General features: G+C 63.2%; 51 protein-coding genes and 1 pseudogene (1 of these 52 running past the window's edge). 28 read left to right on the forward strand and 24 right to left on the reverse strand.

What is annotated here, in order from left to right:
• From NKJ35_RS17830 to ppa, 4 genes and pseudogenes are all read left to right on the forward strand, one after another.
• Positions 1-430 (forward strand): annotated as a pseudogene (locus tag NKJ35_RS17830) (TPM domain-containing protein); the annotation flags it as partial.
• Positions 431-440: 10 nt separating this feature from the next.
• Positions 441-1,079 (forward strand): TPM domain-containing protein, encoded by a 639-nt coding sequence (locus tag NKJ35_RS17835; protein ID WP_352648870.1) that lies wholly within the window; start codon positions 441-443, stop codon positions 1,077-1,079.
• Positions 1,080-1,196: 117 nt separating this feature from the next.
• Positions 1,197-1,703 (forward strand): GNAT family N-acetyltransferase, encoded by a 507-nt coding sequence (locus tag NKJ35_RS17840; protein ID WP_254817749.1) that lies wholly within the window; start codon positions 1,197-1,199, stop codon positions 1,701-1,703.
• Between the two features lie 115 nt (positions 1,704-1,818).
• A complete protein-coding gene (ppa, locus tag NKJ35_RS17845) occupies positions 1,819-2,349 on the forward strand; it encodes an inorganic diphosphatase (RefSeq protein ID WP_023721304.1) in 531 nt (176 codons plus the stop codon).
• A gap of 17 nt (positions 2,350-2,366) precedes the next feature.
• Here the strand turns inward: ppa and NKJ35_RS17850 are convergent, their stop codons facing one another.
• Positions 2,367-2,957: a hypothetical protein gene (locus NKJ35_RS17850; protein WP_352648872.1), complete on the reverse strand. Its 591-nt coding sequence runs from the start codon at positions 2,955-2,957 to the stop codon at positions 2,367-2,369.
• Between the two features lie 97 nt (positions 2,958-3,054).
• On the reverse strand, positions 3,055-3,660 hold the full coding sequence (locus tag NKJ35_RS17855) for a TetR/AcrR family transcriptional regulator (RefSeq protein ID WP_352479549.1): 606 nt from the start codon (positions 3,658-3,660) through the stop codon (positions 3,055-3,057).
• An 82-nt stretch (positions 3,661-3,742) separates the two neighbouring features.
• Between NKJ35_RS17855 and NKJ35_RS17860 the strand changes: the two genes are divergently transcribed.
• Entirely contained in the window at positions 3,743-5,026 is a 1,284-nt protein-coding gene (locus NKJ35_RS17860; protein ID WP_352648874.1) for an MFS transporter, read from the forward strand.
• Between the two features lie 147 nt (positions 5,027-5,173).
• Complete coding sequence (locus NKJ35_RS17865; protein ID WP_352648876.1) at positions 5,174-6,748, forward strand: alkaline phosphatase D family protein; 1,575 nt, start codon at positions 5,174-5,176, stop codon at positions 6,746-6,748.
• Positions 6,749-6,785: 37 nt separating this feature from the next.
• Here NKJ35_RS17865 and NKJ35_RS17870 read toward each other — a convergent pair whose 3' ends face one another.
• Entirely contained in the window at positions 6,786-7,067 is a 282-nt protein-coding gene (locus NKJ35_RS17870) for a hypothetical protein (RefSeq protein ID WP_352648878.1), read from the reverse strand.
• A gap of 198 nt (positions 7,068-7,265) precedes the next feature.
• Between NKJ35_RS17870 and typA the strand changes: the two genes are divergently transcribed.
• On the forward strand, positions 7,266-9,095 hold the full coding sequence (gene typA / locus NKJ35_RS17875) for a translational GTPase TypA (protein ID WP_254817743.1): 1,830 nt from the start codon (positions 7,266-7,268) through the stop codon (positions 9,093-9,095).
• 75 nt (positions 9,096-9,170) lie between these two features.
• Positions 9,171-9,320: a hypothetical protein gene (locus tag NKJ35_RS17880; RefSeq protein WP_352648880.1), complete on the forward strand. Its 150-nt coding sequence runs from the start codon at positions 9,171-9,173 to the stop codon at positions 9,318-9,320.
• Between the two features lie 46 nt (positions 9,321-9,366).
• On the opposite strand, the gene NKJ35_RS17885 is transcribed toward NKJ35_RS17880, so the two are convergent.
• The gene (locus tag NKJ35_RS17885) at positions 9,367-9,867 is read right to left on the reverse strand and encodes a DUF1062 domain-containing protein (protein ID WP_352648882.1); all 501 of its coding nucleotides are present in this window, start codon (positions 9,865-9,867) and stop codon (positions 9,367-9,369) included.
• Positions 9,851-9,994 carry a DUF1062 domain-containing protein gene (locus NKJ35_RS17890; RefSeq protein ID WP_352648883.1) on the reverse strand — a complete coding sequence of 48 codons (144 nt, stop codon included), beginning with the start codon at positions 9,992-9,994 and terminating at the stop codon, positions 9,851-9,853. The genes NKJ35_RS17885 and NKJ35_RS17890 overlap by 17 nt, the downstream gene beginning before the upstream one ends.
• 395 nt (positions 9,995-10,389) lie before the next feature.
• On the opposite strand from NKJ35_RS17890, the gene NKJ35_RS17895 reads away from it, so the two are divergent.
• A complete protein-coding gene (locus NKJ35_RS17895; RefSeq protein ID WP_352648884.1) occupies positions 10,390-11,004 on the forward strand; it encodes a LysE family translocator in 615 nt (204 codons plus the stop codon).
• A 9-nt stretch (positions 11,005-11,013) separates the two neighbouring features.
• Here the strand turns inward: NKJ35_RS17895 and NKJ35_RS17900 are convergent, their stop codons facing one another.
• The gene (locus tag NKJ35_RS17900; protein WP_352648886.1) at positions 11,014-11,337 is read right to left on the reverse strand and encodes a YciI family protein; all 324 of its coding nucleotides are present in this window, start codon (positions 11,335-11,337) and stop codon (positions 11,014-11,016) included.
• A 136-nt stretch (positions 11,338-11,473) separates the two neighbouring features.
• Entirely contained in the window at positions 11,474-12,037 is a 564-nt protein-coding gene (locus tag NKJ35_RS17905) for a peroxidase-related enzyme (protein ID WP_352648887.1), read from the reverse strand.
• Between the two features lie 131 nt (positions 12,038-12,168).
• Between NKJ35_RS17905 and NKJ35_RS17910 the strand changes: the two genes are divergently transcribed.
• A complete protein-coding gene (locus NKJ35_RS17910) occupies positions 12,169-16,965 on the forward strand; it encodes an NAD-glutamate dehydrogenase (RefSeq protein ID WP_352648889.1) in 4,797 nt (1,598 codons plus the stop codon).
• Between the two features lie 188 nt (positions 16,966-17,153).
• Entirely contained in the window at positions 17,154-18,530 is a 1,377-nt protein-coding gene (locus tag NKJ35_RS17915; RefSeq protein ID WP_352479558.1) for an MFS transporter, read from the forward strand.
• 39 nt (positions 18,531-18,569) lie between these two features.
• On the opposite strand, the gene purH is transcribed toward NKJ35_RS17915, so the two are convergent.
• The 5 genes from purH to htpX form a co-directional block, all read right to left on the reverse strand.
• Positions 18,570-20,186, reverse strand: a complete 1,617-nt coding sequence (gene purH, locus NKJ35_RS17920; protein WP_352648890.1) for a bifunctional phosphoribosylaminoimidazolecarboxamide formyltransferase/IMP cyclohydrolase — start codon at positions 20,184-20,186, stop codon at positions 18,570-18,572.
• 84 nt (positions 20,187-20,270) lie between these two features.
• The gene (locus NKJ35_RS17925; RefSeq protein ID WP_352648891.1) at positions 20,271-22,019 is read right to left on the reverse strand and encodes a heparinase II/III family protein; all 1,749 of its coding nucleotides are present in this window, start codon (positions 22,017-22,019) and stop codon (positions 20,271-20,273) included.
• A gap of 145 nt (positions 22,020-22,164) precedes the next feature.
• The gene (locus NKJ35_RS17930; protein WP_352648893.1) at positions 22,165-23,511 is read right to left on the reverse strand and encodes an RsmB/NOP family class I SAM-dependent RNA methyltransferase; all 1,347 of its coding nucleotides are present in this window, start codon (positions 23,509-23,511) and stop codon (positions 22,165-22,167) included.
• A complete protein-coding gene (locus NKJ35_RS17935; protein ID WP_352504869.1) occupies positions 23,508-23,834 on the reverse strand; it encodes a hypothetical protein in 327 nt (108 codons plus the stop codon). Before NKJ35_RS17935 ends, NKJ35_RS17930 begins: the two co-directional genes overlap by 4 nt.
• Complete coding sequence (htpX, locus tag NKJ35_RS17940) at positions 23,831-24,847, reverse strand: zinc metalloprotease HtpX (protein WP_352648895.1); 1,017 nt, start codon at positions 24,845-24,847, stop codon at positions 23,831-23,833. The genes NKJ35_RS17935 and htpX overlap by 4 nt, the downstream gene beginning before the upstream one ends.
• 117 nt (positions 24,848-24,964) lie before the next feature.
• Here htpX and NKJ35_RS17945 point away from each other — a divergent pair, with 117 nt between their 5' ends.
• Positions 24,965-25,177, forward strand: coding sequence for a DUF1674 domain-containing protein (locus NKJ35_RS17945; RefSeq protein WP_352648896.1), 213 nt, complete (start codon positions 24,965-24,967; stop codon positions 25,175-25,177).
• Positions 25,178-25,196: 19 nt separating this feature from the next.
• Here the strand turns inward: NKJ35_RS17945 and NKJ35_RS17950 are convergent, their stop codons facing one another.
• A complete protein-coding gene (locus NKJ35_RS17950) occupies positions 25,197-25,868 on the reverse strand; it encodes an HAD-IA family hydrolase (protein ID WP_352648897.1) in 672 nt (223 codons plus the stop codon).
• A gap of 179 nt (positions 25,869-26,047) precedes the next feature.
• On the opposite strand from NKJ35_RS17950, the gene NKJ35_RS17955 reads away from it, so the two are divergent.
• The 3 genes from NKJ35_RS17955 (at position 26,048) to NKJ35_RS17965 (ending at position 30,264) form a co-directional block, all read left to right on the forward strand.
• Entirely contained in the window at positions 26,048-26,917 is an 870-nt protein-coding gene (locus tag NKJ35_RS17955; RefSeq protein ID WP_352648898.1) for a transglutaminase-like domain-containing protein, read from the forward strand.
• A 329-nt stretch (positions 26,918-27,246) separates the two neighbouring features.
• Positions 27,247-28,608 carry a pilus assembly protein TadG-related protein gene (locus NKJ35_RS17960; RefSeq protein WP_352479566.1) on the forward strand — a complete coding sequence of 454 codons (1,362 nt, stop codon included), beginning with the start codon at positions 27,247-27,249 and terminating at the stop codon, positions 28,606-28,608.
• A gap of 387 nt (positions 28,609-28,995) precedes the next feature.
• A complete protein-coding gene (locus NKJ35_RS17965) occupies positions 28,996-30,264 on the forward strand; it encodes a class I SAM-dependent methyltransferase (protein ID WP_352648899.1) in 1,269 nt (422 codons plus the stop codon).
• On the opposite strand, the gene NKJ35_RS17970 is transcribed toward NKJ35_RS17965, so the two are convergent.
• Both NKJ35_RS17970 and acs read right to left on the reverse strand, forming a co-directional pair.
• A complete protein-coding gene (locus NKJ35_RS17970) occupies positions 30,265-31,008 on the reverse strand; it encodes an MOSC domain-containing protein (protein WP_352648901.1) in 744 nt (247 codons plus the stop codon). It lies immediately after the preceding gene.
• Positions 31,008-32,963, reverse strand: a complete 1,956-nt coding sequence (gene acs / locus NKJ35_RS17975; RefSeq protein ID WP_352648903.1) for an acetate--CoA ligase — start codon at positions 32,961-32,963, stop codon at positions 31,008-31,010. Before acs ends, NKJ35_RS17970 begins: the two co-directional genes overlap by 1 nt.
• A gap of 305 nt (positions 32,964-33,268) precedes the next feature.
• On the opposite strand from acs, the gene NKJ35_RS17980 reads away from it, so the two are divergent.
• A complete protein-coding gene (locus NKJ35_RS17980; RefSeq protein ID WP_254820441.1) occupies positions 33,269-33,541 on the forward strand; it encodes an usg protein in 273 nt (90 codons plus the stop codon).
• Between the two features lie 42 nt (positions 33,542-33,583).
• On the opposite strand, the gene NKJ35_RS17985 is transcribed toward NKJ35_RS17980, so the two are convergent.
• Together NKJ35_RS17985 and NKJ35_RS17990 are read right to left on the reverse strand one after the other, a co-directional pair.
• On the reverse strand, positions 33,584-34,618 hold the full coding sequence (locus tag NKJ35_RS17985; RefSeq protein WP_352504877.1) for an aldo/keto reductase: 1,035 nt from the start codon (positions 34,616-34,618) through the stop codon (positions 33,584-33,586).
• A gap of 56 nt (positions 34,619-34,674) precedes the next feature.
• Positions 34,675-35,856: an MFS transporter gene (locus NKJ35_RS17990; RefSeq protein ID WP_352648905.1), complete on the reverse strand. Its 1,182-nt coding sequence runs from the start codon at positions 35,854-35,856 to the stop codon at positions 34,675-34,677.
• Between the two features lie 138 nt (positions 35,857-35,994).
• Between NKJ35_RS17990 and NKJ35_RS17995 the strand changes: the two genes are divergently transcribed.
• Entirely contained in the window at positions 35,995-36,903 is a 909-nt protein-coding gene (locus tag NKJ35_RS17995) for a LysR family transcriptional regulator (protein WP_352648907.1), read from the forward strand.
• Positions 36,904-36,968: 65 nt separating this feature from the next.
• On the opposite strand, the gene NKJ35_RS18000 is transcribed toward NKJ35_RS17995, so the two are convergent.
• Positions 36,969-38,015, reverse strand: coding sequence for an aldo/keto reductase (locus NKJ35_RS18000; protein ID WP_352648909.1), 1,047 nt, complete (start codon positions 38,013-38,015; stop codon positions 36,969-36,971).
• 109 nt (positions 38,016-38,124) lie between these two features.
• Positions 38,125-38,787: a YggS family pyridoxal phosphate-dependent enzyme gene (locus NKJ35_RS18005; protein WP_352648911.1), complete on the reverse strand. Its 663-nt coding sequence runs from the start codon at positions 38,785-38,787 to the stop codon at positions 38,125-38,127.
• A gap of 146 nt (positions 38,788-38,933) precedes the next feature.
• Between NKJ35_RS18005 and leuS the strand changes: the two genes are divergently transcribed.
• Positions 38,934-41,558, forward strand: coding sequence for a leucine--tRNA ligase (gene leuS / locus NKJ35_RS18010; protein WP_352648913.1), 2,625 nt, complete (start codon positions 38,934-38,936; stop codon positions 41,556-41,558).
• Positions 41,545-42,126 (forward strand): LPS assembly lipoprotein LptE, encoded by a 582-nt coding sequence (locus NKJ35_RS18015; protein ID WP_352479576.1) that lies wholly within the window; start codon positions 41,545-41,547, stop codon positions 42,124-42,126. Before leuS ends, NKJ35_RS18015 begins: the two co-directional genes overlap by 14 nt.
• Positions 42,127-42,196: 70 nt before the next feature.
• Here NKJ35_RS18015 and fsa read toward each other — a convergent pair whose 3' ends face one another.
• Positions 42,197-42,850, reverse strand: a complete 654-nt coding sequence (gene fsa, locus NKJ35_RS18020; RefSeq protein WP_023678103.1) for a fructose-6-phosphate aldolase — start codon at positions 42,848-42,850, stop codon at positions 42,197-42,199.
• A 90-nt stretch (positions 42,851-42,940) separates the two neighbouring features.
• Between fsa and NKJ35_RS18025 the strand changes: the two genes are divergently transcribed.
• On the forward strand, positions 42,941-45,124 hold the full coding sequence (locus NKJ35_RS18025; RefSeq protein WP_352648915.1) for a primosomal protein N': 2,184 nt from the start codon (positions 42,941-42,943) through the stop codon (positions 45,122-45,124).
• A gap of 9 nt (positions 45,125-45,133) precedes the next feature.
• Here the strand turns inward: NKJ35_RS18025 and NKJ35_RS18030 are convergent, their stop codons facing one another.
• Complete coding sequence (locus NKJ35_RS18030; RefSeq protein ID WP_352648917.1) at positions 45,134-45,499, reverse strand: PIN domain-containing protein; 366 nt, start codon at positions 45,497-45,499, stop codon at positions 45,134-45,136.
• An 8-nt stretch (positions 45,500-45,507) separates the two neighbouring features.
• Complete coding sequence (locus NKJ35_RS18035; RefSeq protein WP_254820451.1) at positions 45,508-45,741, reverse strand: type II toxin-antitoxin system Phd/YefM family antitoxin; 234 nt, start codon at positions 45,739-45,741, stop codon at positions 45,508-45,510.
• 184 nt (positions 45,742-45,925) lie between these two features.
• On the opposite strand from NKJ35_RS18035, the gene NKJ35_RS18040 reads away from it, so the two are divergent.
• The 7 genes from NKJ35_RS18040 to lepB all read left to right on the forward strand — a co-directional run bounded on the left by NKJ35_RS18040 (position 45,926) and on the right by lepB (position 52,787).
• Entirely contained in the window at positions 45,926-46,321 is a 396-nt protein-coding gene (locus NKJ35_RS18040) for an AGROH133_08824 family phage infection protein (RefSeq protein WP_352648919.1), read from the forward strand.
• Positions 46,322-46,567: 246 nt separating this feature from the next.
• Complete coding sequence (locus NKJ35_RS18045; RefSeq protein ID WP_352648921.1) at positions 46,568-47,128, forward strand: F0F1 ATP synthase subunit delta; 561 nt, start codon at positions 46,568-46,570, stop codon at positions 47,126-47,128.
• Positions 47,128-48,657, forward strand: coding sequence for a F0F1 ATP synthase subunit alpha (gene atpA, locus NKJ35_RS18050; protein WP_352648923.1), 1,530 nt, complete (start codon positions 47,128-47,130; stop codon positions 48,655-48,657). The genes NKJ35_RS18045 and atpA overlap by 1 nt, the downstream gene beginning before the upstream one ends.
• A 28-nt stretch (positions 48,658-48,685) precedes the next feature.
• Positions 48,686-49,570: a F0F1 ATP synthase subunit gamma gene (locus NKJ35_RS18055; RefSeq protein WP_254820454.1), complete on the forward strand. Its 885-nt coding sequence runs from the start codon at positions 48,686-48,688 to the stop codon at positions 49,568-49,570.
• Between the two features lie 67 nt (positions 49,571-49,637).
• Positions 49,638-51,203: a F0F1 ATP synthase subunit beta gene (gene atpD, locus NKJ35_RS18060; protein ID WP_352648926.1), complete on the forward strand. Its 1,566-nt coding sequence runs from the start codon at positions 49,638-49,640 to the stop codon at positions 51,201-51,203.
• Between the two features lie 114 nt (positions 51,204-51,317).
• A complete protein-coding gene (locus NKJ35_RS18065) occupies positions 51,318-51,725 on the forward strand; it encodes a F0F1 ATP synthase subunit epsilon (protein ID WP_352648928.1) in 408 nt (135 codons plus the stop codon).
• Between the two features lie 90 nt (positions 51,726-51,815).
• A complete protein-coding gene (lepB, locus tag NKJ35_RS18070) occupies positions 51,816-52,787 on the forward strand; it encodes a signal peptidase I (RefSeq protein WP_502904650.1) in 972 nt (323 codons plus the stop codon).
• A gap of 1 nt (position 52,788) precedes the next feature.
• Here the strand turns inward: lepB and uxuA are convergent, their stop codons facing one another.
• Together uxuA and NKJ35_RS18080 are read right to left on the reverse strand one after the other, a co-directional pair.
• Positions 52,789-53,967, reverse strand: coding sequence for a mannonate dehydratase (gene uxuA, locus NKJ35_RS18075; protein ID WP_352648930.1), 1,179 nt, complete (start codon positions 53,965-53,967; stop codon positions 52,789-52,791).
• A complete protein-coding gene (locus tag NKJ35_RS18080; RefSeq protein ID WP_352648932.1) occupies positions 53,964-55,442 on the reverse strand; it encodes a mannitol dehydrogenase family protein in 1,479 nt (492 codons plus the stop codon). The genes uxuA and NKJ35_RS18080 overlap by 4 nt, the downstream gene beginning before the upstream one ends.
• 177 nt (positions 55,443-55,619) lie before the next feature.
• Between NKJ35_RS18080 and uxaC the strand changes: the two genes are divergently transcribed.
• Positions 55,620-56,570: the 5' portion of a glucuronate isomerase gene (uxaC, locus tag NKJ35_RS18085; protein WP_352648933.1), read on the forward strand. It continues 459 nt past the right edge of the window; the window shows 951 of its 1,410 coding nt (coding positions 1-951); its start codon is at positions 55,620-55,622; the stop codon falls past the right edge of the window.

A 56,570-nucleotide genomic window follows, 5' to 3' on the forward strand; every position in this document is an offset into this window, starting at 1 on the left:
CGATTTCTCTGGCGGCATCAGCAAGGCCGTCGATGACATGATCATGGTGCTGGAAGGCAATCCCGAAGAGCTGGAAGCCCGCGGCAAGCGCAATCCGGCGAATGACAATCCTGTCGATCCCATCTTCGTTCTGTTCATCGTCCTGTGGGCGACGATGTTCTTCGGCGGCCTGGCAATGGCATTCCTGCCGCCGATCTTCGGCACGAAGTTGTCGCCGGGCGTGTACAAGTGGCTGGGCATGACATTCCGCTACGGCCGTGGGCCAGCTTCGTCATCCTCCGGTGGCGCTGGCTGGACGTCGGGGACCTCGTCCGGCAGTGGCTGGTCGTCTGGAAGTTCCGGCAGCGGTTGGTCGTCCGGAAGTTCGGGCGGTGGGTTTTCAGGTGGCGGCGGTTCGTCCGGCGGCGGCGGTTCTTCAGGAAGCTGGTGAGACATCAATCATGGCAACACGACCGATCAGCCCCGAGGATCATGAGCGCATCGCCGATGCGATCCGCGCTGCCGAATCAAAGACCGACGGCGAGATCTACTGCGTCATGGCGCATGCCAGCGACGGCTATTTTTTCCCGGCCGCTTTCATGGCGATGCTAGGCATGCTCATCGTCAGCCTCGCCGTCGGTTACGGGCTGGAAGCCTGGTGGCTGTCGATCCGCTTGCCGCATTTCGTCATCGCCGAGCTGCTGGCGCTTGCCAGTGTGCTCATTCTGTTGTGGGCATTGCCCGCATTGCGCATCCATTTGGTTCCGAGGCGTCTGCGCTACCAAGCCGCCCACGCCAATGCGATGAAGCAGTTTCTCGCCCGCAACGTCCACCGCACCACGGCGCGCACGGGCGTGCTGGTGTTCGTCTCGATCGCCGAGCGCTATGCCGAGGTGGTCGCCGACAGCGGCATCGATTCTCGTGTCGGCCAGCATGTCTGGGACGGTGTCGTCCGCGACCTTACGGCGCATGCCGGCGACGATCGGCTTGCCGACGGGTTCGTCAAGGCGATCGAAGCGGTCGGTGCGGTACTGGCCGAGCATTTTCCGGTCTCGACCGGCGACAGCAACGAACTGGACGACCATCTGGTCGAGATTTGATCTCGCTAAAAGCGGTTTTCCAGCGTCTCAAGGACGCACTGTTCGGCTGTGTGAAAGCATCGCGGCGGCCGACCGGACTCTTGCAATCGGGCGCGGCGGGTTTATGGTTAACCAATCATGAATACGCTGAGCATCGACATCAGGAAAGCCGAACCACGCGATGCAGCCGCCATTGCCGACGTGCATCTCGAGGCCTGGCGCGGCGCCTATTCGGGCATCATCCCGCACCGTACACTGACATCGATGATCAACCGCCGCGGTGCCGATTGGTGGGCAAATGCCATTCGCCGGGCCGCCACCGTCCTGGTCGTCGAAATCGGCGGCAAAATTGCCGGATACGCGACGATCGGCAAGAACCGAGCACGTGAACTCAGGCAGCAGGGCGAGATCTACGAGCTTTACTTGCGGCCGGAGTATCAAGGCATCGGGCTCGGCAGTCGGCTGTTCGCAGCCGCACGGGCACGGCTGGCCGACCATGGCCTGAAAGGCATGGTGGTGTGGGCGCTGGAAGACAATCAGAACGCACTTGCCTTCTATGCCGGCGCCGGCGGACGCGATGTGGCCGAGGGCGTCGAGATCTTCGAGCAGAAGGCGCTGAAGAAGGTCGCTTTCGTCTGGGAATGACGGCCAGCGCATGGTCCGGCCGGTTTCGGTTCGGACGATCCCCCAGTACCATTCGCCGCATTGCACCATTCGCCATCGGCCGCTATCGATCTTCAATCGAGAGAGGGATAAAGCGATGCGGATCGAAGCGATTGCCAGCGGAAAGAACCCGCCCGAGGACGTCAACGTCATTATCGAGGTGCCGATCGGCGGCGAGCCGATCAAATACGAGATGGACAAAGAGGCCGGCACGCTGTTCGTCGACCGCTTCCTTCACACTTCGATGCGCTATCCCGGCAATTACGGTTTCGTACCACACACGCTATCGGGCGACGGCGACCCGATCGACGTGCTGGTCTGCAACACGCGCGCGCTGGTGCCAGGCTGCGTCATCAATGTGCGGCCGATCGGCGTGCTGGTGATGGAGGACAATGCGGGCCAGGACGAGAAGGTCATCGCGGTGCCTTCGCCCAAGCTGACCTTACGCTACGAGGACGTCCACGAATACACGCAATTGCCTGACATTACCCGCCAGCAAGTGCAGCATTTCTTCGAGCACTACAAGGATCTCGAACCCGGCAAATGGGTCAAGATCGAAGGCTGGTACGATGCGGCCTATGCCAAGAAGATGATCGTCGAGGCAATCGAGCGGGCCAAGCGCAAGTAATTATCGGGCGCAAATAATCAGTTGTCGACGCGGCCGAAAGCGGGCGCGTCGCCGATCACTACGCGCTTGTCCTTGCCGCAGGCGAAGGTGCGTGCCTTCTCGTCGGCAAGCTTGCGCGCCTGATCGTTGGCGGCGGGATTGCCGGCGGCGAGTACAAGGCCGATCGTGCAGCCTTCGTGGGCGTCAGGCTGGGCAACCTTGGCGACGATCAACACTTCCGTCGACTTATTCTCGCCCTCGGTATCGCTGATCGAGCGACGATGAATGACGGCGAACGGAATGGTAGTTTTGCCGTTGGTTTCGATCCGCCACTCGACTTTAGGTCCAGCCGAATTGAGGCCGGAAAAGCTTTCCCAGACCGAGGTCATATCGCCGGGTGGAAAGCCGTAGAACAGCGATTCCCGCGCGTCGTCGTAGGAAACCATCACCGGGTAGCCGCCATAACCCGAACAGGCGAGGTCGGCCCAGTCGCCGTCGCCTTCCTCCGCCTGGGCATAAGTCACGCAGTCCTTCTCCCAGACGAGATCGGTATAGACGCTGGATATGTCGCCAGCCCGGGCGGCGTTGCAGAAGCCGGCGAAGGCAAGCGGGATCAAAAGAGCGCGCATGGCGGACAACTCCGTTCGGGCTGCCGCAGCGTACCGTCAAATCTAGCAGCAGCCTAGACGAACTCAGGCTGCTCACAGTGATCTGGTAAACGGAACGCTATTTCTTCAAGCTTGCCTCGATCAGAAGGTCGGCGTTGCGGGCGACCGACTGCGCCGGCCCGCCGACACCGAACAGCTGGCCGCTGATATAGGCGCCCTCGATCAGGAGCAGCAGCCCGTCCCCCAGCGTGTCGGCGTCGCCGGCGCCCATCTCTGCCGCCATGGCACGCAGGCGCCGGCGCAATTCCTGCTTGTTGGCCTCGCTCACGACGCGGGCCGGATGGCCATGTTCGGGATATTCGACCGCGGCATTGGTCATGCCGCAGCCGCGATAGTCGGGCTTTTGCGTACGCTTGCCGACACGCGTCAGGAAGGCGACGATCTGCGCGCGCGGATCGCCGGGATGGGCATTCACCGCCTCGTCGAAGCGCTCCCAAAATTCGAGGTCATAGTGCCGGAGATAGGATGCGGCCAGCTCATCCTTGGACGGAAAGCTGCGGTAAAGGCTGGGCTTGGTGACGCCGGCACGCCGCACGATCTCGTCGACGCCGATCGCCCTGATGCCTTGCCGGTAAAACAGGTCGCGCGCCACCTGGAGAATCCGTTCGGCGGCGCGAGGCGGCGATGCGTCATTCGCCTTGATCGTTGGTTCAATGCTTTTCATGTCTGGTGTACCGATTAGCTGGTTGACAATGTTACCGGTCGGTACGTATGTTTCGCGCTCCTGCAACGTACCGGTCAGTAACATGATAGCTCAATCCCGCCCGTTTGGCCAGCGCTACGCTTTCGTCGTGGTCGCCGTCATCTTCCTTTGCCTGCTGATCGCAGCGGGCCTGCGTTCGGCGCCGGCAGTCATGATGCTGCCGCTGGAGAATAGTTTCGGCTGGCGGCGCGACGTCGTCTCGCTGGCCGCTGCCACTGGCATCTTCCTCTATGGCCTGACCGGGCCGTTTGCCGCGGCGCTGATGGAGCGGATCGGGCTGCGCCGCACCTTGCTTGCCGCGCTGCTTTTGATGTCGGGATCGACCGCGCTCAGCCTGTTGATGACCAAGCCCTGGCATCTGCTCCTCACCTGGGGCGTGTTTTCCGGCGTCAGCTCGGGCGCCGTCGCCACCGTGCTCGGCGCAACCATCGTCAACCGCTGGTTCAAGACCAATCGCGGCCTGGTGATGGGACTGATGTCGGCGTCCAGCGCCACCGGGCTGCTGGTCTTCCTGCCGCTGCTCGCCTCGCTCGCCCAGTCAGGCGGCTGGAAGCCGGTCGCCATCGCCATTGCAATGGCCACCGCCTGCCTGGTGCCGCTGGTCTATATGCTGGTGCCGGAGCGCCCGGCCTCGATCGGCATGGTCCGCTATGGCGCCGATGCCGACGACGTGCCGCCGGCGCCGCCAGCCGCGCAAGGCAATTTCCTTTCGCATACGCTGAGCACGCTGCGCCGCGCCGCCGGCACGCGGGTGTTCTGGTATCTGTTCGCCACTTTCTTCGTCTGCGGCTTCACCACCAACGGGCTGGTCGGCACGCACCTGATCGCCTTTTGCGGCGACATGGGCATAGGCGAAGTGCAAGCCGCCGGCCTGCTGTCGATGATGGGCATTTTCGACCTGATCGGCACGACGCTATCGGGCTGGCTCACCGACCGTTTCGACCCGCGCAAGCTGCTCGGCGTCTATTACGGCATCCGCGGCCTGTCGTTGATCTATCTGCCCTATTCCGGCTTTTCGGCAACCAGCCTGATCATCTTCGCCGTGTTTTACGGACTGGACTGGATCGCCACGGTGCCGCCGACGCTGAGGCTTTCCAACGAGGCGTTCGGCGACCGCAGCGGACCGATCGTCTTCGGCTGGATCGTCGCCGGCCATCAGGTTGGCGCCGCGACAGCGGCCTTCTTCGGCGGCACCATGCGCGAGCTGCAAGGCAATTACGAGCTTGCCTTCCTGATCGCCGGTATGACGGCAATAGCCGCCGCCTGCATCTCGCTGCTGATCAACACCAGCCGCCCGGCCTTCGAGCCGGAACCGCAGGCGGCTTAGGGTGCGACAGTTGAGTGCTAATCTCCCCCGTTGAGGGGGAGATCGCCCGCCTGTTCACTGTTATCAAACCTTCATCGTTTCGAAATGTGCCTGAAACATTGAAGCTGGAGCTTGGCGGCGACGTTCAACGCCATCCAGGAGACAGCCATGAACAAGATTTCGATGACGCGGCGCGCTTTCGTCACGTCGGCCAGCGCCGTTGGCCTGGTCGGCGCGTCGGGCCTCGCGCTTCCCTATTACTCGCGCGCCAATCAGCGCCCGGCCTTTACCCACGGGATCCAATCCGGCGACGTCGACGCGACCAGCGGCATGGTCTGGGCGCGCACGGACCGGCCGTCGCGCGTCATGTTCGAAGTGTCGTCGACGGAGAGCTTCGCCAATGCCGTCCGCCTGGCGCCGCTCGATAGCTCGCCGGCCAGCGACTATACGGTGAAGCGGCTGCTTACCGATCTCACCTCCGACCAGGACATCTTCTACCGTATGGTCGCGGCCGATCTTTCCGATATCAACGCCGTTTCCGAGCCGATCGTCGGCCGCTTCCGCACGGCACCTGCCTCGAAGCGCGACATTCGTTTCGCTTGGTCGGGCGACACCGCCGGCCAGGGCTGGGGCATCGACGACACCGGCATGAAGACCTACGCCACGATCGCCAAGCACACGCCGGACTTCTTCCTGCATTCGGGCGATACGATCTATGCCGATGGCGCGATGAAGGACGAGATCGACCTGCCCGGCGGCGGCAAGTGGAAGAACACCGTGCTGATCGACGAAAAACGCAAGGTTGCCGAGACGCTGGACGAATACCGGGGTCAGTGGAAATACAATTTGATGGACAGGAACGTGCTGGCGCTGAACGCCATCTGCCCGACGTTCTACCAGTGGGACGACCACGAGGTGGTGAACAACTGGTCGGATTCGAAGGATCTGAGCGCCGACGACCGCTACACCGAAAAATCCATCCATGTACTGGCGGCACGCGCGGCGCGCGCCTTCCACGAAATGACGACGATCCGCTACGAGCCGTCGGAGCCCGGCCGTGTCTACCGCAAAATCGCCTATGGGCCGCTGCTCGACGTGTTCTTGCTCGACATGCGTTCCTATCGCGGCCCCAACGGTCCGAATATGCAGGAGACGATGACGCCGCAATCGCGCACCCTCGGCGAACAACAGACGAAATGGCTGAAGCGCGAGCTGGCGAATTCCAATGCAACCTGGAAAATCATCGCCGCCGACATGCCGCTCGGCCTCGTCGTCTGGAACGACGGCACCAAGAAGGTCGGGGCTGAGGCAATCAGCAATGGCGACAATGGCCCGGCCAAGGGGCGCGAGCTGGAAATTGCCGACCTCCTTCGCTATATAAAGAACGCGGGGATCAGCAATACCGTCTGGCTAACCGCAGACGTGCATTACACAGCCGCGCATTATTACAATCCGGACAAGGCGCAGTTCCAGGACTTCAATCCGTTCTGGGAATTCGTTTCGGGTCCGATCCACGCCGGCACATTCGGACCGAATGATTTCGACATGACTTTCGGCCCGGAGCTGAGGTTCATCAAGGCACCGACCGCCGAACAGGGTCAGAACCTGCCGCCGTCGGCCGGCCTGCAGTTCTTCGGGCTCGTCGACATCGATGGAGCCACCGAGCAGTTGACGGTGCGGCTGATGGATCGCGACGACAGCGAACTCTACAAGGTCACGCTCGATCCGGTGCGATCGGCGTGAGATTGCCTTTTAGGACCACCCGGAAGGTGGATGTGCATCAATCGGGATAGCAGACGACGGGAATCTTGGGCCAGACGGCTCTGTCGCATCCGGCGTTTTTTTGCCTTTGCTTGAAGGCGGTGCTGACCGGTCCGGTCACCACCGGGTCGACGCCGTCCGGAGCATCGGCAAAAAGCTGCTCTGCCGAGCGCTTGTCGGACGGCAGAGCAGACCGCGTCTCCTTGGGCGGCGCGGCCGATTGCGCCGCGCTTGCCGCGAGGAGGACGGCGAGCGCGGTACATGCCAAAATCGGCCGGAGTTTGATGCCTGTCTCGATCATGAAATTCGAACTGTCCGGACCACGAAAGGTTCCGCCTTGGTTAATAATTCCACTTCACACCAAGACATTTAAGATTTGGTGACTTTATTTGGTGGCTCGCCTCCTCTTTCGCAAATGCGAAAAACCCTGTATGAGCCGCCCAACCGAAAGAGGCAGCGCCTTTTGGCCTGCTGCCTGCAACGCTCCCGAGACCGAAACATGAAAATCCGCAATATCGCGATCATCGCGCACGTCGACCATGGAAAAACCACCCTCGTCGACCAGCTCCTGAAACAGTCCGGCTCGTTCCGCGACAACCAGCGCGTCGCCGAGCGCGCCATGGATTCAAACGATCTTGAAAAGGAACGCGGCATCACCATCCTGGCCAAGGCGACCTCGGTCGACTGGAAGGATACCCGCATCAACATCGTCGACACGCCCGGCCACGCCGATTTCGGCGGCGAGGTCGAGCGCATCCTGTCGATGGTGGATTCGGCCATCGTGCTGGTCGACGCCGCCGAGGGCCCGATGCCGCAGACCAAATTCGTCGTCGGCAAGGCGCTCAAGGTTGGACTGAAGCCGATCGTCGTCATCAACAAGATCGACCGGCCGGATGCGCGCCATGTCGAAGTGGTCAACGAGGTGTTCGACCTTTTCGCAGCACTTGACGCTACCGACGAGCAGCTCGACTTTCCTATCCTTTACGGTTCAGGCCGCGACGGCTGGGTCTCGGAAAACCCCGAAGGCCCGAAGGACCAGGCTCTGGCGCCGCTGTTCGACCTCGTCATCAAGCACGTGCCGGCGCCGACCGTTCATCCCGGCCCGTTCCGCATGATCGGCACCATCCTGGAAGCCAATCCGTTCCTCGGCCGCATCATCACCGGCCGTATCGAATCCGGCACGCTGAAATCCAACCAGGCGGTCAAGGTGCTGCACCATGACGGCACCCAGGTCGAAACCGGCCGCATTTCGAAGATCCTCGCCTTCCGCGGGCTCGAGCGCCAGCCCATCGAGGAAGCGCAGGCGGGCGACATCGTCGCCATCGCCGGCCTGTCGAAAGGCACTGTCGCCGACACCTTCTGCGACCTGTCGGTGACCGAGCCGCTGCACGCGCAGCCGATCGATCCGCCGACGGTGACGATGTCTTTCCTCGTCAACGATTCGCCGCTGGCCGGTACCGAAGGCGACAAGGTGACCAGCCGCGTCATCCGCGACCGCCTGTTGCGCGAGGCCGAAGGCAATGTCGCGCTGAAGATCGAGGAATCACCTGACAAGGATTCGTTCTTCGTTTCCGGCCGCGGCGAATTGCAGCTGGCCGTACTGATCGAGACGATGCGCCGCGAAGGTTTTGAGATCGCCGTGTCGCGGCCGCGCGTCGTCATGCAGAAGGGCGATAACGGCGAATTGCTGGAGCCGGTCGAGGAAGTCGTCATCGACGTCGACGAGGAGCATGCCGGCGTCGTCGTGCAGAAGATGTCGGAGCGCAAGGCCGAGATGGTCGAGTTGCGCCCTTCGGGCGGCAATCGCCAGCGCATCGTCTTCCACGCGCCGACGCGCGGCCTGATCGGCTACCAGTCGGAACTGTTGACCGACACGCGCGGCACCGCGGTAATGAACCGGCTGTTCCATGCCTACGAGCCTTATAAGGGCGAGCTGCCGGGCCGCACCAACGGCGTGCTGATCTCCAACGAACAGGGTGAATCGGTGGCCTATGCCATGTGGAACCTGGAAGACCGCGGCCCGATGGTCATCGATCCCGGCGTCAAGGTCTATCAGGGCATGATCATCGGCATCCATTCCAGGGACAACGATCTCGAGGTCAACGTGCTCAAGGGCAAGAAGCTGACCAACATCCGCGCCGCCGGCAAGGACGAGGCGGTGAAGCTGACGCCGCCGATCCGCATGACGCTGGAACGCGCGCTGGCCTGGATCCAGGACGACGAGCTGGTCGAAGTGACGCCGAAGACCATCCGCCTGCGCAAGCTCTATCTCGACCCGAACGAGCGCAAGCGTTTTGAGAAGTCGGCGAAAGTGGTCGGCGCGGCATAAAGGGCAATACCGCGCAGTGAGCGGTAAACTGGTCACGGCTGTCATATAGACAATCGACCCGAGGCCGAAGTTTGCGTGTCGATGCTCGACGCGTATGGAATTTGTGCTCTCGCGAATTATCTTCTCGACACGGGCAGGCTCGGCTTGATTCATGTGCAAGTCGCCGACAGCGATCCCGATGCGGCCAAGGGTTTGATCGGCTCGGCCTCCAAAGAGGGCGATTGACCCCTGGCCGCAACTGTCTCCGATTGCGGATGCCCTTCCCGTCGCCTCATCCGCCGGCAGCCGAAATGATATCGTCCCGGTCTGGTTCGCCAGACAGGTGGATGCGGATCGCCGTTCCCGTCCGCGCCGGCCTGCGCAAGGCTTTGGCTCCGTCCGGACCAACCACCAGCAATCGTTTCTCTTCCCAAACCTGAAGCCGCGATCGCGAGACACCGAGTTCGCTGGCGAGTAACCGGTCGAGCCGCAGCGCTGTCGGCATTTCGAGCCAGAGCTGGAGTTCGAGCGCGCTGGTATTTTCCGGTCTATCCCCGAGCACCTCCTTTTGAACGGCGGCTTCGGGGAACTCCTCGACGCGCCCGATACTGCTTCGCAATGCGGCAACATCGAAGGCATGGCGCCGCGCCAGGACCGGATCGTTGCTTTCGAGCGCCTGCAATATTGCCGGTTCGATATCCCGGCGGCTGCAGCGCTCCAGAATGCCGAAATTCCAGGAATTGTCGCAGTCGATGCAGCGGTAGATCAACCAGGCATCAAATGCGCTTGCCATTGGCATTGACGCGGAATTTGCCGCTGCAGCGATAGGCTTTCAGGCCGCCGCAGCGATTGCAGTTGAGGTGAGGTCGAGGTGCGGTTTTGGGCGCGATCGCCCAGCGGATGCGCAGTATCGAAGGCATGCCGAAAAGCCCTTCCCGTCGGGAAGTTCGTCAGATCGGCGATATCGAGAACCCCTTGCGGGCACGGCGTGGCGAGAGACTGCGGCAGTTGGAAATCAGGTGTCGCCTGTGGTTATGCGCGACAGCGGTTCAGCAGTGCCAAACCGGTCTCGAACTGCCACCCTGAAGAACAGGTCATGTGAAAACAGGCACCGCGACTGCGACGCCCTGCTCTGTGTTGAGGGAGTTGACGAGACCGGCGGTTACGTAGGCAAAGTGAAGCTCGGAAAGGATTTCGGAACGACATCTCTAGCCGTAAGGTGCCTGGCGGACAAGCCTTCTTTCGGTAGACCCTACCGTCGCCGGAACAGTTGGGTTATGTTGAACACCCCAAACACTTCAAACGAGACCCCGTCATGCATTTCACGTCGCTGCTGATTTTTGCCGGCGCCCTGCTTGTTGCCGCCGGCTCGCCCGGCCCGTCGATCGCCGCTCTTGTGGCGCGGGTCATCGCAAAGGGCTTCCGCGACGTGTTTCCATTCCTGCTTGCCATGTGGATCGGCGAAGCGATCTGGCTGTCACTGGCGGTGTTTGGTCTCGCCGTGGTAGCGCAGACGTTCCATTTTGCCTTCGTCGTCGTGAAGTGGGTCGGCGTCGCCTATCTCGGCTGGCTTGCCTGGAAGATGTGGACGGCACCGGTCGAGGCGAAGGAGGGTTCGCTGCCGCGCGAAGATTCGCCCGCCAGACTGTTCTTTGCCGGCATGGCGGTAACGCTCGGCAACCCCAAGATCATGATGTTCTATCTGGCGCTGCTGCCGACCATCATCGATCTCGGTTCGGTCAGCGTGGTCGGCTGGGTCGAGCTGACGGCGACCATGGCAGTGGTCCTGGTCGCCATCGATTTGACCTGGGTGCTCGCCGCATCGCAGGCGCGCAAGCTCTTGAGAAGCAAGCGGGCGATGAAGATCGCCAACCGCATCAGCGCCGGTACCATGGCCGGCGCTGCGGCGGCGATCGCGGCGCGGTCCTGAGCCGGCGCGTCAACCCATTTCGATGATCGGCGCGATCTCGATACTAAAGGCTGGGTCGGTCAAGATAGGACAATCCTTGGCCTTGCCGACAGCATCGTCGATGTCTTTTGCTTCGATGATGGTGTAACCAGCGGTCGGATTGCTGCCGCCGTTGTTCTCGACCTTGCCGCCAGGCAGTACGGTCTTCGACATGCCGACTGGATTGCCACCGTCGACCACGGCTGAGCCAAGCTTGCCATACCAGCCGTTCCAGGCATCCATTGCTGCCTTCCGTTCGGACTCCTCGGTCGGCATCTTGCCCGAGCCGTGATAGACGTAGAGAAATTTTGCCATGTTCTCCTCCTCTGATCGGCGGCATCGAACCGGCATGCGGTCATGCCGCAGCCGATCATCGGACCAAACCGGCAAACAAGCAACGAGAATGCGAAGTAGCTAATATGATGTGCGGTTGGCTCGCAACGGCGGTGCCCTATCGCGCCATCGCGTGGTATTCATCGTTCGGCCGCATATCGATTGCCGATGCCAGCCGGTTCGACATGTTGAAGAATGCCGCGGTCGAGGCGACATCCCATATGTCGCGGTCGGAAAAGCCGACTTGCCGCAGCGCCGCCCGGTCCGCTTCGACGATCTTTGCCGGCTGCTCGGTCAGCTTCACGGCGAATTCGAGCATGGCGCGTTGCCTGTCCGACAGCTTGGCGGCGCGAAAATTCATTACCATCATCTCGCCGAAGGCGGGGTCGCCGGAAAGCTGGCGCACCGCCGCGCCATGCGCGGCCAGGCAATAGTAGCAATGGTTGACCGAAGAGACGGCCACCGCGATCATCTCGCGCTCGAGTTTCGACAGGCCGGATTCGCCCAGCATCAAGTCATTGTACATGTCGGTGAAAGCGCGCAGCTTCTTCTCGTCGAAGGCATAGGCGAGTAGCACATTGGGAACGAGGCCGAGTTTCTCCCGGCATTTGGCGAAATAGGCCCTAGTCGCGTCGCTCAGCTCCGCCGGTGCCAGGTCAAGCGCGGTGATTTTGTCCGTCATGGCGGATTTCTCCTCGTTTTTCGCCAGGCTGCCGGTGAATTCCGACATTTCGTCGCAAGCCGTCAAACCTTTGTCGCCAAATACCCGTCATCTGTTAGCATAGCCGCAAAAACATGCGACGGGAGGGACTCATGGCCAGTGTAAAGTCAGCGAGCCGGTTGAAAAAAGCCGGCCTGACGAGGGGTGAAGCCGCGGGTGGCGAAAAGCCCGGCAGGCTTGCCGACTACCTGCTGGCCCGAGCTCCGGCCGAAGATGTCGCCGCCTACGACGTCATCGATCTCGAACGCGCTGCCGAACTCGCCGGCCGCGCCGTGGCCAGGCACCAGAAGGACGACTGTGTCGTTGCCATCGACGTCGATTCCGGTGTCGTCCGCCAGGGCCGGCCGATGACGGTGATCACCGTCGTCAACGACAACATGCCGTTCCTTTTCGATTCCGTTCTTGGCGAGATCACCGAGAGCGCCGGCGAGCCGCTGCTGGTTACCCACCCGGTCATAGTCGTCAGGCACGGCAAAAACGGCGTCGAGGAAATCCTCGGCGACGGGGGTTATGCCAAGGGCGACCACAGCCATGACCGGCTGAGCGTCATCCATGTCCATATCGGCCGCCTTTCGGCCGAGCAGGCTGAAGGTCTGGCCGCACGCCTGACCAAGCTGCTCGGCCAAGTGCGCGCCGCCGTCACCGACTGGAAGCCGATGCTCGCCCGCCTCGACCAGGCGATCTCGGAATTCCGCTACTCGCCAGTGCCGCTCGACAAGGCCCATGTCAACGAGGCGATCGCCTTCCTCGAATGGCTGCGCGACGACAATTTCACCTTCCTCGGCATGCGCGAATTCAACTACACCGGCGGCGAGACGAGCGGCATGCTCGAGCGCGCCGAAAAGCCCGGCCTCGGCATCCTTTCCGATCCTGACGTGCTGGTGCTCAGGCGCGGCACCGAAGCGGTAAGCACGACGCCGGAAATCCGCGCCTTCCTGCATGGGCCGGAACCGCTGATTGTCACCAAGGCCAACGCCAAGTCATCGGTGCACCGCCGCATCTACCTCGACTACATCGGCGTCAAGACCTACACCGGCAAAGGCGTGCTTTCGGGCGAGCTCCGCATCGTCGGCCTGTTCACGTCGACCGCCTATACGCGCTCGGTGATGAAAATCCCCTATCTGCGCTCGAAGGCGGAAACCGTCATCGCCAAATCCGGCTTCAATCCAAGCGACCATTCCGGCAAGGCATTGATCAACGTGCTGGAGAGCTATCCGCGCGACGAGCTGTTCCAGGTTCCGGTGCCGATCCTGCGCAAGCATGCCAGCGCCATCCTCGGGTTGATCGAACGGCCGCGCGTCAGGGCGTTGGTGCGTGTCGACCAGTTCGACCGCTTCGTCTCCGTGCTCGTCTTCGTGCCGCGCGACCGCTACGACAGCGTCGTGCGCGAGAAGATCGGCACGTATTTGAAGACCGTTTTCGAAGGCCGGCTGTCGGCCTATTATCCGGCGTTCCCGGAAGGCGGGCTGGCGCGTGTCCATTTCATCATCGGCCGCTCCGGCGGCAAGACGCCGAAGGTCGAGCAGGCAACGATCGAGGCGGCGATCCGCGACATCGTACGGACCTGGGACGATGCACTGCGCGAGACCGCGACAGAGACCGGCGCCGATGCGAGACTCACTGCCATCGCCTCACGTTTTTCGGAAAGCTATCGCGACAGTTTTCCGCCGGCCGTGGCGCTGGCCGACGCCGGGCGCATCGCCAAGCTCGATGCGTCAAATCCGATCGCCATCGACTATTACCGTCACGCCGGCCAGAAGCCGCATCAGGCGGCGCTGAAGATCTATCACCACGGCAGCCCAGTGGCGCTGTCGCGGCGCGTGCCGGTGCTGGAAAACATCGGTTTCCGCGTCATCAGCGAGCGCACTTTCGAGGTCGGCGACAATCAATCCGGCATGGTCTTCATCCACGACATGGAACTCGAGAACAGCTACGGCAGGCCGATCGACCTCGGCAATGGCGGCGCGCTGTTCGAGGATGCGTTCCTTTCCGTCTGGCGCGGCGATGTCGACAATGACGGCTATAACGGCCTTGCCCAGACCGCCGGCCTGTGGTCGGGCGAGATCACCGTCCTGCGCGCCTATGGCCGCTATCTGCAGCAGGCCGGTATCCCGCAGAGCCAGGATTTCATCGCCGCCGCGCTCAATCGCTATCCCGAGATCGCCCGCGGCCTGCATGCGCTGTTCGTCGCCCGCCTCGGCCCGACGGCGGAAACGGAAGGCGTCGTCCAGGCCAAACATTTGAAGGCCAAGATCACGGATGCGCTGGAAGACGTTCCCAACATCGATGACGACACCATCATCCGCCGTTATCTGAACCTGATCGAAGCCTCGCTGCGCACCAATCATTTCGTTGCCGATACGAAGGAGAAAGGCCAATCGCTGGCGATCAAGCTCGATTCGCAATCGGTGGACGGGCTGCCGGCGCCGCGGCCATGGCGAGAGATCTTCGTCTATGGCTCTGAGGTCGAGGGTGTGCATCTGCGCTTCGGTCCGGTCGCGCGCGGCGGCCTGCGATGGTCGGACCGTGCCCAGGACTATCGCACCGAAGTGCTCGGCCTGGTCAAGGCACAGCAGGTCAAGAATGCGGTGATCGTGCCGGTTGGCGCCAAGGGCGGTTTCTACCCGAAAAAGCTGCCGATGAGCGCCGGGCGCGACGCCATTTTCGAGGCCGGCACAGCCGCCTACAAGAATTACGTTTCCAGCCTGTTGTCGATCACCGATAATATCGGCCTGGACGGCGTCATCCCGCCGGCCGGCGTGGTGCGGCGCGACCAGGACGATCCGTATTTCGTCGTCGCCGCGGACAAGGGCACGGCGACCTTCTCGGACATCGCCAACGCCATCAGTGAAAAGCACGGCTTCTGGCTCGACGACGCTTTCGCCAGCGGTGGTTCGGCCGGTTACGACCACAAGAAGATGGGCATCACCGCCAAGGGCGCCTGGGAAGCGGTCAAGCGGCATTTTCGCGAGATGAACCGCGACATCCAAACCACTCCGTTCACCGTCGTCGGCGTTGGCGACATGTCGGGCGACGTGTTCGGCAACGGCATGCTGCTGTCGGAGCAGACCCGGCTGATCGCCGCCTTCGATCATCGCGACATCTTCATCGATCCCGATCCCGACATGGCGGCTTCGATGGCCGAGCGCCGGCGTATGTTCGCTCTCGCCCGCTCAAGCTGGCAGGATTACGACAAGACGAAGCTGTCCGAAGGTGGCATCATCGTCTCGCGCAGCCAGAAGTCGATCACCTTGCCGGCCGCCGCGGCTGCAGCGATCGGCCTCGGCAAGACAACGGCCACGCCGGTCGAGATCATGAGTGCCATCCTCAAGGCGCCGGCGGACCTTTTGTGGTTCGGCGGCATCGGCACCTATGTCAGGGCATCGGGCGAGACCAACCAGGATGTCGGCGACCGTGCCAATGACGCGATCCGCATCACCGCGCTCGACCTGCGCGCCAAGGTGATCGGTGAGGGCGCCAATCTCGGCGTCACGCAACGGGCGCGCATCGAATTCGGATTGAATGGCGGCCGCTGCAACTCAGATGCGATCGACAATTCTGGCGGCGTGAACTGTTCCGACGTCGAGGTCAACATCAAGATCGCGCTGGCTTCCGCGATGCGCAAGGGATCGTTGACCCGGCCGGCGCGCAACAAATTGCTGGCCGAGATGACCGATGAGGTCAGCGCCCTGGTGCTGTCCAACAATTACCAGCAGACGCTGGCGCTGTCGCTTGCCCGCAAGCGCGGCCTCGCCGACATCGCCCATCAGAGCCGCTTCATGGCGGCGCTGGAGGCGCGCGGACTGCTCGACCGTGCCGTCGAGGCGCTGCCGTCGCCGGCGGCCCTTGTCGAGCGCGAGACGCGCGGCGAGCCGCTGACCCGGGCCGAGCTCGGCGTGCTGCTTGCCTATGCCAAGATCGTGCTGTTTTCCGATATCGTCGCCAGCGACGTGCCCGACGATCCGCATTTCGACCGTGATCTCATGGGCTATTTCCCTGATCGCATGGCAAAGAAATATGCTGCGGAAATCCACGGCCATCGGCTGCGCCGCGAGATCATCGCCCGTGTCGTCGCCAATGATCTGGTCAATCGCGGCGGTCCGTCCTTCGTCAACCGGCTGCAGGAAACAACCGGCCGCAGTGCCGCCGATGTCGTGCGCACCTTCGCCGTGGTTCGGGATGGATTTGCGCTGCCGGCGCTCTATCGCCAGATCGACGCGCTCGACAACCAGATCGACGGGCAGATCCAGCTCGACCTTTATCAGGCGGTCAGCCGGCTGATCTATGTGACGAGCGGCTGGTACCTGAAGAACGATGCCGGCACCGCGCCGCTCGGGCAGCGGATCGCCGAGTTGCAGGACGCGCGCAAGGCGCTGGAGCCGAAGCTGGTTTCGCTGCTGCCGGCCTTCTCGCGCGAGCGGATCGAAGAGCGGCGGCACAATCTGTCGAAGGGCGGCGCGCCGGGGAGCCTTGCCGAACAACTGGCGTTGACCGATGTGGCGGAACTCATCCCCGACATTGCCCTGACGGCGCGGACGGCGAATGCTGGCATCGTCGCTGCCGCCAAGGCGTTTTTCGCGGTCAGCGATGTCTTCCGCATCCCGCGCGTCGAAGATGCGGCGCGCTCGATCACCCCCTCGGATTATTACGATCAACTGGCGCTTTCCCGTGCCACCGACACGATCGGCGCGGCCAGGCGCGGCATCGCCGTGGCGGCACTCACCAGCCATGCCGAGGCGGCGGATCCGGTGACGGCATGGCTGGAGGCCGGCGGCGAACGGGTCGGACGCATCCGCGAGCGGCTGCAGGCGCTGACCGAGGGCGGCGACATCACCGTGTCGCGGCTGTCGGTGGCGTCCGGCCTGATGAGCGATCTGACGGGGCTGTGAGACGTCTTCCATATCGCGCGGGATTGCCGGGAAGAACTGCGCAATAGAGCGAACGGCGCGCTGCTTTTGGGAGCGCCGGAGCATGATGCCGAACCTAACGATCGGCTTTTGGACAAGATCGTGCTCAACAACAAGGTGGAGCGTCATTCCGATTCGATCAGTATTGAGCAAGCTCCAGCGGAGGGGACATGGCTGAGATGGCAGTGCAGCGGGCGTCGGGACGCGGCATCTGGGGATGGATGCTGTTCGACTGGGCGGCACAGCCGTTTTTCACGGTCGTCACTACCTTCATCTTCGGTCCTTATTTCGTCTCGCGCATGGCCAGCAATCCCGAGACCGGGCAAGCGGCCTGGGGCTACGGCATTGCCGCCGCCGGCCTCGTCATTGCCGTTTTGTCGCCGGTCCTCGGTTCGATTGCCGACCAGACCGGACCGCGAAAGCCGTGGATAGCCTTCTTCGCCGCGGTCAAGATCACCTGCCTCACCCTGCTGTGGTTCGCCGCGCCCGGCTCTAATCTTTTTCTGGTCGTGGCGTTGTTCTCGCTGGCGTCGGTCGCGGCGGAATTCTCGACCGTGTTCAATGATTCGATGATGCCCCGCCTGGTGCCGAAGAGCGACATCGGCAGGATCTCGAACATGGCCTGGGGGCTCGGCTACCTCGGCGGCATAATCGCACTGATCTTCGTCGTTACCGTCATGGCCGGCTCGCCTGAAACCGGCAAGACCGTCGTTGGGCTGGACCCGATCTTCGGCCTCGACCCCAGGCTCGGCGAGGACGCGCGTGCCACCGGACCGTTGTCGGCGGCCTGGTATTTCCTGTTCATCCTGCCGATGTTCTTCTTCACCCCCGATGCAATCAAAGGCATTCCAATCGGGCCGGCGGTGCGCGAGGGACTGTCGGAACTGAAGTCGACGCTGGCCGAAGTGCGCAAGCGCAGCGGCATTTTTCGCTTTCTCGTCGCGCGCATGATCTATCAGGACGGCGTCAACGCGCTGCTGGCGTTGGGCGGAACGTTTGCGGCGGCAATGTTCCATTGGTCGATTACCGAGATCGGCCTGTTCGGCATCATCCTCAACGTCGTCGCCATAGTCGGATGCCTGGTTGCCGCACGCCTCGACACGGCGCTGGGTTCCAAGTCCATAGTGATGATTTCGCTGGTCATGCTGAGCATTGCCACGCTGGGCATCGTCTCGACCGGCCCGGGCTATACGCTGTTCGGCGCCTGGGTGATGCCCGGACTGGACGGCGGCGGATTGTTCGGCACGGCGGCGGAAAAAGCCTACATTTTCTACGGCCTGCTGATCGGGCTTGCTTTCGGGCCGGTGCAGGCTTCGTCGCGCTCCTACATGGCGCGCAGCGTCTCCGCGGCCGAATCGGGCCGCTATTTCGGCATCTATGCACTGGCCGGCCGAGCAACCAGTTTTGCCGCACCCTTCATGGTGGCCACGATCACCCTGGCCAGCGGCTCGGCGCGGCTCGGCATGGCGGCGATCGTGCTGTTCCTCGGAGCGGGCATGGCGATCCTGATCGGCACGCCCTATCCGGCGGATCGGCCGGCGGAGTGATCTGCTCGTCCCTTCTCCCACAGAGGGAAGGGAGGGAGTTCAATGCCTGAAATGCCTCACGCCGGTAAACACCATGGCGATGCCGTGAGCATCGGCGGCGGCGATGACATCGTCGTCGCGCATCGAGCCGCCGGGCTGAATGACGGCGGTGGCGCCGGCTTCGATTGCCGACAAAAGCCCATCCGCGAACGGGAAAAAGGCATCCGAGGCGACGACAGAGCCCTTGGTCAAAGGCTCCGTCAGACCGGCAGCCTCGGCCGCGTCGAACGCCTTGCGGGCGGCGATGCGCGAGGAATCGACCCGGCTCATCTGGCCGGCGCCGATGCCGACTGTAGCGCCATCCCTGGCATAGACTATGGCGTTCGACTTGACGTGCTTTGCCACGCGAAAGGCGAATTTCAGATCGGCCAATTCGGCCGGCGTCGGAGCGCGGCTGGTCACCACTTTCAGGTCGAGGTCATCGACCACCGCATTGTCGCGGCCCTGGACCAGCAAGCCGCCGGCAACCGATTTCAAGCCAAGGCCCGCCGCGCGCGGGTCGGGCAGGCCGCCGGTAACCAGCAGGCGTAGATTCTTCTTGGCGGCAATGATGCGGACTGCTTCCTCGGACGCCTCCGGTGCGATGATCACTTCGGTAAAGGTCTTGACGATCTCTTCGGCGGTTCCGGCGTCGAGGATGCGGTTCATGGCGACGATGCCGCCGAAGGCAGAGACCGGATCGCAGGCCAGCGCCTTGGCATAGGCCGCGTGCAGCGAAGCGGCTTCGGCGACGCCGCACGGGTTGGCGTGCTTGATGATGGCAATTGCGGCGGAGCGGGTCGGATCGAATTCGCCGACCAGCTCGAAGGCGGCGTTGGTGTCGTTGATGTTGTTGTAGGAAAGCTGCTTGCCCTGAAGCTGGCGCGCCGTAGCGACGCCCGGCCGCCTGTCGCCATTGACATAGAAGCCGGCGCCCTGATGCGGGTTTTCGCCATAGCGCATCACCGATTGCAGCTTGCCGCCGAAGGCGCGCCATGTCGGATGCTCGATCTCGAGCGCCTCGGCGAACCATCCCGAGATCGCCGCATCGTAGGTGGCAGTACGGGCAAAGGCCTTGGCTGCCAGCTTCTTGCGGAAATCCAGCGACAGCGAGCCGAAATTCATCTCCAACGCGTTGAGCACCGAGGCATAGTCGTCAGGGTCGGTGACGATACCGACATAGGCGTGGTTCTTGGCCGAGGCACGGATCATCGCCGGGCCGCCAATATCGATGTTCTCGACGATCGCCGCGTAGTCGGCGCCGGAGCGGCGCACCTCTTCGAATGGATAGAGATTGGAGACGACGAGATCTATAGGCTCGATGCCGTGGTCGCGCATCGCAGCGGCGTGCTCGGGATCGTCGCGCACGCCGAGCAGTGCGCCATGCACCGACGGGTGCAGCGTCTTGACGCGGCCGTCCATGATCTCGGGAAAGCCGGTGAGCTCGGATACGTCGCGCACGGCCATGCCGGCCTCGGCGATCGCCTTTGCGGTGCCGCCGGTCGAAACCAGCTCGACGCCGGCCGAAGCCAGCGCCTTGGCGAAGTCGATCAGGCCGGTCTTGTCGAAGACGGAGAGCAGCGCGCGACGGATCGGAACAAGGTCGGGCGCGGGAATGTTCTTGGCGGCGACGGCCATGGGCTGGCGGCCTTTCCAGTTCTGGTTGGAGAGCGTCCGCGGGCCGTAGCACATGAGGCCCGGAAATCAAGCAGCAAGGCTTGATCAGTGTTTGCCGTTGCCACTGGCTTCAGCTTTTTCCGGATGACCACCGAGAGTAGTCCGCGTCAATTGCCAGTGGACCTCGGAAATCTCCGAGGCTTTGAACGCAAGCACGATCTGCCGGCTGCGGCGCGGGCCGCCGAGCCCCGCGAAATAGATCGATTCCTCGACCTCGGGTGCCACTTCGGTGGAGGTAAACACCCAGGTGTCGGCATGGTCGGCGGCCAGCACCAGACGGTCATGCTCATCCTGGAGCAGGTTTATGTCGGGATGGACATGGAAACGCACCGTGACGAAATCACGGCCATTGTTGCGGATAGAGGCGCCGCCCGGCCGCAGGAAGCGGTCCCTGCCGGCAAGCACATTGCCTTCGGTCGATAATTTCAGCTCGCGCTCATGCAGGAAGCCGAAGCGCGCGACATAGCCGTCATGGCGGGCGATGAAGCCCTGGCTGCCCTTCTGGTCGGTGCGCTTGCAAGGCACATGCTGGGGCCCGCCGATCAAAGGCGTGCCGAGCAGGTCGTTGACGCGCAGGGAGTGGTTGAAGCGCGCCGACGACGTGTCGTTGATGGTGGCGGTCGAATGGGCGGCGGTGGCGCGGGCAAGCGGCCGGAACTCGGCGGCGCCATAGGTGTCTATGCCGGCGTTGACGATATAGTGCTGGCGGCCCGACGACAATTCGAAGGCGAGGCACCCGGCGTGAGCGGCATTGGACACGTCGACGGGCGGCGGCGGTCCGGTATCGGCGATCACGGTGACACCCCCCATCGACAGGCGCTCATAACCCGAATGCGGCGCGTGCAGCAATGGTGCGCCGGCGGTGTCGTCGTGATGCAGGATGCTGGCAATACGGTCGTGGATGGTGGCGCCCATGCCGTTGAAGCGGGCAAGGCTGCCATCCTGATGGCGAAAGAAGCGCAGCGCCGGCAGCATCCGGTCGATGGCGCCGATCAGGGCGGCCGGCGGTGTCTCGGCCTGATTGGCGTATGTCTGGCGCAACGGCAGAAGGTCGGCGAGGATTTCAAGCACGGCCATCGGATTGCGCGAGATATGGCCGCCGTCAGGCAGGATCTGGCGGTCGATCTCCTCGGCGAGAGCGCGGGTGGCACCGCGCAGCGCTGAGGCCGGCGCCGGCAGCGACAAAGCGGCAAAGGCCAGCGCAATGCGCGCGCGCAGCCTGTCCTTGCCGTCCGGCATCTCGCGCGCCATGGCGCGCAGATAGCGGATCTGGACGGCAAGCGATTTCAGGAAGGCGCGGTAGAACGGAAATTCGGCGCCCTGCAACACGATCGAGGAATGCTGCAGCCAGGCAATGACGCGCTTGGCCGTCGTGCCGGGCTCCCAGGCGACGCCGGAAATATGGCTGCCATGGATTGCAATCCAGTCGGAAACCAACGCCCGCGCGTTGGCGGCGGCGAGCTCGGTACCCGCGGCACGCATGTGGCGCAGCCAGCGAAAGCCATGCAGCGTCTTTTGCCAGCCGGGATTGGGCACGTCGATCTGGAAGGGCGATTTGCCGCCGGTCTCGACCAGATGCCCCGAAAGCGGATAGCGGCCGTAATAGATTTCGAGCGCGATCTGAGGATCGGCGAGGCGCAGGTCCGGCGGGGCGATCAGGACGCGCTCCGGCGTGCGGCCTGAGTAGCGCCAGCGATAGAGTGGTCCGGCACGCAAGCGCCGGCGCGCCTTGCGCCAGAACTCCCTCGCGACAAGCGTCCACAGACGCGTCGTGTTACCGGCAGCGATTGCCAAAATCTCTCCTGATCGTCCTCACCCAGGCACAAGTTTATATGATTCAAGAACTTGTGCGAAGGCGAATTCCGCGGCAGCGTGGCCGTTCAGCCTGTTTTCCGTGCCTCCTCGCTCCAAAAGGCCGGACGCGCTTCGATATCTGCCCTTAGCCGGCTCTGCGCATGCGGGCGGCGAAGAAGCCGTCCAGCCCGGAACGGGCAGGGGAGCCAAGCTCCAGGTCGGCAGGCGTGGTGCGCAACGTGCCTTGCGGCGTCAGGAACGGGTCGATGCCGGCGATCTCACCCGGCCGAAGCGGGTCGTCGATGATTTCCGCATTGCCGGCGAGAAAGCCGCGATAAAGCTCTTCGCCTTCGAGCGGATCGAGCGAACAGTTGGAAAAGACGATGCGTCCGCCAGGCTTGACCAGGGTGACGGCCCGGGCAAGCAGCCGGCGTTGCAGGTCGGCCAGTTTTTCGACGTCGGCCGCCGTCTTCGTCCAGGGGACGTCGGGGTGCCGGCGCACCGTGCCGGTCGAAGAGCAAGGTGCGTCGAGGAGGACGGCGTCGAAGCGGTCCTTCGGCTCGTATTTGAGCAGATCGGCCTGCACTATCTCCGCGGCCAGGCCGAGCCGTTCGAGGTTCTGCGTCAGCCGTGCCAGCCGCGTTCTGGACATGTCGAGGGCGGTGACGTGGGCGCCGGCGAGGATCAACTGGGCGGTCTTGCCGCCCGGCGCGGCACAGAGGTCGGCGATTCGCAAACCATTGATGTCGCCGAACAGCCGGGCCGGCAGGCTGGCCGCCGCGTCCTGAACCCACCAGGCGCCTTCCCCAAAGCCGGGCAGTTCGGTCACGGAAGCGCTGAGCTTTTCCACCCGCACCGTGCCGGTCGGCAAGACGAAGCCACCGAGCCGTTCGGCCCACAGCGCCGGGTCCGACTTGACGGTGAAATCGACCGGCGCCTCATGGCGATGGGCGAGCAGTATCTGCCTGGTCTTGTCGAGGCCGTAGACCGTTTTCAAACGGTCGGAAAACCATTTTGGCGCCTCGTCGGTGGCCGCAACCGCCGCCGCGAGCTCATCCTGCTTGGCCCGCGCCAACGTACGCAGTACGCCGTTGACGAGGCCGGAAAAGCGCGCCGTGCGCGGATCGGACTTGGCATGCGTCACGGCGAGGTCGACGGCGGCGCTGTCGGGAACATCGAGGAACAGGATCTGCGCCGCCGCCACATGCAAGATGTGCGAAAGCGCCGTGGCGTTGGGCGGCAGCGGCTTTTCCAGGCGGCGGGCCAACAGGCCTGATATGGTCATGCGGTAGCGCAGGGCGGTGACCAGAATGGCGCGCACCAGGGCGCGGTCGCGCAGGTCGAGCGCCTTGTATTGCGGATGGCCGTTTTCATGGTCGGTCAGCCCGTCGAGCGGCGTTCTCGCGTCGATGACGGCGGCAAGCAGCCGCGCGGCTGCCTTGCGCGCGGCGAGACCGCGAGCTTCTGAAGCCTCACTGTGAGTTGGCCTCATTGTGCCGGCGATCGGTTGACTAGTTTAAATATGGCGCTGACAAAATCTTCTTTGCTTCCTAGGGGTGAGGTCACCTGAATGTAGTCTTTCTCAACCTTGTCAACATAGTCCGCGACTTGCTTTGGAGATGCACCATCCCCGACAAGTCGGACGATGTGGTGGAGATAGGTGTCATATTCGTTTTCAGGAAGCGGACGAAATTCCAGTTCACTTGATGTTTCCATGTTCGCCATCGGTATGCCGATAGGGTTCCAGTGCCTTGCACAAAGATCGCGTATTTCCGCCAGCGAGATCCCGCCTTTTTTGTCTGTCGCGCTCGTCACGACCACGGACCTTTAGGCCCGGTCGGATTGCGTCCCCAGGGATTGGGTTTCGGCCTGGCCGGCTCGGCCGGCCTTTCGGGCCGGGCGGCCCTTTCCCACGGACCCGACGGCTGCTGCCCGATCCCGTCCGGCGCCGGGCTTGGCGTCGCGGCCGCTTCGGGTGCGCCGGCCATCTGTTGCGCCATCCGCTGCAGGGCGGCGATGCGGTTTTCGGTGCTCGGGTGGGTGGAGAACAAATTGTCCATGCGCTCGCCGGAAAGAGGATTGATGATGAAGAGATGGGCGGTTGCCGGATTGCGCTCGGCATCCGGGTTGCGGATGCGTTCGGCGCCACGGGCGATCTTGTCAAGCGCCGAGGCGAGCCACAGCGGGTGTCCACAGATTTCGGCACCGCGCCGGTCGGCCTCGTATTCGCGAGTGCGGCTCACCGCCATCTGCACGATCATGGCGGCCAAAGGCGCGACGATCATTGCCACCAGCACGCCGACGATGCCGAAGGAATTGTTGTTGTCGCGGTTACCGCCGAAGAAGAAGGCGAAATTGCCGAGCATCGAAATTGCGCCGGCGAAGGTGGCGACGATCGTCATGGTCAGCGTATCGCGGTGCTGCACATGGGCGAGCTCGTGCGCCATCACCGCCGCGACTTCTTCATGCGATAGCCGCTCGAGCAGGCCAGTGCTGGCGGCGACAGCGGCATTTTGCGGATTGCGGCCGGTGGCGAAGGCATTGGGATGCGGATTGTCGATGAGATAGGTCCTCGGCATCGGCAGACCGGCGCGTCGGGCTAGGCCCTGCACGATGGCGTAATATTCAGGCGCGTTGCTTTCGTCGACCTCGATCGCTCGGTGCATCGCCAGCACCATCTTGTCGGCGTTCCAATAGCTGAACAGATTGGTGCCGGCAGCGATCAGCAAGGCGATCATCATGCCGCCGGATCCGCCGACCAGATAACCGACGCCCATGAACAGGGCCGTCATTGCGGCCAAAAGCATGGCGGTGCGAAGGGTGTTCATTGTCTGCTCCGTTCTGCCCAACAAAGGGGTCGATCCCTTGTGGACCCATCGCTATATGATGGGAAACAGCGGTTCTCGTTTCAATCGGGGGCCTTTTTCAATCTACCGGAAGATCGCATGATCGACGAATCCAACCAAACACAGGCTCACCACGCGCCGCAAAAGGCGCTGACGCCGGCAGCCCGGCGCGCTTTGGCGGAGGCCGAGGCCCGGCGGCAAAAATATCGCGAGACGGAAGCCACGCTGCCGAGGGAGATCGGCGGGCGCGGCGGCAAGGAGCCTGGACGCTACGGCGACTGGGAGGTCAAGGGCCTGACCAGCGACTTTTAGCCCACGCAGCGGCGCCAAACTACGCGGGCTGCGCCGTCCGCTCCGCTTCGATGGCGATCCAGCCGCTGGCATCGACGGCGATGCCGATCGCGTCATAGCCGCCGATAGCGGCATGCGGCGTCTGCAAGGGATGCCGGTGCGTGGCGCTGATCACCACGATTGCGGCACCCGCGGCTTCGGCTGCCGCTATGCCGGCCGGCGCGTCCTCGAAGACGAGACAGTCGCGCACATCGACGCCGAGCCGTTCGGCCGCCAGCCGGAAGCAGTCGGGCGCCGGCTTGCCGCGGGCCACGTCCTCCGCCGCAACGATCACGGCGGGAGCCGGAATGCCGGCGGCCTGCAGGCGCAGCAAGGCAAGTTCGCGCGGCGCGGAGGTGGCGATCGCCCAACTCCCAGGCGGCAGCGATGCGAGGAACGCCGCGGCGCCGGCAATCGGGCGAATACCCTCGACGTCGGCTGCCTCGGCCTGCAAAAGCGCATCGGCTTCGCGGGCAGGATCGACGCCTGGCAGCGCCAGCCGGCCGATGGTCTCGATCGCCCGCACGCCGTGGATGGTCGGCAGGAATGCGGCGACGTCAAGACCTTGCCGATGCGCCCAAGCTGCCCAGACCCTTTCCGCCGCGGCAATCGAATTGAGAATCGTGCCGTCCATATCGAACAGGAAGGCCGCAAATTTTCTGCCTGCAAACATCGGTTTTCCCGGGTCATCCTGGAGGGATTATTTTCGAAAGACGCGTGTCGATCGACCGTAACGTTGCCGCGTCCGTATGGGAAGCCGCGAGGGGTCGTTTTCGACGTTCGCAAGGAACCGCCGCGCACTCTCCTGCGTTGACCAGCACTATCTTCCATGACGATCGTAGGGGGACGGCGATGCTGATCAGGCTCGGCTATGAAATTGGCATTGAATGCGCTGCAGCCACGCCGATTGTTTCGCTGCTCGAGATCCACAGGGATCGCCAGGTCGACATCAAGCGGCAGACGCGCGTGCTGACCTCGCCGTCGGTCCCGACCAGGGTCTACCACGATCTTTTCGGCAATAGCTGCCGCCGCTTCACGGCGCCGGCCGGAAGCTTTCGCATCCTCTATGACGCGGTGGTCGAGGACAGCGGTGAGACGGACGAAGTCAACGCGCTGGCCAGGGAAGTTCCGGTCGCCGAATTGCCGGACGAGGTGCTCGGCTATCTGCTCGGCAGCCGTTACTGCGAGACCGACCATCTCGGCGACCTGGCCTGGCAACTGTTCGGCCAGCTTCCGCCGGGCTGGGCGCGGGTGCAGGCGATCGTCGACTATGTCCACAACCGCCTGTCCTTCGGCTACGGTTATGCGCGCTCGACCCGCACGGCGGCGCAGGCGCATGAGGAACGCGTCGGCGTCTGCCGCGACTTTGCCCATCTGGCGATCACGCTCTGCCGCTGCATGAATATCCCGGCCCGCTACGTGAACGGCTATCTCGGCGATATCGGCGTGCCCGCCGATCCGGCGCCGATGGACTTCTCGGCCTGGATGGAAGTGTTCCTCGACAGCAAGTGGTACACGTTCGATCCTCGCCACAACGTGCCGAGAATCGGCCGTGTCGTCATTGCGCGTGGCCGCGACGCCACCGACGTGCCGCTGTTGCACAGTTTCGGCCCGCACCGGCTCAGCCTGTTCAAGGTCTGGACCTACGAGCAGGAAGGCAACCTGTTCAAGCCGCCCTATCGCGGCCTCGACAGGACCGTCACCGCACGGGTGCTGGCCTAATCCTCCCGGAGACGTTCACAGCCCATGTTTCCACGTCCCGCCATCGCGGTCGTGCTGATCCGGTTCGAGACATCTCGTCTGTACCGGATCGGGACGCCATCCGGCCGTTCCGAATTGCGAGCCGGATCGTGGTAAGCGCTTTGTGAACAAAGCCGCGCCGACGCGGCTTTCGTTTACCCGCTGTTTACCTTGTCGCTGCTCGAAACCGTTTGGAAACAATGGCCTGAGCGGGGGCTGCTCGCTTTCCCGCGCCCGGCGGCGCGATCCGGCCGGATTCCTGCAATGCGCGTTCGGACAGCTGCAGGCTGTGGCGAATGGAGGCGGAAGGAATGCGGCGTTTCGGGGGTCTTGTTCAGGCGATCGGCGGCTTTGCCGGGGATCGCAGCGGAAATTTCGCGGTGCTGTTTGGTATAATCGGCTCAGTACTGGCGCTGAGCGTCGGCTTTGCCGTCAACGTCTCCCAACTCTACAATGTGAAATCGAGCCTGCAAGGCGTCGTCGATGCTGCGGTCACCTCGACGGCCCGCGACCTGACGACCAGCGTCATCAGCGAGGCTGACGCCAGCAAATCGGTGCAGGCCTTTCTCGATGCCAACAGCACGGCGGGTATCCTGCAGGACAATCAGATCGTTCTCGACAAACTGACTGTCGACCGAATCGCCAAGACCGTTCAGGCGGACGTTCATGTCAATGTCAGCTATTATTTCCCGCTTTTCAGCACGGGTAGCATGCAGCGCGTTCCCGCATCGACGACGGCTCTCTATTCGGACAAGCAGATCGAAGTCGCGATGATGCTCGATGTTACCGGCTCGATGGCAGGCCAGAAAATCATCGATCTGCGGACGGCTGCGGCGAATGCTGTCGACAGCTTCCTGGGCGGTCAGGACCCGTCCAAACCGCGCGTGCGGGTTGCCATCGTGCCTTATGCCAATTCGGTGAATGCCGGTACACTTGCCACCAGCAGCGTCTATGTGGAAACCACCGCCAGCCAACGCAAACAGGCGCCGGCCAATGACGCCGTGCAGTATGTCTCGGGCTTCATCCGTCCCGATAATTGCGCCACAGAACGCAAGGGGACCTACCAGTATTCGGACGCAGGCCCCGACGCCAGCATGGTCAACCGCGACTACCTGCTGTCGTCCTTCGCCTGGCAAACCGGCACCGCCGCCTGCCCGGCCGCCACGCTGATGCCGCTGACGGCCGATGCGACGGCGCTCAAGACGGTCATCAAGAATTTCGTCGCCTCCGGCGGCACTGCCGGCCACATCGGCGTGCAGTGGACCTGGTACATGCTCTCGGAGAGCTGGGGGAGCATAATGAGGACTTCGCAGCGGCCGGCCAAGATGGATCCAAAAAAGGTCGCCAAAATCGCGATCCTGATGACCGACGGCGAATTCAACCTGTCCTACTTCGATGCGAGCACGGTGAGCGACGTTTACAATGACGCCGGCAAGGAGCCGACCCGCACGGCAGCCAAGAAACTTTGCGCTGCCATGCGCGACAAGGGCATTGAGATCTTCACTATTGGATTTGACCTAAACGAAACGAATGCCAAGGCGACGCTCCAGGATTGCGCGAGCCCGGACACCACCAAGATCAAGCACTTCTACCAAGCTGCCAATGGAACCGAACTCAACCAGGCTTTCCAGGACATAGCGCGCAACGTCGAGATGTTGAGCGTAACCAAATAAGGGACAACAGCCCAAAAAGGAAAAGGCCGCCGCTTCTTGCGAAGTCGGCGGCCTTCCGTGTTTCCGTCCATGGCGCGGCTCCTGGCGGCGACGGTTGGTCGCCAGCCGCGCATCTCGCGCCTTAACGGGAAGACTGCTTCCCGAAAGTGCGATCCGCTGAGGCCACGTTCTGGAAAACGAAATCACTCGACATCGGATCACCTCCTTTCGATTTGTTGAACACTTGCTCATGATGGGGTGTCATCCGGCAAATGGCAAGGCGCGGCACTCGAAAATCCTGAACAAGCGTGCTTGTGCACTCGGGCGGCTTGCGGCCGGCCGATCGGGCAGGCAAGATCGAGCCGCGATTGTTCCGGGCCGCTATTTGCCGGGTAAGGGAGGATGGGGATGGAGGCAGCCGAAAGAGCGGCCCGGATTGTTCGGACGGTCATCGAAACGCTGAAACCGGGTTTCGCGGTGAGGCTGTGGACAGGCGAGCGGATCGGCCCGGCTACCGGCCCGGTGCTCATTATCAACGACCAGGACATCGTCTGGCAGATCGTACGTCGGCCCTCTTTATCGACGCTGATCGAGATGTGGATTGCCAAGGCGGTCGACGTTGAAGACGGATCGCTGTTCGATTTCTACGCCTTGCCCACGCATGGCAAGCTCAGGACGAAGCTCAAGACGTTGCCGAAGCTGGCGATCCTGCGCGACCTGCCGGCGGTGCTGTTTTCGCGAAAACAGATGACGGCGCGAACCGATCTTTCCGGCCGCAACCCTTACGTCAGCGGGTCGAGCAAGGAGGCGATCCAGCATCACTACGACATTTCCAACGCATTCTACCGGCTCTTCCTCGACGAGCGCATGGTCTATAGCTGCGGCTACTTCAAGGATTTCGCCAACGATATCGATCAGGCCCAAAGAGACAAGCTCGACCATATCTGCCGCAAGCTTCGGCTGAAGCCCGGCGAAAAACTGCTCGACATCGGCTGCGGCTGGGGAGCGATGCTCATCCATGCGGTGAAGAATTATGGCGTCGTCGGCCACGGCGTTTCGCTGTCGGAGGCACAGACCGAGCTCGCCCGCGAACGCATCCGCGCCGCGGGGCTGGAGGACCGCATCACCATCGAGATCAAGTCCTATGCCGAGCTGTCCGGCTCCTTCGACAAGATCTCGTCGATCGGCATGTTCGAGCATCTGGGGCTTGCCAACCATGCGGCCTATTTCTCGAGGATCCATCGCCTGCTCAAGCCCGGCGGCATCTATCTGCACCACGCCATCACCCGGCGCGACAAGGGCAGCTTGAAGAAGACGCTGCGCAAGGGGCCGGAATTCAAGGCGCTGATCAAATACATTTTTCCGGGCGGCGAACTCGATACGATCGGCATGACGCTCGGCAATCTCGAGGCGCACGGCTTCCTCGTCTACGACGTCGAAAACTTGCGCGAGCACTATGCGCGCACCTGCCGGCTATGGGCAGAGCGTCTCCACGCACGCTTTGACGAAGCTATCGCTGAGGTCGGCGAAGCCAAGGCGCGGCTGTGGCTGCTTTATCTCACCGGCTGCTCGATTACCTTCGAACGTGCATCGGCGCAGGTTTTCCAGACCGTCGCCACAAGGCGCGCGCGTGGGCCGAGCGGCCTGCCGCCGACGCGGGCGGATTTGTACCGATAGCTACAGGAGGCGCATCGTGGCGCCGATCTCGACGCGGGCCGGTCGGTCGACGGTGCAGTAGACGCCGAGGTTATGGGCGTTGTGGCGGACCAGGCTGCGCAGGATTGCCGGGTCGTGGTCGAACCCGTCCTGGCCAATGATGGTGAAGCCGCAGCGGCGGCACGGCTCGGAGATGGTCAGGAGCAGGTCGCCGATTGCCAGCTTGCGCCCGATCCATTCCGTCTCGGGGAACGACCCCTCGACCTCCGGCATATCGACGACGATGTTGGGGCGGAAGCGGCGCGCGTCGGCGGTGCCCTCTGGATGAAGCACTTTCAAACGCGCCAGTGAGGCGGTGGTCAGCAGATGAATAGGGGCTTTGACATAGCGTTCCGTCAACAGAGGGCCGGCGTAATCCGGAGCCGCATTTTCCCGGCGGAACGGCCGGATGGAAGCCGCAAAGCCGAGATACGGGGAAACCGCGCGATCACTTTGCGCGCCAGGTGCCGAAAGCCAGCGTCCGTCGGGGATGGCGACCTCCAGCCTGCCGGCCTGCGACAGCCGGGTGCGGATGCGGGGCACCTTGTGCCATTTCGCTTCGCGGTCGGGCCGTGCGATTTCATCGGTCGAGGTATCGACAAGACCAAACAGGCGGTCGCCTTCGACGGTATACCAGTCGACGGAGATCGCCTCCTGAAACTCGCCGGCGAGCGAGCTCGCGGGATAGCGCCAAAGCTCGGTGACGGCGCCCAATGCGGGTTGCATCAGCCCTTCTTGTTTTGCCGGTTGGCGATCAGGTCGTCGACGACTGCCGGATCGGCGAGCGTCGAGGTGTCGCCGAGCGCGGCAAAATCATCCTCGGCGATCTTGCGCAGGATGCGCCGCATGATCTTGCCGGAACGCGTCTTCGGCAGGCCGGGCGCGAACTGGATCTTGTCGGGCGAAGCGATGGCGCCGATCTCCTTGCGGACATGGGTGACGAGCTCGTGGCGCAAGTCCTCGCTTGGCGTCTCGCCGGCCATCAGCGTGACGTAGCAGTAGATGCCCTGGCCCTTGATATCGTGCGGGTAGCCGACGACGGCGGCCTCCGAGACCTTCTCATGCGAAACCAGCGCCGATTCGACCTCGGCGGTGCCCATGCGGTGGCCGGAGACGTTGATGACGTCGTCGACGCGGCCGGTGATCCAGTAGTAGCCGTCAGCATCGCGGCGGCAGCCGTCGCCGGTGAAGTACCTGCCCTTGTAGGTCGAGAAATAGGTCTGCACGAAGCGGTCGTGATCGCCATAGACGGTGCGCATCTGGCCCGGCCATGAGTCGGCAATGCAAAGATTGCCGCTGGCTTCGCCTTCCAGTACCTTGCCGTCGGCGTCGACCAGCTGCGGCTTGATGCCAAAGAAGGGCCGCGTCGCCGAACCCGCCTTGAGGTGGGTGGCGCCCGGAAGCGGCGTGATCATGATGCCGCCGGTCTCGGTCTGCCACCAGGTGTCGACGATCGGCACCTTGCCGTTGCCGACGACGTTGAAATACCACTCCCAGGCTTCCGGATTGATCGGCTCGCCGACGGTGCCCAGCACGCGCAGCGACTTGCGCGACGTTTTGGTGACATGGGCATCGCCGGCGCCCATCAGCGCACGCAACGCCGTCGGCGCCGTGTAGAAGATGTTGACCTTGTGCTTGTCGATCACGTCCCAGAAACGCGACTGCGACGGGTAGTTCGGCACGCCTTCGAACATCAGCGTGGTGGCGCCGTTGGCGAGCGGCCCGTAGACGATATAGCTGTGACCGGTGACCCAGCCGACATCTGCGGTGCACCAGTAGATGTCGCCGTCATGATAGTCGAATACATATTGGTGGGTCATCGAGACATAGACGAGATAGCCGGCGGTGGTGTGCAGCACGCCCTTCGGCTTGCCGGTCGAGCCGGATGTGTAGAGGATGAACAGCGGGTCCTCGGCATTCATCTTCTCGGGCTTGCATTCGGCCTTAACCGTGGCGACCTCGTCATGGTACCAGACGTCGCGCCCGGCGGCCCAGCCGGTCTTGCCGCCGGTGCGGCGCACGACCAAGACCTTTTCGACTTTCGTTCCGGCCTTTGCGGCGATCTCGATCGCCTTGTCGGTGTTGTCCTTCAGCGGGATAGTCTTGCCGCCGCGCAGGCCTTCGTCGGCGGTAATGACGAAGGTCGACTTGCAGTCGTCGATGCGTCCGGCCAGCGCGTCCGGCGAAAAGCCGCCGAAGACGACCGAATGAATGGCGCCGATGCGCGTGCAGGCGAGCATCGCATAAGCGGTCTCCGGGATCATCGGCATGTAGATGGTGACGCGGTCGCCCTTCTTGACGCCGTGCTTCTTCATCACATTGGCGAGGCGGCAGACATGTGCGTGAAGTTCGTTATAGGTGATCTTCCTGTCGTCGTAGGGGTTGTCGCCTTCCCAGATGATGGCGGTCTGTTCGCCGCGCTTCTTCAGATGCCGGTCGATGCAGTTCCAGGAAACGTTTGTCTGGCCATCCTCGAACCATTTGATCGAAACCTTGCCGTCGAAGGACGTGTTCTTGACCTTGCTGTAGGGCTTGAACCAGTCGATGCGCTTGCCGTGCGTGCCCCAGAACTTGTCCGGGTTCTTGACGCTGTCGGCGTACCATTTCAGGTAGGTGTCATTGTCAATCAGCGCGTTCTTCTTCCACGCCGGCTGGACGCGATGGACATGAACATCGGACATTTCTTCGCCTTCCTCCCCAAAACCAAACCGCCGGCTTGACCGCCGGCAGGATCGCAGCGATGCGGCCGCGAATTCGCGCGCATTATTAACAGTTCGGCGGTGACGGCAACATTAGACGTTGGATTCGCGCGGCGGGATGCCGCAGGTGCCTTGCCGGGTGGTGTCAGCACTCTCGTGAGGCGGCTGCTAAGCGCATGTTTTTGCGGGAGGAATCTGGTTTGATCGCAGAAATATCAATAGACGAATAAGCAAATGGGGTGCACAATTTCAGGCTGGGAGGAAGGAGAATCAACCAGGGGACCGCAATGCGCGACCATTCAGAAATGGACCTGATGCTCAAGGGCTATGGCTTGACTACGGCCAAGATTCTTTATCACTTTCCCGATCATCCGCATCTGCTGCAGAGCTTCATCTGGCAGGATTACGACATCGCCCCGAAATTTCCGGTGCTGATCCGCTTCATCGAATTCTGGAAGGCCGAGCTCGAAGGCCCGCTGCATTCGGTGAGCTACACGCACCAGAAGCTGATCGCGCCGAACGAATGGCGCAAGGTCGACGGCGAGTTCGTGCTGCATTAGCCGGGGGCGGCAGCCCGGGAGCCGCCGCCAGCTTTTGGAGCGTCAGACTGCGGGCGCGTTCAGCCGGGCAAACCCCTCCTGCCGGCGATAGGGAAAATACGGGTAGGGTGCGGTGACCTCACTTGCCGTGTCGAGCTTCTTCATCTGCTCGGCTGTCAAGGACCAGCCGACGGCGCCGAGATTCTGGCGCAACTGCTCCTCGTTGCGCGCGCCAATGATGACGGAGGCGACGGTCGGCCGCTGCAGCAGCCAATTAATGGCGATCTGCGGTATGGTCTTGCCGGTTTCCTCGGCGACAACATCAAGCGCGTCGACGACCCGATAGAGATGCTCATCCTCGACGGGCGGTCCGAAGCTTGCCGTGTCGTGCAGCCGGCTTTTCTCAGGCAGCTTCTGGCCACGGCGGATCTTGCCGGTCAGGCGGCCCCAGCCGAGTGGGCTCCACACCAGCGCACCGACACCCTGGTCGAGGCCGAGCGGCATCAACTCCCATTCATAATCGCGTCCGACCAGCGAGTAGTAGACCTGATGGGCGACGTATCGGGGATAGCCATATCTATCCGCCAGGCCGAGCGACTTCATCACTTGCCAGCCGGAAAAATTGGAGACGCCGACATAACGCAGCTTGCCGGCGCGCACGAGACCGTCCAGCGTCGACAGCACCTCCTCGATCGGTGTTGCGGCATCAAAGGCGTGCAGTTGCAGCAGGTCGATGTAATCGGTGCCAATACGCTTCAGCGCGTCTTCGACGGCCTTGATCAGGCGTGAACGTGACGAGCCGGCATCGTTGGGACCGTCGCCCATCGGCAGCGAGGTCTTGGTCGAGATCAGCACGGCGTCGCGGCGGCCCCTGATGGCAGCGCCGAGCACTTGTTCGGAAGCGCCAATCGAATAGACATCGGCGGTGTCGAACAGGTTGACGCCGGCCTCTAGGCAGATGTCGACCAGCCGCCGTGCTTCCGTCGCATCGCTGTTGCCCCAGGCGCCGAACAGCGGGCCTGAGCCGCCGAAGGTTCCAGCGCCGAACGAGAGTGCCGGGACCTTCAGGCCTGATGCGCCAAGATTTCGATAATCCATGGGTTTGCTCCTTGTGGAAGGATGGCTGTTTCAAGGATTGGTTGAGGTTTGCCGTTCTATGACGGCGCGATTTCCGGTGTGGAGAGGGCAGGGTCTCGGTCGAGGCGCAGAGCAAACGCCGCCACGGCAAGCGCTGAAAGCGGCAACAGGGCCGCGACCCAGGTGACGGCGCCGAGGCCGGGACCGTGCGCGATGACCACGCCGCCGAGCCAGGCGCCGGCCGCGTTGCCGAGGTTGAAGGCGGCGATGTTGAAGGACGAGGCGAGGCTCTGGCCGGCGCCTCGTGCCTTTTCCAGCACCCACATCTGCAGTGGCGCCACGGTGGCGAAGGCGGCGGCGCCGAGCAGGCCGACATAGATAACGGCCATGACCTGGCTGTGCAGGGCGAACGTCATGGTGCCGAGCACCAGCGCCAGGACGACGAGACTGCCGAGAACGGAAGGTAGCAGCCGGCGGTCGGCGAACTTGCCCCCGGCGATGTTGCCGGCGATAAGGCCGCCGCCGAAGACCAGCAGGATAGGCGACACCGCTGCTTCCTCAAAACCGGTGATCTCGGTCAGCAACGGGGCGATGTAGGTGAAGACGGCAAAGACGCCGGCATAGCCGAGCACGGTGGTGGCAAAGCCAAGCAGGACGGGCGTGCGGCCGAGCACGGCGAGATCGGCGCGCAAATTGCTCTTCTCAGGTTCTGTTCGGCTGCGCGGCACCACCAGGAGAATGATGGCGAAGGCGGCGATGCCGACCAGGGTCACCGCCCAGAACGTCGCGCGCCAGCCGAAGGCCTGGCCGAGCCAAGTGCCGAAAGGCACGCCGAGGATGTTGGCGATGGTCAGGCCGGTGAACATCAGGGCGATCGCCGAAGCTTTCTTGTTGGGCGCCACCAGCCCGGTCGCCACGACCGAGCCGACGCCGAAGAAGGTGCCGTGGGCGAAGGCGGTCAGCACGCGCGCACCCATCAGCGTCCAGTAGTCTGGGGCAAGCGCACAGGCGAGGTTGCCCAGCGTGAAGATCGCCATCAGCGACAGAAGCACGGTCTTGCGCGGCCAACGGCCGGTTGCGATCGTCAGCAGCGGCGCGCCGATGACAACGCCGAGCGCATAGCCGGAAATAAGCTGGCCGGCAGCCGAGATCGAGACGTCGAGATCGGTGCTGACGTCGAGCAGCAGGCCCATGATGACGAATTCGGTGACGCCGATGCCGAACGCACCGGCGGCAAGAGCGTAAAGAGCAAGGGGCATGGCGGTTCCCACTTCGATGACGACCAGTTTTGACGACGGGCGCCGTGTTCCTCCCACGCCCCAATTCGGAAGATCGTGTCGCGATGTGCTGTGAACCAGCCTTGCATCGGGCACATCGTCTGTGAAATAGATTCACCAATGGCCAGGCCCGACATCAACCGCTCCGGCGAGATCGAAGTGTTCGTCCGCGTGGTCGAGGCGGGCAGCTTTTCGGCCGCTGCCCGTGCGTTGCGGATGACCCCGTCGGCGGTGAGCAAGCTGATCGCGCGGCTGGAGGCACGGCTCGGCGCGCGGCTGGTCAGCCGTTCGACGCGCAAGCTGCAACTGACGCCGGAGGGGGCGGCCTTTTTCGACAGCGGCGTGCGTATCCTGGCCGACATGGCAGCGGCCGAGCGCGAGGCGGCGGCGGGCGCCGCGCCGCGTGGCCGGCTGCGGATCAACAGCTACGTGCCTTTCGGGCAGCATCGGCTGATCCCGATTTTGCCGCGTTTTCTAGAGCGCTACCCCGAAATCTCGGTCGATCTGGTGTTGACCGACGATGTCATCGACCTGATGGAGGAGCGCGCTGACGTCGCCATCCGGGCCGGGCCGCTCGGCGAATCACGGCTGGTGGCGCGCAAGCTCGGACAGAGCCGGGTGGTCGTCGTTGCGGCGCCATCGTATCTCGAAGCGCGTGGCACGCCCATGACGCCCGCCGATCTCGATCGTCACAACCGCATGGGCTTCCGTTTCGTACGCCACCTCGAGGGCTGGCCTTTTATCGATGCGGCCGGCAAGCCGATCACCCTGTCGATCGCCGGAAATACGCTGGTCAGCGACGGCGAGGCGATGCGGCTGATGGCGCTCTCGGGGGCGGGCATCGCCCGGCTGGCAAGCTGGCATGTGGAGGCCGACATTGCCGCCGGCCGGCTCCTGCCGCTGCTGGAAGAGTTCAACCCCGGAGACGAGGAACTCACCCACGCCGTCTATGTCGGCCAAGGCAAGCATCTGCCGGCGCGGGTGCGGGCCTTTTTGGACTTTTTGGTCGAGACTGTCCGGCTGAACTGAGCCCAAAACGATCGGGAGCCTGCCGGCTCCCGAAGCAACGAAGGTAAGAAGGTAAGATTGAGTTACTATTTCGGCGCAACGGGCGCCGGCCGCCGGCCGGCCGCCTGACGCTCCAGCATCCAGTCCGGGTATTCGGCGGGCAGGGCACTGACTTCGTCGAGGCGAACAAGATCATCGGCATCGAGCTGCAACTCGGTGGCTGCAAGGTTCTGTTCCAGCTGCTCCATGCGGCTGGCGCCGATGATGACGCTCATCGCGAATGGCTTGGCCAGGACATAGCCGAGCGCCACCGTAGCGACGCTGACGCCGTGCTTGGCGGCGATCTCGCGCATGACGGCGACTGCTGCCCAGGCACGGTCCTCATTGACCGGCGGGAAATTGAAGCTGGCGCGGCGGCCCTCGCCATTGCCGGGGGCGCCCGGTCCGTATTTGCCGGAGAGCAAGCCGCCAGCCATCGGCGACCAGACCATCAGCCCGAGCTTCTCCTCGCTGAGCAGCGGCACGATCTCGCGCTCGAGATCGCGGCCGGCGATCGAATAATACGACTGCACGGTCTCGAAGCGGGCAAAGCCTTTGCGCTCGGCAATACCCAGCGCCTTGGCGATGCGCCAGGCCTGCCAGTTCGAGACGCCGACATAGCGGACCTTGCCGGCGGCAACCAGGTCGTCGAGCGCCCGCAGCGTTTCGTCGATCGGCGTCACCGTGTCGGTGCCGTGCAGCTGGTAGAGATCGATATGATCCAGCTGCAGCCGTTGGAGGCTGCCTTCGACCGAATCCATGATGTGGCCGCGCGAGGAACCACGCTGGTTCGGGCCTCCGCCCATGGCGCCATGAACCTTGGTGGCGATGATCACGTCCTGCCGGTTGACGCCAAGGTTCCTGAGCGACTGGCCGAGAAGCCGTTCCGAGGCACCAAAGGAATAGACATCCGCCGTGTCGAAGAAATTGACGCCGGCGGCGAGCGAGCGGGCAACGATCTCGTCAACGCCCTTCTGGTCGAGGCTGGCGATCAGGCCCCATTGGGCGTTCTCGCCGGCCGCGCCGAACGTCATCGTGCCGAGGCAAAGTTCGGAGACGAACATCCCCGTATTTCCAAGTTGATTGTAACGCATGGTGGCTCCAGACGGGTTGAGAATAACTCGACCCATATAGGAACGAAACGTTCCGTTTCTATACACTGGCTTAGTCGATGTCAGCCTGTGGCCTAAGGCCGGCTGCGCCTCATCTGGCGCCGAAAATCGCCGATCCAACCCTGACACTGGTCGCGCCGAAGGCGATCGCGGTTTCGTAGTCGCCGGACATGCCCATGGAGAACTTGTCGACGCCGGCCTCAAGCCCAAGCTTTTCCAGCAGCGCGAAATGCGGACCGGGGTTCTCGCCGGCCGGCGGAATGCACATCAGCCCTTCGATGGCGAGGCCGTGAACCGAGCGGCAGCGGGCCACGAAGGCGACAGCCTCGCGCGGCTCGATGCCGGCCTTTTGCGGCTCGGAGCCGGTGTTGACCTGGACATACAGCCTTGGTGACCGGCCTTGCCTGGCGATCTCCTTGGCGAGTTCGGCGGCGATCTTTTCACGGTCGACGGTTTCGATGACGTCGAACAGCGCGACAGCTTCCTTCGCCTTGTTCGATTGCAGAGGACCGATCAGATGCAGCTCGATCTCGGGGAAGTCATGTTTCAGCACCGGCCATTTGGCTTGTGCTTCCTGGACCCGGTTTTCGCCGAAGACGCGCTGGCCGGCCTCGATGACGGGGCGGATATCGGCGGCGTCGAAGGTTTTCGAGACCGCGACCAGCGCCACCGCTCCGGCGTCGCGTCCTGCCTCGCGCTCGGCGGCAGCGATCCTTGCCTTGACCGTGAAAAGCTGTTCGACGGCGCTCGCCATGCCTATATCCTGCCTGTGTTTGGCTTTTCGCCGGATCGCCGCAGTTGACGGGTCCGGCAATCCATGGTGAACACCGCGACGACATTTCCTGAGCCGCCCGGGCATTGTCCGGCGGCTCGCGCATGCTTTTAAGTGAAAAACACCCGATGGCAACCGAACGATACAATCCGCGCGCGTCAGAGCCCAAATGGCAGAAGGCCTGGGACGCCAAGAAGCTGTTCGAAGCCGACAATGACGACCCGCGCCCGAAATATTACGTGCTGGAGATGTTCCCCTATCCGTCGGGGCGCATCCATATCGGCCATACGCGGAACTATACGATGGGCGACGTGGTGGCGCGCTACAAGCGGGCCAAGGGGTTCAACGTGTTGCACCCGATGGGCTGGGACGCCTTTGGCATGCCAGCCGAAAACGCGGCGATGCAGAACAAGGTCCATCCCAAGGACTGGACCTATCAGAACATCGCCGCCATGCGCGAGCAACTCAAGGTCATGGGCCTGTCGCTCGATTGGGCGCGCGAGTTCGCCACCTGCGATGTCGATTACTATCACCGCCAGCAGATGCTGTTCCTCGATTTCGTCGAGAAGGGGCTGGTGACGCGCAAATCCTCCAAGGTCAACTGGGATCCGGAGGACATGACGGTGCTTGCCAACGAGCAGGTCATCGACGGACGCGGCTGGCGCTCGGGCGCGCTGGTGGAACAGCGCGAGCTGACGCAGTGGTTCTTCAAGATCACCGACTACGCGCAGGACCTGCTGGATTCGCTCGATCAACTCGACGACTGGCCGGAAAAAGTGAAGCTGATGCAGGCGAACTGGATCGGCCGTTCGGAAGGGCTGCTGATCCGCTGGCCGCTGGCCAAGACAGTCGCCGACGAGCATGAGCTCGAAATCTATACGACAAGGCCCGACACCATCTTCGGCGCCTCCTTCATGGCGATTGCCGCCGACCATCCGCTGGCCAAAAAGGCCGCCGAAGACAATCCGGCGCTGGCAAAGTTCATCGACGAGGTCCGCCATATGGGCACCTCGGTGGCGGCCCTGGAGACGGCCGAGAAGAAGGGCTTCGATACCGGCATTCGCGTCGTCCATCCGTTCGACGAGAAGTGGACGCTGCCCGTCTACGTCGCCAATTTCGTGCTGATGGACTACGGCACCGGCGCCATCTTCGGCTGCCCGTCCGGTGACCAGCGCGACCTCGACTTCGCCAACAGATACGGCCTGCCGGTCATTCCGGTGGTGATGCCGGAAGGCGAAAATCAAGGCAGCTTCCAAGTCATCGATGAGGCCTATGTCGGCGACGGCGTGATGATCAATTCGCGCTTCCTCGACGGCATGAAGCCTGATCAGGCGTTCGACGAGGTGGCGAAGCTGCTGGAACAAAAGACCATCGGCAACCGGCTAATGGCTGAGCGCAAGGTGAACTTCCGCCTGCGCGACTGGGGCATTTCGCGCCAGCGCTATTGGGGCTGCCCGATCCCGATGATCCATTGCGAGGATTGCGGCGTGGTGCCGGTGCCGAAAGCCGACCTGCCGGTCGAGCTGCCGGATGATATCGAGTTCGACCGGCCGGGCAATCCGCTCGATCGCCATCCGACATGGCGGCACGTCAAATGCCCGCGTTGCGGCAAGGACGCGCGGCGCGAAACCGACACGATGGACACGTTCGTCGATTCTTCGTGGTATTTCGCGCGCTTCACAGCGCCCTGGGCAAACGATCCGACCGATCCCAAGGCCGCGACTGAATGGCTGCCGGTCGACCAGTATATTGGCGGCATTGAGCATGCGATCCTGCATTTGCTCTATTCGCGCTTTTTCACCCGCGCCATGCGCGAGACCGGCCATGTCGATCTGGCCGAGCCGTTCAGGGGCCTGTTCACGCAAGGCATGGTGGTGCACGAGACCTATCGGGTTGGCGGCGCCTCCAACGGCCGCTGGCTTGCGCCCAGCGAGGTCAGGCTGGAAGACGCCGACGGCAAGCGCCGCGCCTTCGAAATCGCCACCGGCGAAGAGGCGGTGATCGGTCCGCTCGAAAAAATGTCGAAGTCGAAGAAGAATACGGTGAGCCCGGAAGAGATCACCGATGGCTACGGCGCCGATACGGCGCGCTGGTTCATGCTGTCGGACTCGCCGCCCGAGCGCGATGTCGAATGGACCGACGAGGGTGCGGCCGGCGCGCATCGCTTCATCCAGCGCATCTGGCGCCTGGTGTCGACGGCTGCCGAATCGCTCGCCGGAGTCCGGCCAGAGGCGGCGAAGGACGGCGAGGCCGGGACAGTGTCCAAGGCCGCGCACAAGATCTTGAAATCGGTCGGCGAGGACATCGAAAAGCTCGCCTTCAACCGCGCCATCGCCCGCATCTATGAGCTCGCCAATGCCTTGACCGTACCGCTCAACGAGGCGGCAGAGGGCAAAGCCGGTCCGGCGCTGCAAGCGGCCTGCCGTGAGGCCGTCGAGGTCCTGGTGCACCTGATCGCGCCGGTCATGCCGCATCTGGCAGAGGAGTGCTGGCAGACGCTCGGCGGCACCGACCTTGTCGCCGAACGGCCCTGGCCGGACTACGATCCCTCGCTTGTCGTCGACGCCGAGATCGTACTGCCGGTGCAGGTCAACGGCAAGAAACGCGGCGATTTGACAATTGCCCGCGACGCGGATCAAGGTGCGGTCGAAAAGGCGGTTCTGGCTCTCGACTTCGTTCAGAAAGCGCTCGAAGGTAAGGCGCCGCGCAAGGTGATCATCGTGCCGCAGAGGATCGTCAATGTCGTTGCCTAAGCCGCGAAAGACAGAGCTGACGGTGCGCCGTATCGTGCTTTGCGGGCTGCTCGCCTCGGTGGCGCTGGTTTCCGCCTGCACGGTGCGGCCGCTCTATTCGAGCGCGCCGCTGGTCGCCGGCTCGCAGGTCGGCGCTGCTGCCGAGCTGGCATCGATCTCCGTCAAGCCGGTCAAGACCCGCTACGCCCAGCAGGTCCGCAACAATTTGATCTTCGCACTCGGCCAGGGCGCCGGCGAGCCAGCTTCGCCGGTCTATTCGCTTGATCTGGGCGTCTCCGAACTCGTCGAATCGGCGGCAATCGAGCAGGTCACGACCGACGAGGACGAGCCGACCGCCGGCACCGTGACGCTGACCGCCAACTATGTGCTCAGCGATGCCAAGACGGGCACGGTCATAGCGAGGGGCAAGCGCTCGATTCCGTCGTCATACGACAGGCCCCGCCAGGAATTCGCGTCATACCGAGCCCAGATCGACGCCGAGAACCGTGCGGCGCGCGAACTGGCGGATGTGCTGCGGCTGTCGATCGCCCAGGATCTGATCAAGCACGGCAAGCCGGCGGCAAGCTAGGTGTTTCCAGAGTGCGCAATCTGCAAAAAAGGCCGATTGCTCGGCCTTTTTTGTTCGCAGGATAGTCGCTTCAGCCGATCTTCTGCCCGGTCTTTGCCCAGTCGGCGAGGAACAGCTCCAGGCCCTTGTCGGTCAGCGGGTGCTTGACCAGTGCCTTGAGCGTTGCCGGCGGCGCGGTGATGACGTCGGCGCCGATCAGCGCCGCCTGCTTGACATGGTTCACGGTGCGCACCGAAGCGGTCAGGATTTCAGTCTGGAAGTCATAATTGTCATAGATGGTGCGAATATCGGCAATCAGCTCCATGCCGTCCCAGCCGCTGTCGTCGATGCGGCCGACGAAGGGCGAGATAAAGGAGGCGCCGGCCTTGGCGGCGAGCAGCGCCTGGGTGGCCGAGAAGCACAGCGTGACGTTGACCATGCGGCCGTCCGACCGGATGTCCTTGCAGGCTCTCAGGCCGTCGAGCGTCAGCGGCACCTTGATGCAGACATTGTCGGCGATCCTGGCCAGGATCTTGGCCTCCGCCATCATGTCCTTGTATTCGGTGGCGACGACTTCGGCCGAGACCGGGCCCTTGACGATCTCGCAGATCTCTCTTGTGACGTCGGCGATCTTGCCGCCGGATTTCAGGATCAGCGACGGATTGGTGGTTACGCCGTCGAGTAGCCCCAGATCGTTCAGCTCGCGGATTTCCTTGACATCGGCGGTGTCGACAAAAAATTTCATGGCGGTCTCCTGAAGATTTTTCATGTGCACGTCATGCACATTTGGGGTCGGACTTTGATCTAGACCAAAGTCGGGGCAAGGTCACGCCTCATGATCGAAGATTCGCCCTTTGTCGCGGCCGCACCGGTGCTGGTGCCGATGCCCGCCGAGCGCCCCTACACCTATGCCGTGCCGGCTGGCATGCGCGTGGTGCCGGGCTCGATCGTGCGCGTTCCGCTTGGGCCCCGCCAGGTCGCCGGCATCGTCTGGGACGGCGTCGTCGAAAAGGTCGACGCGAAGAAATTGCGGCCGATCGAGCAGGTTTTCGACTGCCCGCCGATCGACCGCGCGATGCGGCGTTTTGTCGATTGGGTGGCGCAGTACACGCTGTCGCCGCCCGGCATGGTGGCGCGCATGCTGCTCAGGGCGCCAGAGGCGTTCGATCCGGAGCCGTGGATCGAAGGGCTGCAGCGCACCTTCGCCAGACCCGACCGGATGACGGAGGCGAGAACGCGCGTGCTGGAGACAGCCGAAGGCGGACTGGCCTGGACGCGGTCCGGCCTGGCGCATGCGGCAGGCGTGTCGTCGACGGTGGTGGACGGGCTGCGGGCGCAGGGCGTATTCGAGACGGTGATGATCCCGCCGCGGCCGGTAGTCGCAGCACCCGACCCGGGCTACACCCAGCCTTCACTGATGCCGGACCAGAGCGATGCCGCCGAGACGCTGCGCGCCAATGTCGCGACCGGCACATTCGGTGTCACCCTGCTCGACGGTGTAACCGGATCCGGCAAGACGGAGGTCTATTTCGAGGCGGTCGCGGCGGCGCTCGATCGTGGCAAGCAGGTGCTGATCCTGCTTCCGGAAATTGCGCTGACCCACGCTTTTCTCGAACGCTTCCAGGAGCGGTTCGGCGCCAAGCCGGCGGAGTGGCACTCGGACCTGCCGCCAAGAATGCGCGAAAAGGTCTGGCGACAGGTGGCGGAAGGCGGCGTGCGGGTCGTTGCCGGCGCGCGCTCGGCGCTGTTCCTGCCGTTCAGGGAGCTTGGACTGATCGTCGTCGACGAAGAGCACGATCCCGCCTACAAGCAGGAGGATCGCGTCTTCTACAACGCGCGCGACATGGCCGTGGTGCGCGGCCATATCGGGGGCTTCCCAGTCGTGCTCGCTTCGGCGACACCGTCGGTCGAAAGCCGGGTCAATGCCAGCCAGGGCCGCTACAGCAGGGCGGTGCTTTCGGCGCGCTTTGCCGAGGCGGCACTTCCCGATCTCAAGACGGTCGACATGCGCCGCGCGCCGCCGGCACGCGGCGGCTTCCTGTCGCCGGTGCTGCTCGGCCATATGCGGCAGACGCTGGAGAGAAAGGAACAGTCGCTGCTGTTCCTCAACAGGCGCGGCTATGCGCCGCTGACGCTCTGCCGGGTCTGCGGCCACCGCTTTGGCTGTCCGGTCTGCTCGGCTTGGCTGGTCGAGCATCGCTTTCGCGGCCAGCTCGTCTGCCACCACTGCGGGCACAATGAACGCCGGCCCGAAGCCTGCCCGGAATGCGGCACGCTCGACCATCTGGTCGCCTGCGGGCCGGGCGTCGAGCGCATCGCCGAGGAGGTCGTCGCGCATTTCCCCGATGCCCGGACCATCGTCTTGTCGTCCGACCTGATGGGCGGCGTGCGACGGCTGCGGCTCGAGCTTGAAGCCATCGCCAATGGCGAGGCCGACATCGTCATCGGCACGCAACTCGTCGCCAAGGGCCATAATTTCCCCAACATGACGCTGGTCGGTGTGGTCGATGCCGATCTCGGCCTTGCCAATGGTGACCCGCGCGCCGCCGAGCGCACCTTCCAACTGCTCAGCCAGGTGACCGGCCGCGCCGGCCGCACCGGCAAGAAGAGCCTCGGCCTGCTGCAGACCTTCCAGCCCGACCACCCGGTGATGCGCGCGATCGTCTCCGGCGATGCCGAGGCCTTCTACGAGCGCGAGATCGCCGAGCGTGAGCGGACGGGGCTGCCGCCCTTCGGCAGGCTCGCCGGCGTCATCGTCAGCGCGGCGACACGGGCCGAAGCTGAAGGGCACGCCCGTGGCCTGCGTCGCGCCGCGCCGCAAGCCACCGACCTGTTCGTGCTCGGCCCGGCCGAGGCGCCGCTGTCATTGATCGGCGGCCGCCATCGCTTTCGCCTGCTGATCCAGGGCGAGCGGCGCGCCGACATGCAAGGGTTCATTCGCACCATGCTGGCCGAGGGACCGAAGATAAGGGGCTCGGTGCGAGTCCAGGTCGACATCGACCCGCAGAGCTTCTTGTAAGCTGTCGAATTACCCTTTCGAGACGCCTTCGGTGAATGGGTTCAGGTAAGGCACGTCGAGAATCGCGAAATGCCGGGTGTTGGCCGTCAAAACTGACAGGCCGTGCAAACGGGCAGTAGCTGCGATCAGAACGTCCGCCAGACCCGGATTGGCGCCTCTGGCGATCGTGGCGTCCTCGAGTTTTCCGGCCTCTCGCACGATAGCTAAATCGATGGGAAGGATGCCTCGTTCCACCTCCAAGATAACTATCGACGAGAGCTGCCAAGAGCCGCGTTCTCTTTGTTCGGCAAGCCAGTTCTGCACGTGTGACGGAAGCAGAGGCCGACCAGGTGCAAATGCCGAGAGAAAAGACTTATCAAGCAGATAGCCGGTCAAAACTCCACTTACCGCGACGGCGATTCGTTTCGCTCAAGCTCGATGCCGCCTGGATACCGAAGCAGGAAATCCACGAAGTCTTTTTGGCTGTTCTGCGGATAAAGTTTCCGTCCCTCACCGATTGACACCACCATGACTGCGGGCTTGCCGTGCTTGGTGATAACCGTGGGCTCACCGTTCTCAGCAGCCTCCACGAGCGCGGAAAGGCTGGCCTTTGCCTCTCGTAGTTGCATCGTCTTCATGCGCGGAACCCCTTGTGGTCTCATGTAGTCGCAATATAGGAATTGTGCAGAAAAAAACAGCCCTCCTGTTAGCCCCGGTCGAGACAACGGTCGCGCCCTGCATATTGCCGACGGCCCATCTGGCGCATGTCAGTTGCTTCGCTAGAATGTCCGAAATTTCGACTATGCATTTACGAGGGACAAGATGGAATTTGCGTTTCCGTGGCCGATGAGCCAGGGCGAGTGGCTGGCATGGTCGAGCGCGGTCGCGACCTTGTTGCTCGGCCTATTGCTATTCCTGGCGCCACAGCTGGCATTCCGCATCCTGCGGCTGCAGGTCAAGCCGGAGAAGGCGGCGGCGATCGCCGAAGCTCGCGGCAGGATGTCGGGCTTCTATCTCGGCGTCAGCCTATGTTGCATTCTGCTGGCGCAACCATGGCTCTACATGGCGCTCGGCTTTTCCTGGCTGTTCACCGCCTTCGGCCGGCTGCTGTCGATGATGTCGGATGGCGCCAACACACCTTTCAACTGGGGTTCCATCGTCGTCGAACTGGTGCTGGCCGCCTTGCCGCTCGCCTTCGTCTTCGGCTTTTTGCCCTGAATCAGGGATCAATCCGGGGTTGGTTGCTGAACTCGGCCAGCGGATGCGACAATAGTGCCTGAAAACCATGCCGGACGACGCATTGCGGTCTGAAAATCCCTGTGCTAGACGGCAATCGACTTTCGACCGGGGATAGCGGAAGCCGCGCCTCCGTGCTTGGAAAAATGCAGTAAGGTCAAAGATTTAGCCAGAGTTTTTGCTCGCGCCAACAATCTGCGGCCTGTCAGAAAAGAGAAAAGACGGTCCGTGGCCCAATCGTCATCGCCAATCTCAGGTGTCGCAGAGCGCTATGCGGGTTCGCTGTTCGAACTCGCGCTGCAGGCCAATTCGGTCGCGAGCGTCGAGGCCGACCTCAACAGGTTCGAAGCCATGCTCGAAGGCAGCGCTGACCTTTCGCGGCTGATCAGGAGCCCGGTCTTCTCCAGCGAGGACCAGGCCAAGGCGATCGCCGCGATCGCCGACAAAGCAGGGATTGCCGGCCTCACCGGCAATTTCCTGCGCGTCGTTGCCCAGAATCGCCGGCTGTTTGCCGTGCCCGGCATGATCAAGGCGTTCCGCCAGATCGCCGCCGAACACCGTGGCGAGACCGCTGCCGAGGTCACCTCGGCGCATGCGCTGACGCCTGCCCAGGAAACCGAGCTGAAAGCGGCGCTGAAAAGCGTCGCCGGCAAGGACGTGGCGATCACGGTCACCGTCGATCCGTCGCTGCTCGGCGGACTGGTGGTCAAGATCGGCTCGCGCCAGATCGATACGTCGCTCAAAACCAAACTCAATTCGCTCAAGCTTGCACTGAAAGAGGTCGGCTGATGGACATCCGCGCCGCGGAAATTTCCGCAATTCTGAAAGACCAGATCAAGAATTTCGGCAAGGAGGCCGAGGTCTCCGAAGTCGGCCAGGTGCTGTCCGTCGGTGACGGTATCGCCCGCGTCTACGGTCTCGACAATGTCCAAGCCGGCGAGATGGTCGAGTTCCCCGGCGGCATCCGCGGCATGGCGCTCAACCTCGAAGCCGACAATGTCGGCGTCGTCATCTTCGGCGCCGACCGCGACATCAAGGAAGGCGACACCGTCAAGCGCACCGGCGCCATCGTCGATACGCCCGTCGGCATGGGCTTGCTCGGCCGCGTCGTCGACGCGCTCGGCAACCCGATCGACGGCAAAGGCCCGATCCAGGCCACCGAGCGCAAGCGCGTCGACGTCAAGGCGCCCGGCATCATCCCGCGCAAATCGGTGAACGAGCCAATGTCGACCGGCCTCAAGGCCATCGACGCGCTGATCCCGGTCGGCCGCGGCCAGCGCGAACTGGTCATCGGCGACCGCCAGACCGGCAAGACCGCGATCATCCTTGACACCATGCTCAACCAGAAATCGGTGCACGACCACGGCCCTGAGAAGGAAAAGCTGTACTGCGTCTATGTCGCCGTCGGCCAGAAGCGCTCGACGGTGGCGCAGTTCGTCAAGGTCCTGGAAGAGCGCGGCGCGCTCGACTATTCGATCATCATCGCCGCGACCGCCTCCGATCCGGCGCCGATGCAGTTCCTGGCGCCGTTCACCGCCTGCACCATGGGCGAATATTTCCGCGACAACGGCATGCACGCGCTGATCAGCTACGACGATCTGTCGAAGCAAGCCGTCGCCTATCGCCAGATGTCGCTGCTGCTGCGCCGTCCGCCGGGCCGCGAGGCCTATCCGGGTGACGTCTTCTACCTGCACTCGCGCCTGCTTGAGCGCGCCGCCAAGCTCAATGACGAAAATGGCGGCGGTTCGCTGACGGCGCTGCCGATCATCGAGACGCAGGCCAACGACGTTTCGGCCTACATCCCGACCAACGTCATCTCGATCACCGACGGCCAGATCTTCCTGGAAACCAATCTGTTCTTCCAGGGCGTCCGTCCGGCGGTCAATGTCGGCCTGTCGGTGTCGCGGGTCGGCTCCTCGGCGCAAATCAAGGCGATGAAGCAGGTTGCCGGATCGATCAAGGGCGAGCTTGCGCAGTACCGCGAAATGGCTGCTTTCGCGCAGTTCGGCTCCGACCTCGATGCCGCCACGCAACGCCTGCTCAACCGCGGCTCGCGCCTGACCGAGCTGCTGAAGCAGCCGCAATTCTCGCCGCTCAAAGTCGAGGAGCAGGTCGCGGTGATCTTCGCCGGCGTCAACGGCTATCTCGACAAGCTTGCGATCAACCAGGTCGGCAAGTTCGAGCATGGCCTGTTGTCGCATATGCGCTCGGCCGGCAAGGACGTGCTCGACGGCATCCGCAAGGAGAAGGCGCTGTCCGACGATCTGCGCGCCAGGCTGAAGGCAGAAATCGACGCCTTCGCCAAGACCTTTGCTTGAGCAGGACGGACGGGATCAGGTTTGAAGCATGCCTTCGTTAAAAGACCTTCGTAACCGTATCGCCTCGGTCAAGGCGACGCAGAAGATCACCAAGGCGATGCAGATGGTCGCCGCGGCGAAGCTGCGTCGCGCGCAGGAAGCGGCGGAAGCGGCGCGTCCCTATTCGGAGCGCATGGGCGCGGTGCTGGCCAACATCACCCAGGCGATCGGCGGCGGCGGCGATGCCCCGGCGCTGATGACCGGCACCGGCAAGGACGACGTGCATCTGCTTGTCGTCTGCACGGCCGAACGCGGTCTGTGCGGCGGTTTCAATTCGCAGATCGCCCGCTTTGCCCGCGACCATATCCGCAAGCTTCTGGCCGACGGCAAGCAGGTCAAGATCATCTGCGTCGGCAAGAAGGGGTTCGACATATTGCGCCGCGACTACGGGGCATTGATCATCGAGCGTGTCGATCTGCGCGAGGTCAAGACGCTGGGCTTCGTCAATGCCGATGCCATCGCCAAGAAGGTGATCCACCTGTTCAACGAAGGCGGCTTCGACATCTGCACGCTGTTCTATTCGCAGTTCAAGTCGGTGATCAGCCAGATCCCGACGGCGCAGCAAATTATCCCGGCGGGCGCGCCTTCGGCTGCCGCGGAAGTGAAGGATGGCGGCAGCGCCGTCTACGAATACGAGCCGGAGCCGGGCGAAATCCTCTCCGATCTCATCCCGCGCAACATTTCCGTGCAGGTTTTTCGCGCGCTGCTCGAGAATGCTGCCGGCGAGATGGGCGCCAAGATGAGCGCCATGGACAATGCGACGCGCAACGCCGGCGACATGATCAACAAATTGTCGATCACCTACAACCGCCAGCGGCAGGCGCAGATCACCAAGGAATTGATCGAAATCATTTCGGGCGCCGAGGCGCTCTAGGCACGCTCACAAGGAGGTCATCGACCTCAAGCGTGTGAGAAACAAAGAGACGAAAAGGGTAAAGACGATGGCGAAAGCAGCGACCCCGAAGACGGCAGCCCCTACGGCCGCGGCACCAGCAAAGGCTGCGGCAGCAACCAAGGCCGCTCCGGCCAAGAAGGCGGCAGCAACCAAGGCCGCCGCTGTGAATACGCCGGCCGCCAGCATCAAGAAAACCGGCCTGGCCGGCAAGGTTCGGCAGGTCATCGGCGCCGTTGTCGACGTCCAGTTCGGCGAACATCTGCCGGCGATCCTGAACGCGCTTGAGACGATCAACGTCGGCAATCGCCTGGTGCTCGAGGTTGCCCAGCATCTGGGCGAGAACACCGTGCGCTGCATCGCCATGGACTCGACCGAAGGGCTGGTCCGCGGCCAGGACGTCTATGACACCGGTGCACCGATTACCGTGCCGGTCGGCCCGGGCATGCTCGGCCGCATCATTAACGTCATCGGCGAGCCGGTCGACGAGGCAGGCCCAGTCGACGGCATCGAGATGCGCTCGATCCACCAGCCGGCGCCGACCTATGTCGAGCAGTCGACGGAAGCGCAGATCCTGGTCACCGGCATCAAGGTGCTCGACCTGCTGGCCCCCTATGCCCGCGGCGGCAAGATCGGCCTGTTCGGCGGCGCCGGCGTGGGCAAGACGGTGCTGATCCAGGAACTGATCAACAACGTCGCCAAGGCGCATGGCGGCTTCTCGGTGTTCGCCGGCGTCGGCGAGCGCACCCGCGAAGGCAACGACCTCTATCACGAGTTCATCGAGTCCGGCGTCAACAAGAAGGGCGGCGGCGAAGGATCCAAGGCGGCGCTCGTCTATGGCCAGATGAACGAGCCGCCGGGCGCCCGCGCCCGCGTCGGCCTGACCGGCTTGACGGTTGCCGAATATTTCCGCGACCAGGGCCAGGACGTGCTGTTCTTCGTCGACAACATCTTCCGCTTCACGCAGGCGGGTTCGGAAGTGTCGGCGCTGCTAGGCCGCATTCCTTCGGCCGTGGGCTACCAGCCGACGCTGGCCACCGACATGGGCGCGCTGCAGGAGCGTATTACCACGACGACCAAGGGCTCGATCACCTCGGTGCAGGCGATCTATGTGCCGGCCGACGACCTGACCGACCCGGCACCGGCGACCTCGTTCGCCCACCTCGACGCGACGACCGTGCTCAACCGCGCGATTTCGGAAAAGGGCATCTATCCCGCCGTCGATCCGCTCGATTCGACCTCGCGCATGCTCGACCCGATGGTCGTCGGCGAAGAGCATTACCAGGTCGCCCGCCAGGTGCAGTCGATTCTTCAGCGCTACAAGTCGCTGCAGGATATCATCGCCATCCTGGGCATGGACGAGCTGTCGGAAGAGGACAAGCAGACGGTTGCCCGCGCCCGCAAGATCGAGCGCTTCCTGTCGCAGCCCTTCTTCGTCGCCGAAGTGTTCACCGGCGCACCGGGCAAGCTGGTCGACCTCGCCGACACCATCAAGGGCTTCAAGGGCCTTTGCAACGGCGACTACGACCATCTGCCGGAGGCGGCCTTCTACATGGTCGGCGGCATCGAGGAAGCGGTCGAGAAGGCACAGCGCCTGGCCGCCGAAGCGGCTTAATTTAGGGAATAGGGAGTAGTCAGTAGTGGTTAGGAAATAGCAGTTGCGTGATGTGGGCCGGTTAGGGCCAGTTGCTACTGCCTAGTTTCCTATTCCCTACTCGCTAAATTGATCATGCCTGAAGCTTTCAAATTCGAACTGGTCTCGCCGGAGCGCCTCTTGGTTTCCGAGCAAGTCGAATCCGTCGTCATCCCGGGCGCCGAAGGCGAGATGACTGTCATGGCGCATCACGCCCCGGTCATGACCACAATCAAGCCGGGCGTCGTTACGCTGAAGACCGCGCAAGGCAAGGAAGAGCGCTATGTGGTGTTCGGCGGCTTTGCCGACATCGTTCCGGCCGGCTGCACGCTGCTGGCGGAATCGGCTGTGGCCGTCGGCGACATCGACCGCGCCGACCTTGCCCGCCGCATCCAAGAGGCCAGGGAAGACGCCGCCGACGCCAAGGACGATCAGACCCGCAGCAAGGCCGAGCAGTTCCTTAGCCAACTCACCACGCTCGAAGGCGCCATCCTGCCGGCTTGAGGTTCGCTCAAATGACCGACTGAAAAAGCGGGGTTGCCCCGCTTTTTTGTTTGGTGGACAGTCTGGCTGCCTGGGCATTGAGGGGTGGCCGTGACGGAAGAAACAGCGCAACGGGAGACAGCTTCGCGATCCCTGTGGTCGACGGCCTTGGTGTCAGCCTTTGGCGGTCCGTTCGGCGGCTTTCTGTGGATCGGCAGCGGCAAACTGGCCGTCGTCAGCCTGGTGGTGATCAGCGTCGTCGTTTTCGCGCTTATTTACATCGGCTTTCCGGTATTGCCTGGCGTCAATCTTGGTTGGTGGGCCAATTTTTCAGGGATCGGTTTGATGGCCCTGTGGGCAGCGATCGTTGTTCCCTTCGCACACCGGTTCAAGCCGGACAGATGGTACGCGCACGGGCTTTCGGTGCTGGTGCTCGTCTTTCTGACCTCGTATCCGGCTGCATTCGCAATACGCGCGTTCCTATTCCAGCCGTTCTCCATGCCGTCCAGCAGCATGGTTCCAACGCTGGCGGACGGGGATCATTTCTTCGTTTCCAAATTCGCCTACGGCTACAGCCGCTATAGCGTCCCGTTTGGACTGCTGCCTGTTGACGGCCGGATATTCGGCGCCGAGCCAAGGCGAGGAGATATTATGGTGTTCAGGCTGCCATCTGAACCGGACATAGACTACGTCAAGAGAGTCATCGGCTTGCCCGGCGATAGGATTCAGATGGTCGGCGGGGTGCTCCACATCAATGGCGTGCCAGTGAAGCTAGAGGATGTCGGTGACTATTCCTCCGGCGAAGTACAGTCGGCCAAGCTCCAGCGGGAGACACTGGCGGAGGGCATTTCTTATTCGGTAATCGACTTAGGCAACTCGATCGGCGACGACACACGCGAGTTTGTGGTGCCTACGGCAGAGTATTTCACATTGGGGGACAATCGCGACAACTCCAACGATAGCCGCTTCCTGGTGGGTTTTGTCCCCTATGAAAATCTGGTCGGCAAGGCCGTGCGGCTGTTCTGGAATTCCAAGGGCGTCGACTATTCTTCCCGACAAATATTGGATCCTTCAGGCAAATAGCTCAAACTGTCAGCGACTCCACAGCACGCATGACGCCGCGCAGTTCGGCGAGGCCCTTCAGGCGGCCGATGCAGGAATAGCCGGGGTTCACCTTCTTGCCGATGTCGTCGACTATGGCGTGACCATGATCGGGACGCATCGGGACCTGCCAATCCGCCCTGCCTGCCGCCTTGCGCCGCCGCTCTTCGCCAATCAGCGCCGACACGACGGCCACCATATCGGTGTCGCCGTCGAGGTGCTCGGCTTCGTGGAAGGAGCCGTCGGGCTCCTTGGTGACATTGCGCAGATGGGCGAAATGGATGTTTTCGGCGAAAGCCCTGGCCATTGCCGACAGATCGTTCTGCGCGCCCGCGCCATAGGAGCCGGTGCACAGTGTCAGCCCGTTGGCCGGCGAAGCGACGGCGTCGAGCAGCGCGCGGGCATCATTGGCGTTGGAAACGATGCGCGGCAGGCCGAACAGCGAAAAAGGTGGATCGTCGGGATGGATCGCCATCCTTACGCCGGCCTCTTCGGCCACCGGCACGATCTCGCGCAGGAAGGCAAACAGGTTTTCGCGCAGGCCTTCGGTGGAGACGTCCTTGTAGAGGTCGAGGGCGCGGCGGAAGCTTGTCCGATCGAAGATGAATTCGCGCGCCGGGACCCAGCCGATCAGGTTGCGCTCCAGCCTTGCCTTGTCGCTGTCGCTCATTCCTTGCAGTCGCACACGCGCGGCCTCGACGCGGGCCGGCGGGTGATCGGCCTCCGCCCCTTCTCGCTCAAGGATGAAGACGTCATAGGCGCAGAGCTCGACGACATCGAAGCGCAGCGCCGTGCCGCCATGCGGCATGGGATAATCGAGGTCTGTGCGCGTCCAGTCGGTGATCGCCATGAAATTATAGCAGACGGTATTGATCCCGGCGGCGGCGACGGAGCGGACCGACGCCTTGTAATTGTCGATCAGGGTGCGCCAGTTGCCGCTGCGGGTCTTGATGTCCTCATGGACGACAATGCTTTCGACCACATCCCAGGTCAGGCCCGCTGCCTCGATGTCGGCCTTGCGCCTGGCGATCTCGTCCGCCGGCCAGGCGCGGCCGTCATTGAGGTGATGCAGCGCGCTGACGATGCCGACGGCGCCGGCTTGACGGACATGGGCAAGCGTCACCGGATCGTCTGGCCCGAACCAGCGCCAGGTTTGTCTCATGGCTTCTCACTCCCTATGCCAAGCGCCACGAAGGCAGCGGCAGGTCCGCCCCGCCGCAGGCGCTCGAGATGGGCTGCCGTCAGATCGATCAGTGTCATGCGGTGGGAATGGTCTTTGGCGAAGCCGGCGAGATCGAATATCGCTGTCACCGTTTCATCAGCCGGCCGGCTGCCGAGCGCCGTGAGCGGAGTGTCGATCGGGTCGGTAAAATGGGCTTCCGGCAAGGTTTTGCCGCGCGCCTCGCAAGCGGCGATCCAGGCCGCCACCACCAACATGAGATGCGCGGGCGGGTCACCGGCGCTCAGTCGATCGAGGGCCGAGGCGACTATGCGCTGCGGCAGCTTCTGGCTGCCGTCATTGGCGATCTGCGCCGTGCGATGGGCGAGCGCGGTGTTCGAATAGCGTTCGGCGAGCTGGGCCGTGTAGCCGGCCGTATCGAGCCCGGCGTCCTGCGGCAGTGTCGGGATGGCCTCGGCCCATAGTCCGTCGACGAATTGCCGGATCGCCTGATTGGCAAAGGCGCGGTCGACCGTGTCGTAGCCGCTGAGCAGGCCGAGATAGGCGATTGCCGAATGCGAACCGTTGAGCAGCCGCAGCTTCATGTCCTCGAAGGGCCCGACGTCGCCGACCATGGTGACGCCGAACTTTTCCCAGACCGGCCTGCCTGCCGGGAAATCATCCTCGACCACCCACTGGCAGAACGGCTCGGTCATCACCGGCCAGGCATCCTCGATGCCGAGCTCGACGGCGATACGCGCCCGGTCGGTATCGGTGGTCGCCGGCACGATGCGGTCGACCATGCTCGACGGGAAGGCGACGCCGTCGGCGATGTGCCCGGCAAGGCCGGGATCGCGCAGTGCTGCGAATTCGACCAGCAGGCGGTGCAGCGTAGCGCCATTGGCCGGAAGGTTGTCGCAGCAGAGCACGGTGAAAGGCTTGATGCCGGCGAAACGGCGGCGCGACAGCGCTTCGGTGAGAAAACCGTGCGCCGTCCGTGGCATTTGCGGGTTAGCCAAATCATGGACGATGTCCGGATGGGTGCTGTCCAGACCGCCGCCGGCTGCTCTCAGATAAGCCTTTTCGGTGATCGTGAGCGTGACGATGCGGGTGCGCTGATCTGTCAGAGCGGCGAGCACCGCAGCCGGATCTTCCGGCGCCACCAGCAGCGACAGGATCGAACCGATGACGCGCAGCTCTTCGCCGATGCTGCTCCTGATCGCCAGCGTGTAGAGGCCATCCTGCTGCATCAGTGCGTCGCGCGTGTCTGGACTGCGCAAGGACACGCCGACAATGCCCCAGTCCGCCTCTCCCGCCGCCTGGCAGTCGTCGACATAGGCCGCCTGATGGGCGCGATGGAACGCACCGACGCCGAGATGGACGATGCCCGGTGCGACGCCGCCGCGGGCGTAGCGTGGAACCGCGACCGAAGCCGGCAGTGCCTTCAGCGTACTGTTGGAAAGGCGTCTATTGGTCATTGCGCCCACGTGTCTGATCGAGATTGTTGGGTCCCTGCTGGCAGGCGGCGTAACACCCGATGCCGTCACGCACAATGGGCAATGGCCGACGAAAAGTCATCATACAACAACCCAGTTTTTTGTATGTTGACATTATTTCTTTCCAACCCTACCGATGTCCGGGTTGGGAGGATTTACGTGGCCGCATTGACGGATCCGGACTTGCTGTTTGCCGCCGAGGCGCGCCCGCTTTCGCTGGCCCGCGATCTCTACGCCGCGGTCAAGGATCTGCCGATCGTCAGCCCGCACGGCCACACCGATCCGCGCTGGTATGCGCTCAACGAGGCGTTTCCCGATCCGGCGCAATTGCTGATCGTGCCGGACCACTACATTTTCCGCATGCTGTTCAGCCAGGGCGTTCGGCTTGAGGAGCTTGGGGTGCCGACGCTTGACGGCTCGCCGGTGGAGACCGACGGCAGAACGATCTGGCGGCGCTTCGCCAAGCATTATTACCTGTTTCGGGGTACGCCGACCCGGCTGTGGTTCGACCATGTGCTCGCCCATCTGTTCGGCATCGACGAGCCGCTGAATGCCAAGACAGCCGACCGCCACTACGACACGATCGCGACGCTGCTGCAGCGTGAAGACTATCGCCCTCGGGCGCTGTTCGAGCGCTTCAACATCGAGGTCATCGCGACGACCGAAGGTGCGCTCGACGATCTCAGATGGCACCAGATGATCCGCGACAGTGGCTGGGAGGGCCGCGTCGTTACCGCCTATCGGCCGGATGCGGTCGTCGATCCCGATTTCGAAGGTTTTTCAGCCAATCTCGACCGGCTTGGCGACATCACCGGCTGCGACACCGGCAATTGGGCCGGCTATCTCGATGCGCATCGCCAGCGGCGCGCCCTCTTCAAGAGTTTCGGTGCGACGTCCTCCGATCACGGCCATCCGACGGCCGACACCGCCAATCTTTCGGATGCCGCCGCCGCGGAGCTGTTCAACCGTATCCGCCGGGGCTCGGACGACGAGCGCGAGCGAAAATTGTTTCGCGCCCAGATGCTGACCGAGATGGCCAAGATGAGCCGCGACGACGGGCTGGTCCTGCAGATCCATCCCGGCTCATGGCGCAATCATTCGCCTTCTATC

The sequence above is a fragment of the Mesorhizobium sp. M0136 genome, assembly GCF_040322515.1.
Classification (GTDB): Bacteria; Pseudomonadota; Alphaproteobacteria; order Rhizobiales; family Rhizobiaceae; genus Mesorhizobium.

Bases quoted from the DNA above. Each gene is read 5' to 3' on its own strand.
- NKJ35_RS17980 (WP_254820441.1), top strand. From the start codon at position 33,269: ATGCGCGACCATTCAGAAATGGACCTGATGCTCAAGGGCTATGGCTTG.
- purH (WP_352648890.1), bottom strand. From the start codon at position 20,186: ATGGCCGTCGCCGCCAAGAACATTCCCGCGCCCGACCTTGTTCCGATC.
- NKJ35_RS17850 (WP_352648872.1), bottom strand. From the start codon at position 2,957: ATGCGCGCTCTTTTGATCCCGCTTGCCTTCGCCGGCTTCTGCAACGCC.
- fsa (WP_023678103.1), bottom strand. From the start codon at position 42,850: ATGAAATTTTTTGTCGACACCGCCGATGTCAAGGAAATCCGCGAGCTG.
- NKJ35_RS17990 (WP_352648905.1), bottom strand. From the start codon at position 35,856: ATGCCCCTTGCTCTTTACGCTCTTGCCGCCGGTGCGTTCGGCATCGGC.
- NKJ35_RS17995 (WP_352648907.1), top strand. From the start codon at position 35,995: ATGGCCAGGCCCGACATCAACCGCTCCGGCGAGATCGAAGTGTTCGTC.
- NKJ35_RS17890 (WP_352648883.1), bottom strand. From the start codon at position 9,994: ATGCCTTCGATACTGCGCATCCGCTGGGCGATCGCGCCCAAAACCGCA.
- NKJ35_RS17960 (WP_352479566.1), top strand. From the start codon at position 27,247: ATGCGGCGTTTCGGGGGTCTTGTTCAGGCGATCGGCGGCTTTGCCGGG.
- NKJ35_RS17900 (WP_352648886.1), bottom strand. From the start codon at position 11,337: ATGGCAAAATTTCTCTACGTCTATCACGGCTCGGGCAAGATGCCGACC.
- atpA (WP_352648923.1), top strand. From the start codon at position 47,128: ATGGACATCCGCGCCGCGGAAATTTCCGCAATTCTGAAAGACCAGATC.
- htpX (WP_352648895.1), bottom strand. From the start codon at position 24,847: ATGAACACCCTTCGCACCGCCATGCTTTTGGCCGCAATGACGGCCCTG.
- NKJ35_RS17955 (WP_352648898.1), top strand. From the start codon at position 26,048: ATGCTGATCAGGCTCGGCTATGAAATTGGCATTGAATGCGCTGCAGCC.
- NKJ35_RS17895 (WP_352648884.1), top strand. From the start codon at position 10,390: ATGCATTTCACGTCGCTGCTGATTTTTGCCGGCGCCCTGCTTGTTGCC.
- NKJ35_RS17930 (WP_352648893.1), bottom strand. From the start codon at position 23,511: ATGAGGCCAACTCACAGTGAGGCTTCAGAAGCTCGCGGTCTCGCCGCG.
- NKJ35_RS17965 (WP_352648899.1), top strand. From the start codon at position 28,996: ATGGAGGCAGCCGAAAGAGCGGCCCGGATTGTTCGGACGGTCATCGAA.
- NKJ35_RS17870 (WP_352648878.1), bottom strand. From the start codon at position 7,067: ATGATCGAGACAGGCATCAAACTCCGGCCGATTTTGGCATGTACCGCG.
- NKJ35_RS18000 (WP_352648909.1), bottom strand. From the start codon at position 38,015: ATGCGTTACAATCAACTTGGAAATACGGGGATGTTCGTCTCCGAACTT.
- NKJ35_RS17865 (WP_352648876.1), top strand. From the start codon at position 5,174: ATGAACAAGATTTCGATGACGCGGCGCGCTTTCGTCACGTCGGCCAGC.
- NKJ35_RS17855 (WP_352479549.1), bottom strand. From the start codon at position 3,660: ATGAAAAGCATTGAACCAACGATCAAGGCGAATGACGCATCGCCGCCT.
- NKJ35_RS17905 (WP_352648887.1), bottom strand. From the start codon at position 12,037: ATGACGGACAAAATCACCGCGCTTGACCTGGCACCGGCGGAGCTGAGC.
- NKJ35_RS17885 (WP_352648882.1), bottom strand. From the start codon at position 9,867: ATGGCAAGCGCATTTGATGCCTGGTTGATCTACCGCTGCATCGACTGC.
- NKJ35_RS17945 (WP_352648896.1), top strand. From the start codon at position 24,965: ATGATCGACGAATCCAACCAAACACAGGCTCACCACGCGCCGCAAAAG.
- atpD (WP_352648926.1), top strand. From the start codon at position 49,638: ATGGCGAAAGCAGCGACCCCGAAGACGGCAGCCCCTACGGCCGCGGCA.
- uxuA (WP_352648930.1), bottom strand. From the start codon at position 53,967: ATGAGACAAACCTGGCGCTGGTTCGGGCCAGACGATCCGGTGACGCTT.
- NKJ35_RS17840 (WP_254817749.1), top strand. From the start codon at position 1,197: ATGAATACGCTGAGCATCGACATCAGGAAAGCCGAACCACGCGATGCA.
- NKJ35_RS17950 (WP_352648897.1), bottom strand. From the start codon at position 25,868: ATGTTTGCAGGCAGAAAATTTGCGGCCTTCCTGTTCGATATGGACGGC.
- typA (WP_254817743.1), top strand. From the start codon at position 7,266: ATGAAAATCCGCAATATCGCGATCATCGCGCACGTCGACCATGGAAAA.
- NKJ35_RS18040 (WP_352648919.1), top strand. From the start codon at position 45,926: ATGGAATTTGCGTTTCCGTGGCCGATGAGCCAGGGCGAGTGGCTGGCA.
- NKJ35_RS17985 (WP_352504877.1), bottom strand. From the start codon at position 34,618: ATGGATTATCGAAATCTTGGCGCATCAGGCCTGAAGGTCCCGGCACTC.
- NKJ35_RS17970 (WP_352648901.1), bottom strand. From the start codon at position 31,008: ATGCAACCCGCATTGGGCGCCGTCACCGAGCTTTGGCGCTATCCCGCG.
- NKJ35_RS18080 (WP_352648932.1), bottom strand. From the start codon at position 55,442: ATGACCAATAGACGCCTTTCCAACAGTACGCTGAAGGCACTGCCGGCT.
- NKJ35_RS18015 (WP_352479576.1), top strand. From the start codon at position 41,545: ATGTCGTTGCCTAAGCCGCGAAAGACAGAGCTGACGGTGCGCCGTATC.
- NKJ35_RS17915 (WP_352479558.1), top strand. From the start codon at position 17,154: ATGGCTGAGATGGCAGTGCAGCGGGCGTCGGGACGCGGCATCTGGGGA.
- NKJ35_RS18055 (WP_254820454.1), top strand. From the start codon at position 48,686: ATGCCTTCGTTAAAAGACCTTCGTAACCGTATCGCCTCGGTCAAGGCG.
- leuS (WP_352648913.1), top strand. From the start codon at position 38,934: ATGGCAACCGAACGATACAATCCGCGCGCGTCAGAGCCCAAATGGCAG.
- NKJ35_RS18065 (WP_352648928.1), top strand. From the start codon at position 51,318: ATGCCTGAAGCTTTCAAATTCGAACTGGTCTCGCCGGAGCGCCTCTTG.
- NKJ35_RS18025 (WP_352648915.1), top strand. From the start codon at position 42,941: ATGATCGAAGATTCGCCCTTTGTCGCGGCCGCACCGGTGCTGGTGCCG.
- NKJ35_RS18005 (WP_352648911.1), bottom strand. From the start codon at position 38,787: ATGGCGAGCGCCGTCGAACAGCTTTTCACGGTCAAGGCAAGGATCGCT.
- ppa (WP_023721304.1), top strand. From the start codon at position 1,819: ATGCGGATCGAAGCGATTGCCAGCGGAAAGAACCCGCCCGAGGACGTC.
- NKJ35_RS17910 (WP_352648889.1), top strand. From the start codon at position 12,169: ATGGCCAGTGTAAAGTCAGCGAGCCGGTTGAAAAAAGCCGGCCTGACG.
- acs (WP_352648903.1), bottom strand. From the start codon at position 32,963: ATGTCCGATGTTCATGTCCATCGCGTCCAGCCGGCGTGGAAGAAGAAC.
- NKJ35_RS18035 (WP_254820451.1), bottom strand. From the start codon at position 45,741: ATGAAGACGATGCAACTACGAGAGGCAAAGGCCAGCCTTTCCGCGCTC.
- NKJ35_RS17835 (WP_352648870.1), top strand. From the start codon at position 441: ATGGCAACACGACCGATCAGCCCCGAGGATCATGAGCGCATCGCCGAT.
- NKJ35_RS17860 (WP_352648874.1), top strand. From the start codon at position 3,743: ATGATAGCTCAATCCCGCCCGTTTGGCCAGCGCTACGCTTTCGTCGTG.